This is a genomic window from Streptomyces sp. NPDC096046, from assembly GCF_040303285.1.
Taxonomy (GTDB): Bacteria; Actinomycetota; Actinomycetes; order Streptomycetales; family Streptomycetaceae; genus Streptomyces.
The window spans coordinates 1-55866 of record NZ_JBEOSZ010000051.1; the positions used below are offsets into that span (position 1 = coordinate 1).

Genomic DNA, 55866 nt, shown 5'->3' on the forward strand with positions numbered 1-55866 from the left:
ACACCCAGTACGAGGGCTTGCACCCGGCACGCCGAGAGCACGCACCGGACGCCGCTCCTTGACGGGCAAACGTTGCCTGCCGCGGCACTAGCCGAACAGCCGGTCCAGGAAGGCGTTGCCGTACACCCGGTGCGGGTCGAGCCGGTCCAGCACCGCGTCCGCCTCCGCCCACGCGGCGGGGCCGACCGCCGCCGGAACGACGTCGCCCAGTACCTCCTCGTCGCTCCACACCGCGTCGTCCGTGTACGCCCAGCCCTTGGACCACTCCACTCGGGTGAGCGCGAACCCGCCGTCGAAGGCGCGCAGCAGGAACCGCTCGATCTCGCGCAGGAACGCCTCCGCGTCCGGCGTGCCCGGCAGCGTCAGGACGTCCAGCCATACGGCCGTGTCCCACTCGGGATGGTCCTCGGGCGGCCGGAGGGCCGACAGCAGCGGCGGACGGGCCCCGGCCATCCCCGTGTCGCCCGGGTCGTCCAGTCCGGTCACCCGGATCTCCACGGAGCCGTTCACCGGGAAGCTGCCCCGGGCGGAGTAGGCCGTCAGCCGCTCGCGGTAGAACGCCGCGAACTCGGAGACCACCCGCTGCACCCTGCCCCGCGAGGTGAGCACCGCGTAGCCGTTGGCGTGCACGCGCAGTGTGGTCGGCCTCAGATAGAGCAGCGTGTTCTTGGACGGCCCCCAGAGGTCGGCGGACAGCGTCGTCACCAGCCCGAGCGCGGCGGCCTCGTACTGCGCCGTGCCGAGCACCGGAGCCAGGTACCAGGCGGCCTCCGACGTCATCCGGCCGACCAGTGCCGCCACCGGCTCCGGGATGTTGTCCGAGAAGGGGTAGTTGTACGGCCGGGTCACCTTCCGCGAGGTCAGTGGCCGGACCGGGGAGACGCTCCACACCTTCAGCCAGGGGTGCTCGGTGAAGGCGAACCAGATCGCCTCGACCCGGCCCGCCTCGTCCAGGAAGCTCGCGAAGGTCCGCCCGTCGCCCGAACCGGGCGCGGCGAACAGTTCCCAGGCCGGGATGTCCGTACGGCTCACACACCTGAGGTGTGTGTTCGCGCCCACCCGCAGCACCACCTCGGTCACCAGGGACCGCCCGAGATGGGTCAGCAGCGCGGCACAGTCGGCCTCGTCGCGGTGGAACGTGCGCAGCACGTACGCGCCGGCCCGCGGGTCCCACACGACCGCCGTCAGCGAAAGGACCAGGTTGCTGAGCGAGCCGTACGTGTGCCCGGGCCGCCGTTGCTCGCCGCGCGCGGGTACGGCGGTGCCGTGCGCGTCGACGGCGAGGGCGCCGCCCAGGGTGAGCACGCCGGGGGCGGGGGTGGCCGTGACGCCGAGGCCGTGCTCCTCCAGGAAGGTCAGCAGCGCCTCCAGGGTCACACCGGTGCCCGCGCGCACGGCGGTGGGGGAGTCCAGGGCCAGGCCGGTGAGATGGGGTGCGGTGTCGACGAGGAGGACCGGCGCCCCGGACGGCGTCGCCTCGGTGACCGTCAGGGGCGACCAGCCGTGCGAGGCGCCCCGGGCGCGTACCCGCCAGCCGTGCCCCCGCGCCCAGTTGACGACGGCGACCACCTGCTCCGGGCCGTCCGGCGCGCAGGCCCACAGGCCGTCGGCGGTGATCTCGCCGACCCAGTTCCGGTACGCCGAGCGGTACAGCGCGACGTCGGTGGGGAAGTCCGGCAACTCGGCGGCGGCGACCGCCGGATCCGCGGGCAGACCGGGCACGACGGCCAGGGCGGCGGCGGTGAGGAGAAACCCCCGGCGGGTCCAGGGCGACGCGTCCGAAGGGTGGTTGTTCGCTGAACCAGTGGTCACGGCAAGCACGCTAGAGGCCGGTTGACACGTGACGCGTCCCTGTCGCCTCTATTCACTCGTGTGAGTGAATAGAGCCCGGTGGGCAGGCCGGAGGGATCCGTTCCGCGCAGTGCCCCGGCGGATGACAGACTGACGCCCATGGACGAGCGCACATTCGACAGATCGGGTCAGCACGCTTCCGTCGTCGGTCTCGGCACCTGGCAGCTGGGTGCCGACTGGGGAGACGTCGACGACAAGGAAGCCCTCTCGGTACTGGAGGCGGCGGCAGAGGCCGGGGTCACCTTCTTCGACACCGCCGACGTGTACGGCGACGGCCGCAGCGAGCAGACCATCGCCGCGTTCCTCAGCGGCCGCCCGGACCTGCACGTCATGGTCGCCACGAAGATGGGCCGCCGGGTCGACCAGATTCCCGGGAACTACGTGCTCGACAACTTCCGCGCCTGGAACGACCGCTCCCGGCGCAACCTCGGCGTCGACCGCATCGACCTGGTGCAGCTGCACTGCCCGCCGACACCCGTCTACTCCACGGACGAGGTGTTCGACGCCCTCGACACCCTGGTGGAGGAAGAGCGCGTCGCCGCGTACGGAGTCAGCGTCGAGACCTGCGAGGAGGCGCTGACCGCGATCGCGCGGCCGAACGTGGCGAGTGTGCAGATCATCCTCAACCCGTTCCGCATGAAACCCCTGCGCCACGTGCTCCCGGCCGCCCGTGAGGCGGGCGTCGGCATCATCGCCCGCGTCCCGCTCGCCTCCGGCCTGCTGTCGGGCAAGTACACCCGGGACACCGTCTTCCCGGAGAACGACCACCGCACCTACAACCGGCACGGCGAGTCCTTCGACGTGGGCGAGACCTTCTCCGGCGTCGACTACACCACCGGTGTGGAGGCGGCCGCCGAGTTCGCGGCGCTCGCCCCCGAGGGATACACCCCCGCCCAGCTGGCCCTGCGCTGGATCGTCGAGCAGCCCGGCGTCACGACCGTGATCCCGGGCGCGCGTTCACCCGAGCAGGCACGGGCCAACGCGGCCGCCGCCCGACTCCCGGAACTGCCCGGCGAGACACAGGCGGCGATCCGCGACCTGTACGACCGGCGGATCAAGAACCAGGTCGAAGGCCGCTGGTAGGAAGCGGCCCCGGCTCACGGCTCCAGGAGCAGCTGCCTCTCCTGCTCCTGGTCGCCGGAGGCGGCGCCGTCGTCGCGTGCCGTGAAAGCGGCGGTGAGGGTGTCGCTCGCCCGCCGCACGGCCTCCGGGCTGCCCTGCACGGTGACGGTCACCGGCGCCGACAGCCGGTCGGCCCCCTGACCGCCGCCGTCGGCGGGACCCGCCTGCGCCTCACCGCCGAAGGTCGCCGTGTGCACGGTCGCGTTCTCGTCGGCCGGACGCTCGTCCGGCGCCCCGAACGTGCCCTCCAGGGCGCGGACGACCGCCCGCGCGTCGTCGGCGCCTCCGCCGCTGAGCGTCACGGTGAGCTGCGTACCGGACATGCGTCCACGACCTCCTAGAACTCTGCGACATTCGCGCCGTCCGTGTAACCGTCCCCTGATCGCTCAAACCGTCGCGGAGCCCGGGAAGAGGAGTCGTTACGGGGAACCCGGGAAAGAGGAGGGCTCACGGCTCACACCGGGAGGAACAGTGGTGGACGCGTCAGAGGGCGGGATCATGCGCCGGGGGCGCAACGAGACGGAGGAGGAGAGGGCGGACCGGATGTGGGTGGAGCTCATCCAGGAGGTCCGCGTGGCACAGATGGGTGTGCAGATCCTGTTCGGCTTCCTGCTCACCGTGGTGTTCACCCAGAAGTACGACGACCTCTCCGGCACCGACCAGACCATCTACCTCGTGACGGTCGTGCTGGGCGCCTGCGCGACCGGGGCCCTCATAGGCCCGGTGTCCCTGCACCGTCTCGTCTCCGGTCGGCGCGTCAAGCCCCATGCGGTGCGGCTGGCCTCCCGGCTCACCCTCCTCGGCCTCGTACTGCTGCTCGCCACGACGACCGCCTCACTGCTGCTCATCCTGCGCGTGGCGACGCACGACGGCTTCGTGCCCTACCTGGTCGCCGGCGTGGTCGGCTGGTACCTGCTGTGCTGGTTCGTCCTGCCGCTGTGGACCCGGCACCGGTACACGTCGAAGTGAGGGCGCCTTCGCCGGGTGCCGGTCGTGCGCCCGGCCGAGCCGCAGCAGGCTCGTGGCCAGGCACGCGCACACGGTCAGCGGCGCTGGCCGACGGCTTGCCGCCCAGCGCGGAAGTGCGCACCAGCGGCTCGCGCACCAGCACGGCCGGCACCAAGCCCCGCATCAGGTGGCCGAACCGGTCGTGGGGACGGCGGTCCCATCGTCCTGGCGGGCGTGTACGGCACGAGTACGCCTCCTCATACCGGCCGTACGTCAACCCCCGGCGATGACGTCGGCCAGGAAATCGTCGACACGGACCTCCTCGCAGCCCTGCGGAACCACGTCGTAGGTCTCGCGCAGGAAGGCCGCGAAACCCGGTGCCCACGCGAACACCACCGCGTGGTGCCGGCCGCCGTCGGGGCGGGCGTCGCCGAGGAACTCCATGCGCAGCTCCCGCCACATACCCCGCGTCTCCGGACGCATCCGCACGTCGCCCACCCCGACCGGACGCCGCAGCGCGTCCCCGAGCATCTCCCGGTCCAGTTGCCACCGGGCGAGAACGCGGCCGTCATGGCTGAAGACCACGGTGACGGCGAACGGGTCCGCGGCGTCGTAGCTCAGGTGGGCGAGCACGGAGAAACGGTCCGTGTCGCCCGCCTGGAGCTGCACCACCAGGGTCTTGTGGACGAACGAGTTCACGAGGAGGCCTCCGGGAAGAACCGACGTAGACACCCTCTAGTACCCCCGATCCGGCCGGAATGCTCAGCCGACCGGGTGATTCCCGCGAGCGCCCCGCAGCGACTCGATACATACGGAGACGGCCCGCTGGAGTTCCTCCAGGCGCTGCACCATGTCGTCCTCGTAGAACTCCCCGGCGTCGTCGAAGGTCAGCTCCTCGAACACCTTGGTCGCCTTCTGCAGGCTGCTGTAGAACTTCGTGCGCCGCTCCCGCACCCGCAGCCCCGGGTCGGCCTCCACCACCTCGACGACGCGGGACTTCATCGTGTCGTACGCCTCCGCCGCCCACTCGCCGGCGTCCTCGCCCTCGTCCAGCTCGTCGAGGAGCGACAGGTGCCGCTCGGCCTCCTGGCGCAGGTCGGCGGGCGCGTCGACGGTCTGCCCGGCCGGCGTCTTGATCTGGCCCGACTCGGCGATCTGGCGCACGTACCCGATCCGGTCGGCAGCCCTGCTCTCGCCGGCGACGGCCTTCTTCAGCTCATCGGTGCGCACCACGTCACGGGCCAGCTCCGACTGGAGGCCGGGGTCCTCGCGGACGCGGTCCAGCAGGGCCTGGCGGGCCGCGCGGGCGGTGGCGGGGTCGGCGAGAATCGCGGCGCGCAGGGCGGTGGGGTTCTCCGCCACTTCCAGGGCCTTCGTGGGCCGGATGCCCTCGGCCTCGGCGGCCTCCGAGATGGCGGTGCCGCGCTCGGAGGCCGCGCTGTTGCGGGAGACGTAGTAGCTCAGCCACACGTCCGCGTCCGGCAGGTCCACCTCCTGGCCCGGTGCCAGCGCCTCGAAGTGCGGGACCATCCCGTCGTCGGCCGCCCGGTCCCACGCCTTGTAGTAGCGCATGACCCGCTCCGGGGAGCAGCCGGCGAGTTCCGCGAACTCCTTCGCGGACACCTTCGATGTCTCGTCCGCGCCCTGACCGCCGGGGCGCACGCTGCGCGCCACCTTCAGACCGAAGGCCCACCCTCCGGTCCGGGCATACGCCCCGAACTCCCGCGCGTCCCGCGCGACCGGGTCGCAGACGGGCTCCGGGGCAGCGGGGGACGTCTCGGGCGGGGTGATGGCTACGGTCACGGACGACTCTCCTGAGGCGGGGCAGATCGGACTGCACAAGGTGCGGGCGGAAGCCTAGCGGCACCCGCTGACCTCGCCGTTCACCCCCGCGTGGCCCGGCCGAAAACCGCTGTCCCGGCCGGGCGCCGGTGCGCGAGGATGCCCGGCACGGTGCGGCACTGCTCGTCCGGCGGCTGCTGTTGCCCCTTCTCCTGGCCGGTTCCCGCCCACTGCCGAGGAGGCCCGGCGGATGAGCGCGCTCGTGGAGTAGAGCCCCCCGGGGCGGAGGGCTCTACTGGTCGAACAGGTCGTGGAGGCGCCGGCCGGGGACGTCAGCCGAACGCGTCGCGCAGCGCGGGCAGCAGGGTCTTCTCCGACCAGTCCAGATACGCCGGCTGCGTGTCACCGCCGATCTGGACGAGTGCGATCTCGGTGAACCCGGCCTCGGCATACGGGCGGACGGCGTCGACGAAGGCGTCCGGGTCGTCACCGCACGGGATGGACTCGGCCACGTCGTCCTGCGTGACGAACTGGGTCGCCGCCTCGAAGGAATCCGGGTGCGGAAGCTCCGAGTTGACCTTCCAGCCGCTGCCGAACCAGCGGAACTGGGAGTGGGCCCGCTTGACGGCCGTGTCCCGGTCCGGGTCGTAGCAGACGGGCAGCTGGCCCACGCGGGGCTTGCCCTGACCGCCGTGCCGGTCGAACGCCTCCAGCAGCCCGGCCTTGGGCTCCGTGGCGATCACCAGGTCGCCCAGCCGGCCCGCGAGTTCGCAGGACCGCTCGCCGGAGACGGCGATGCCGATGGGCGGCGCCTGGTCCGGCAGGTCCCACAGCCGGGCGGACTCCACGTCGAAGTGCGTGCCGCGACGGGTGACGTGGCCGCCCTCGAAGAGGGCGCGGATGATGTCCACGGCCTCCTCGAACATCTCGTGCCGCACCTCGACGGACGGCCAGCCGCCGCCCACCACGTGCTCGTTGAGGTTCTCGCCCGAGCCCAGTCCGAGCCGGAAGCGGCCCTCGGACAGAAGCTGAAGGGTCGCCGCCTTCTGCGCCACGACCGCCGGGTGGTAGCGGAACGTCGGGCACGTCACATACGTCATCAGCGGGATACGTGACGTGGCCTGGGCGGCGGCGCCGAGCACGGCCCACGCGTACGGCGAATGACCCTGCGAGCGCAGCCACGGGAAGTAGTGGTCGGAGGTCACCGAGAAGTCGAAGCCCGCCTCCTCGGCCCGCACCACGTGGTCGACGAGCTCTCGGGGGCCGGCCTGTTCGGTCATCATCGTGTATCCGATTTGCACCATAACCGGCGAGTCCCCTGACGGAGAGCCCGGAAACGGCTCGATCAAGGTCAGCCGACGGGTGCAGGATGCATGCATGAGTGCTTCCGCCCTGCCGACGTCCCCTCCCGCCACCCAGGGGGTCGACGCCTCCGGCGTCCAGGCCTTCCTCGATGCCCTGGAAGCCGCCCCCGAGATCGAGCCGCACAGCCTGATGATCATGCGGCACGGGCATCTGGTCGCCTCCGGCTGGTGGGCGCCGTACACCGCCGAGCGCCCCCATCTGCTGTACTCGCTCAGCAAGAGCTTCACCGGGACCGCCGCCGCCCTGGCCGAGGCCGAGGGGCTGCTCGACTTCGACGCGCCGGTGATCTCGTACTTCCCGGAGTTCGAGGCGGACATCACCGACCCGCGCAGCCGGGCCATGCTCGTCCGGCACGTGGCCTCCATGGCGAGCGGCCACCGGCGGGACACCGTCGACGAGGCCTTCGGACGGGGCATCGCCGAGCCCGTCCGGCAGTTCCTGCTGCTGCCCCCGGACGGCGACCCGGGGACCGTCTTCGCCTACAACCAGCCCGCCACCTACACGCTCGCCGCGATCGTCCAGCGGGTGACCGGGCAGCCGCTCACCCGGTATCTGCGGCCCCGGCTGCTGGACGCGCTGGGCATCGGAGAGGTGGCCTGGCTGCGGGACCGCACCGGCCGCGAACTCGGCTTCAGCGGTCTGCACGCCACCACCGACGCCGTCGCCCGGCTCGGACAGCTGTATCTCAGTGACGGGCTCTGGGCGGGTGAGCGGCTGCTGCCGCGGGGATGGGCCGCCCGGGCCTCGCGCCCCCGTACGCAGACCGCGGGAGCCATGGGGGAGACGGACCGGCAGGACTGGGACCAGGGCTACGGCTACCAGTTCTGGACGTCCCGGCACGGCTACCGGGGCGACGGCGCGTTCGGCCAGTTCTGCCTGGTGCTGCCGGAGCACGACGCCGTGATCGCGGCGACCGCGGCGACCGAGCGGATGCAGGAGTATCTGAACCTGGTCTGGAAGCATCTGCTGCCGGCCTTCGGACCGGAGCCGCTGACCGGTCGTGAGGCCGCCGACGCGGAGCTGGGGGAGCGCCTCGGCCGGCTCTCGCTGCCGTCCGCGCCGGGCCGGCCCACGCCTGTGGAGGGGGACGGGGACTGGGCGGCCACGCACTTCACGCCCTCCGCCGGCGCCGGACCGGTCCGGTCGGCCGGGCTCGCCCGGGACACGGACGGCTGGACGCTCGCGCTCACCGGAGCGGCGGACCGCCCGGACCAGCCGGACCGGCTGGACCTGCGCCTCACGGCGGACGGCTGGACGGTCGCCGAGGAAAGCGTGCCGACCGCGGTGAGCGGCGGCTGGACCGGGCCGGACACGCTGGCCGTGGAGGTGGTGTTCCTGGAGACGCCGCACCGCCTGGCGCTGACCTGCTCCCTCGCGGACCGGAAGCTCACCGCGCACTGGCGCACCCAGCCCCTGCACGGCGGCCGGTTCACCTCCCTGCGCGCCCCGCGCGGCTCAGTCTGAGCCGGGCCGGAAGGTCTTGAAGAACGTGCGCAGCGCCTCCTGGTTGGCGGCGTCGTCCCAGTCGGCGTCGGGGGTCGTCCAGCGCAGCGAGAAACCCCGGCCCTCACCGAGCAGGAAACCTCGGCCGTAGGTGTGCACGCGGGTGCCGTCGACGTCCGCCGTCCACTCCATGTCGGCGGCCTCGCGTCCCTGGTACGTCGTCGCGCGGATGGTTCCGATCCGGTCGTAGCCGTCGGCCCGTTTCAGGTTCGGCTCGACGTCGTCCCGCCACACGGCCACGGGGTCCGGCCCGACGCGTGCGCTGTAGGTGACGGCCAGCGTGCGGTCGTCACCCTCGGCGCCGAAGACGACCCGGTAGGCCAGCTCGCCCTGGCGGTCGGTGTCCAGCCGCTTCCAGCCTTCGGGGAGCGCGACGGAGAAGCCCTCCGCCGCCCGGTAGCGCTGGAAACCGCTCGGCAGGGCCGTAGCCGGACGGGACGGCGTGGTCGTGGGGGTGGGTGCCGGGGACGACGGAGTGGGGCTGGGGGAGGAGGACGGGGGCGGGCTGGGCGCCCCGGAGGGTTCGGGGCTGTCGCCGCCGGTGCCCCCGCCCGGCGTGGCGGCGGAGGCCGGCGGCCGGACCGGCGATCCTGCCGTGTCACTGCCGCCGTCCGTGCCGGGCAGCCCCTGGGTGGCGACGAGCACGGCGACCGCGACGGTGACGACGGCCAGGGCCGTGCCCGCCACCACGGTCCGTCTGCTCCACGCCGGGCTCCCCGGCCGCAGCGCGGCGTAGGCGCCCCGCAGCCGCGGGACGGACGCCGCGGACAGGGCCGCCTCGGGGTCCTCTCTGAGCGCGCGGGTCAGCGCCTCGCGCACCACCGGACGGGTCAGCCGCTCCCGTGAGTCCTTGCGGAGCAGTCCCTGCACGACCTGGGTGAGCGGCCCGGCCCGCACCGGCGTGCGCAGCGGCAGCCGGTCCACGCCCTTGAGGGTGTTCTCCGGCCGCCCCCGGTCACGGAACGGCGGACGTCCCTCGACCGCCGTGTAGAGGATCGCGCCCAGTGCCCACAGGTCGGCCGTGGGGCCGATGCGCTGGTCGCGGGCCTGCTCCGGGGAGGCGTACGCGGGCGCCGTGAGGCGGGGGGCGAGGGTCGCGCCGGCCAGGCCGAAGCCGGTGACGACGACCGAGTGGTCGGCGCGTACGAACACCTGGCCGGGGCTCAGCTCACCGTGCGTGATGCCCTCGGCGTGCGCGGCGTCCAGCACGTCGAGCAGCCCGAGACCGATCCGTGCCGCCCGCACGTAGTTGAACGTGCCCTGTTCCGAGAGGAGTTCACCGAGGGGGGTGCCGTCGATCCACTCGTTGACGGTCCACAGCGCGCCGCCCTCCTCGACGGCGTCGACGACCGCGGCGATCCGGCCGGGGCACAGCAGCGCCATGCTCTCGGACATGCGCAGCAGACGGGAGGCAGCCCGTCGCTCGGCCGCGCGCGGGTCCTCCGGAAGCCCGACCTGGGTCACCAGACACGGGCGGGAGATCTCACCGGCTCCGGTGTCCTCGGCGTACCAGCAGATGCGGTTGGTCTCGCGCTGAATGATCTCGAGCAGCCGGTACCGGCCGGCGACCAACTGGTGTGTGGAGACGTGCGCCCTGCCCATGGCCATCCCTCGCTGGAAACCTGGCTCTCACCTTTTCCAGAGGTACGGGGAGCGGGGCGGCGTGCGTTCAATCCGATCGCAACTCCGCGGTCATTCTTGTCTTTTGTTCAGGGGATGGGAGCATGTGTGCGAAGAAAAGCGGTCTTTTCGGGGGCGCGGGCGCGGTTTCACCTCGCCCGCGCTGGGCACGGCGGGGGCGGAGAATTCTCCGCTCCCCGCCCGGGGATTCACAATTCCGGGCCCGGCCAGCTGGTAACCGGCGGTAAATGCGGGACGTGCGCGACCGCTGAACTCGGAGCCCTCGATGAATTCCAGGTGGATTCCCCGAGAGGGGCCGGGGCTTCAGCTCAGACCGAAGCGGCGCGACCAGGCGAAAACGTCACCGGTCGTCGCGTTGCCCCCGCACACCACCAGGCCCAGCCGCGCCCCCTCGCCGACCCGCTCCAGGACCTGCCGGGCGGCGGGCAGCAGACAGCCGGCCGCCGGTTCGGCCCACACCTTGGCATGGTCGGCCAGGTCCAGCGAGCCCTGGACGGCATCCCGGTCCGGGACCACGAACACCTCGGTGACCAGGGCGGAGACATGGTCGTACGTCAGCTGCGAGACGGACGGGGCGCTGAGCGTGGAGACGATCGACGACAGGGCGACCGGCAGCGGGCCGCCCGCCGCCAGCGCCTCGGACATGGCCTGGGCACCCTCGGTCTCCACGCCCCACACCCGCACCCCGGGCCGGCGCGCCCGCAGCGCCGCGGCGACCCCGGCGATCAGCCCGCCACCGCCGATACTCACGAGCACGTCGGTGAGCTCACCGGCGTCCGCGGCGAACTCCAGCCCGACCGTGCCCTGTCCGGCGATCACCTCCGGGTCGTCGAAGGGGTGGACCAGGGTCAGGCCCTCCTGCTGGAGTCGCGTCATCAGCGCGAACGCGCCGTCCATGTCGTCGGTCAGCCGCACGGACGCGCCGGCCGCCTCCGCGATCTCCACGGCTCGGGCGGGCGCCGAGCGCGGCATCACCACGGTGGCCTTCACATCGAGGGCCTCGGCCATGACCGCGAGGGCGATCCCGTGGTTGCCTCCGCTGACCGCCACCACCCCGGCGGCCCGTTCCGCCTCGCCCAGCGACAACAGTTTCGCCGTCGCCCCGCGCGCCTTGAACGAGCCGGTGCGCTGCAGCAGCTCCAGCTTCGCGGTGACCGGGGCACCGAGCAGGGTCGACAGCCCCGGGCTGTCCACGGTCGGGGTGCGTACGACGTGCCCGGCGATCCGCCCGGCCGCGGCCTCGATCTCCGAGATGCCGATCATGACTGTCATCCTTCCGGCGCGGGGTCGCGGAGCACGCCGAGTCGAACCCTGACGTGTGAAAGGGGGCGAGGTCAACGCGATGTCCGAGGGGAAGGACCGGCCCGTGCCCGCGTGCGGACCGGCCCCGTCGTGCCGAGCGTCTCGTACCGGTCGTGCCGAGGGCGGTCGTTCGGCTGGTGCGGACCGGCCCTGTCGTGCCGAGCGTCTGGTACCGGTCGTGCCGAGGGCGGCCGTTCGGCTGGTGCGGACCGGCCCTGTCGTGCCGAGCGTCTGGTACCGGTCGTGCCGAGGGCGGCCGTTCGGCTGGCGCGGACCGGCCCTGTCGTGCCGAGCGTCTTGCACCGGTCGTGCCGAGGGCGGCCGTTCCGCTCGGTTCAGACCTCGCGCCGCAGCAGATGGCCGAGCAGCGACCGGAGCTCGTCGGCGGGCGCTGCGGCCAATGGCACTCCGGCGAGGGCTGTCTCGACGGCGGTGATGTGCCGCCGGGCCTCGGCCATGGCCGTCGAGCGCCCGCCCGCCTCCTCGATCAGCGCCGCCGCGCGGGGCGCGTCGCCGGATTCCAGGAGTGCGGCGATCCGGTCACCCGCCGGGGAACCGAGCGCCACCAGCACCGGGAAGGTCTTCTTCCGCTCGCGCAGATCACCGTGGACCGGCTTGCCGGTGACAGCCGGATCCCCCCAGATCCCCAGGACGTCGTCGACGATCTGGAACGCGATCCCCAGATGCCGGCCCACCCGGTCGAGCGCGCCGGCCGTCTCGGGGCCGGCGCCGCCGAGCACGGCACCGAGCGCTGCGGCGCACCCCAGCAGCGCGCCGGTCTTGTGCTCCGCCATCGCCCGGTACTCCTCGGTCCGTACCCGCTCCGGTCCGGTCCAGGGACGGTCCGCGAACAGGAGATCGTCCGCCTGCCCGCGCACCAGGTCGCCCAGCGCCGCGGACAGCGTCCGCACGGCCCCGCCACCTCCCGGCTGCGCGGCGAGCGTCTCCACGGCCAGCGCGAACAGGGCGTCGCCGGCGAGCACCGCGGGCCCTGTGCCATAGGCCTTCCACACGGCCGGGCGGCGCCGCCGGTCCGTATCGCCGTCCATGATGTCGTCGTGCAGCAGGGAGAAGGTATGCACCAACTCCACCGCGACGGCCGCCGTCACGCCGGCCCGCCCCGGCGCACCGGCCGCCTCCGCCCCGAGCACCGCGAGCGCCTGCCGTACGCCCTTGCCGCCGGAGGCGGCGGCCGGCGCACCGCCGACCTCGCACCAGCCGAAGGAATAGGCGGCCATCTCACCGACCCAGGGGTGCAGCCGGCCGATGGCTTCCTCCAGAGCGGGCCGGGTCAGGGCGCGGCAGCGGTCGAGAACCCGGAGCGTGTCGTCGGCACCGGCCGGAAGATCGTGTCTCCCGCCCAGGCGTGCCGCTCCACCCGGGCCAGGGGACGGTCGCGTCCGCGTGGCCGGGGACGACGCCGTCGTGGTGCCCCCGCACGCCGCCTCCACCGTCGTCGGCAGCGCTGTCACCGTGCCGCCTCCGTCGCCCGCGCGTCCGCCGGTATGCCGAGTTCCTCATGAGCCCGGGCCACCATCTCGCGGGCGTGCCGCAGGCCGATCCGCTCCAGCAGGCCGGCGAGGTCGGCCAGTTCGGCCGCCGTCTCGGCGCGGTCGCGGCCCAGCCGGGCCAGGGACTTGGCGAGGCCCAGCCGGGACAAGGCCTCCCCGCGCGGCTCGCTCATCTCGCGGAACTCCGCGAGCGCCCGCTCGTACAGCTCGCGCGCCTGTGCGTAACGCCCCGCCCGGTACAGGACGTTGCCGCGCATCTTGTGGTTGTAGGCCAGCGCACTGGACAGCCGCATCGCCCGGCAGGTCGTCTCCGCCTCGCTCAACAGCTCAAGGGCCCGCTCGGTGTCCCCGTCACGGACCGAGACCACATCGGCCAGCCCGCGCAGCGCCCAGGCGTGACCGCGCCGGTCCTCGGCGCGAGCGGCGATCTCGGCGGCCTCCTCGAACAGGGCGTACGCCGTGTCGTAACGCCCGGTGTTGCGGTGCATCTGCGCGATGCCCTCCAGTGCCCACACCGTGTGCCGCGCCTCCCCGCGCCGCCGGGCTTCGGCGAGCAACTGCTCGTGCAGCCGCTCGACGGCCTCGTAGTCGCCCTGGATCCGGCCGGTCTCCGCCAGGCCTGCCAGTGAGTAACCGCGGGCGACGACGTCCCCGCCGCGTTCGCCCAGGTCGGCCGCCAGCTGGAGCAGCCTTCGGGCCAGCGGGAGGGCGCCGCGCTGCCGGGCCAGCGTACCGCCGCTCCACAGCGCCCAGGCCATCGCCGCGAGGTCGCCGGCCTGCCGGGCCGCGCGGTAACTCGCCTTCCAGGCGCGGTCCGCGTCCTCGACCCGGCCCAGCCGGCGGTGCGCCTCGGCCACCGCCAGTCCGGAACGCGCCGCCTCCCCGGGCTGTCCGGCACGCTCGGCGGCCTTCAACTGCTCGGTGCCGGCGGCCAGGACGTCGGTCAGTGAGGAGTTGACGGACAGGGTGGTGAGAGCGCCCTGGTACTCGGGGGCGAATGCCTTGCCGTACATCGGTGCCTTTCGGTCCGTATACACGCCATGTATACATAGTGCGTATACATGGCGTGTATAGAGGGGTGGAAACGTGCCCTGGCCCGAAGGCCAGGGCATCACCTGTTGCCGATCAAGACGTCGGCGGAACCGACCGGGTTGCCTCTGAGGCGCAGATCACCGTGAGGGTCTCGCCCTGGCCGAGCCAAACCGGAAGCCCACGGGGCGAGTTCAGTGCTGACCGGGCTTGTGCGGAGTCGCCTCGCTCGGCCGGACGACGGCGTACCCCTCGCCCTGAAGCAGCAACTGCACGGCCTCGCCGGAGCCTCCGCGGAGCATGGACCCGATGGACTGGGAGCGGTGCAGCGAGGTCTGCAGGCCCGCGGTCCAGCCGACGATCGCGTCCGTGTCGACGTACACCGGATACTGCGGTGAGACCGGGATGACGAGCGGGTTGCCCTCGCACACCAGGCCCAGCTTGCCCTGCCCGGTGAAGACGCTGTTGAACAGGCCGCCGCCGGTGATGCCGGCGCCCTTCACGGTCGCGATGCGGTACGACAACGTCGCGTCGAAACACAGGACGTTGCGGCCGTTGACCGTGAACTCGTCACCCGGTTCGACATCGACGACGAAGCAGTTCTGCGCCTCCTGCGCGAACCACGCCTCGCCCTGCCCGCGCACCGCCATCAGGGGCAGCCCCTCCCCGGTGACCGCGCGTTTGAGCATGCCGCCCACGCCCTGGCCCTTGCGCTCGAACTGGAGGTTGCCGCGATAGGAGATCATCGCGCCCTGCCGGGCGAGCATCTCGCCGTTCACCGTGTACCGGATGCACTTGGCGTTCTCGACCGTCATGCCCGGCGCTACGGCCGGCTGCACCATGTGCTCACTGGAAAAGAGGTCACCCTTCATACCGGCATCCTCGCCCGAAGCGTCTCCCTCCGCCAAGATCGCGCGCGGAAGGGGCGACTGCGCTCGCCATGCCCGTCCGGTGGCGACCGGGGCACGTCCGGTCGCCGCACGTGCTCCGGAAGGCCTCGGCCGGTGACGGCCGCGTCCGGGGCGCCGGCGTGCGCGGCGTCCTCCTCCTCGACCCCGCGCCGACGCGACGGCACGCCCGTCGAGGCCACCCCCGCACAGCGTCGACGGCCGCGCCACTACGGTGGCGTACGCCGGGACGACCCGCAGGATCTGCCTCGCGCCCGGCGGCTCCGTGACCCTCCGGAACCTCGCCCGGCGACCCCGCGCGCACACCACCGACCGGCCGAAGGAGCACCGACGATGCCCCGCACCGCACGCCCCCACGGGCGCGCCGCCCTGACCGCCCTCTCCGCCTGCGTCGCGCTGGGCTGCGGGACCGGCACGGTGCCCGGCGAGCAGCCGAGCCCGACGCCCGGCGGCCCGACAGCCGCCGGGCGGGACGTGGTGACCTGGGCCTCCTCCGCCGACCACGTCGGCGAGGCGGCCGACGGCAGGGGCTACCGGCTGATGGTGCACACCAGCGTCGGCGGCAGCGGCCTGCGGGTACGGCTGTCCAACGCCTTCGGCGACCGGCCGGTGACCTTCGGCAACGCCCACGCGGGCCTGCGACAGGACGGCGCCTCGCTCGTCCCCGGCAGCAACGGGCGCCTGACCTTCGCCGGCGCCCGCTCCGTCACCGTCCCCGCCGGCGGCATCGTCTACAGCGATCCCCTGCCCGGCCGCGTCCCCGCCGAGCGCACCCTCGCCGTCAGCCTGTACGTGTCCCGGGCGGGCGGCACGCTCACCGGGCACCGGATGGCGCTGCAGACGTCGTACATCACCGACGGCGACCACACCGCGGAGGAGGGCGCGGCCCACTGGAAGCAGCGGACCGGCTCGTGGTACTACCTCGACGCCGTCACCGTACGGCCGCGCGAGGAGACGGGAGCGGTCGTAGCCCTCGGTGACTCCCTCACCGACGGCCGGCGGTCCACGCCCGACCGCGACCGTCGCTGGCCCGACTACCTGGCCCGCCGCCTGAGTTCGGTCGGAGGCACGGTCGAAGGGGTGGCCAACGCGGGCATCGCCGGGAACAAGGTCCTCCGCGACGGCCCCGGACAGAGCGCCCTGAACCGGCTGCGACGAGACGCGCTCTCGCTGCCGGGCGTGCGCACGGTGTTCCTCTTCCAGGGCGTCAACGACATCAAGGCCGAGCCCGGCGCCACGAGTGCCGGACTGATCGCCGGATACCGCAGGCTGATCGACAGGGCGCACGCGGCCGGGAAGTGCGTCGTAGGCGCCACGATCGCTCCCTTCAAGGGCTGGCCGGAGTGGGACCCCGCGGGGGAAGCGGTGCGGCGGCGGGTCAACGCCTTCATCCGCGACAGCGGCGAGTTCGACGGGGTCACCGACTTCGACCGCGTCCTGCGCAGCCCCCACGACCCCGAGCGGATGCTCGCCGCGTTCGACGGCGGTGACCATCTGCACCCCAACGACAAGGGTATGCGGGCGATGGCCGACGCCGTCGATCCGAAGACCCTCGGCTGCGGGACCGGCTAGCGCGCCGGGACGCTGCGGGCCGGGTGGTCAGCCGGACGCCGACGGCTCCGGGGCGATCAGGCCCTCGCGGTGGGCGACCGCCACGGCCTCACCACGGCTCGACGCACCCAGCTTGGCGAGGATGTTGGAGACATGCACGCTCGCGGTCTTGCCGCTGATGAACAGTTCCTCGCCGATCTGCCGGTTGCTGCGGCCCAGGGCGAGCAACCGGATCACGTCCTGCTCACGTGCGGTGAGCACGGTGGCCCGGACGCCGTCACCCGGCCTGTCCGGCAGCCGGCCGCGTCGGATCAGGGTGTCCACCCGCTCCCGCAGCGGGGTGGCGCCGAGGAGGTCCGCGGTCTCCCGGACCGCCCGGGCCTCGGCCGCCGCCTCCTCACGCCGCCCGGCCGCCACCAGAGCCTCGGCGTAGCGCAGCCGGCACCGCGCGCGCTCGTAGACGTCGCCGTAGCCGAACGCCGTCACCACCTTCGCCCAGGCGGCCGCCGCGTCCGGCTCCGCCGCCGCCCTGGCCCACTCCGCCTCGGCCCGGGCCAGCCACGCCTGCCCCTCGGGACCCTGAGGCGTGCCGTCGTCGCGGGTGGCCATCGTCCGCGCCAGTTGCACCAGTTCGGTCGCGGTCTCCGTCCAGCGGCGGGCCCTGGCCTCGTCACCGGCCGACCGCTGTCCGACGGCCGCATCGGCCACCGCCGACAGCGCCAGCGCGGCGAGCCGCACCGTGACGTCCGGGCGGTCACCCGTCTCGTCGGTGAGGGCCGTGACCGTGGACCGCATCCACCGCACCGCGTCCTCGGGGTCCCGGCACAGCGCCGCCGCGTCGGTGAGCACGATGCCCGCGACCAGGGTGGCCATCCAGTCGAACGGCCCCTCCAGCAGGGCACGCGCCCGGTCGGCGGCCGAGAAGTCCCCCCGTGCGAGCATCACGAACAGCGCGGGACCGGCCGTGTAACCGCCGGCGGCCGGCAGCACCTCGGCATCGGCCGCCGCCGCGCGCACGCACTCGTCCCAGCGGCCCAGCACGTTCAGCACCAGCAGCCGTAGATAGCGCATCTCCAGCGGGTACGGCGACGACAGCAGACCGGCGCGCCGGGCCCGGTCCAGGCCCTCCGTGAGCCAGGGCACGCATTCCGCGAGGTTGCCGTTCTCGTAGCAGCCCATGGCGAGGTTGAACAGGGCCCGCAGCTCCACGGCCGCGTTGCCCGAGCGCGCGGCCAGTTCCCGGGCCCACAGCAGCCGTTCACGGCCCTTCGGGCTGCGCCTCCCGCCGTCGTCGAAGCCGGCCAGGGAGATCAGCAGGTCGGCCTGGGCGTCGGTCACTCCCAGCCGCTCCGCCACGTCCAGGGCCCGGCGGGCTACCTCCAGCGCGGTGTCGTTCTCCCCGACGTAGCGGGCGGCCATGACGTGCGTGGCCGCCGCCCACACCCAGGTGTGCGACGGAGGATCCTCCGGGATCATCGCCAGGGCCTCGCTGCTGTAGGCGAACGCCGCCGTCAGGTTGTCGACGCTCAGCAGGTTTCCGGCGAGGGTGTAGCGCACCCGCGCGGCCAGCTCGGAGTCGGCGTCCTGGCCGAGCTGGGCCAGCGCGGACCGGGCGAGGGACACCGCGCGGTGGAGCTCCCCGGCGTGCGCGGCAGCCGCCGAGGCACGCAGTGTCAGCGTGGCCCGGTCGGTACCCGCCCCGGAGGGCCGGGCCTCGGCACCGACCGCCGGCCACAGGTCCAGGGCCGCTTCGAGATGCCGTTGCTCCTCGGCCGGCGCACCGACCCGCTGGGCGTGATCGGCTGCCTCCAGGGAGGCGGCCAGCGCCTCGGCGAGGTCATGGCTCTCCCGGTAGTGGTGGGCGCGCTCGGCGGCACTCTCGGCGAGGTTCCCGCGTCGGGCGAGCAGCCGCGCGAACGCGCCGTGCAGCCGTGACCGCTCCCCGGGCAGCAGATCGGCGTAGACGGCCTCGCGGGCCAAGGCGTGCCGGAAGGAGTACGTGTCGTCGTCCCCGGCGACGAGCAGCTGCCGCCCCACCGCCTCGCGCAGCGCCGACTCCAGCTCCGGCTCCGGCAGTCCGGCCGCCTCCCGCAGCAGACGGTGGTCCACCCGGCGTCCGGCGACGGCGGCGGTCCGCAACACCTGCTGCGCGGTCTCGGAGAGCTGCCCGAAACGGATCAGCAGCACATCGGCGAGCCCGCTGGGCACCCCACCTGACGGGGTGTCGGTGGCGGCGAGCAACTCCTCCGCGTAGAAGGCGTTCCCCTCCGCCCGCTCCACGATCCGCCGCACCGTGGTGTCCGGCAGCGGCCGGGGCTCCAGGGCCCGCACCAGCCGGTCCACGTCGGCATCGGCCAGTGGCCGCAGCTCCAGCCGCTCGACCGCGGGCAGCCGTACCAGCTCCGCCAGCAGCGGCCGCAGCGGATGCCGGCGGTGCAGGTCGTCCGCGCGGTACGAGGCGAACACCGCGAGCCGCTGCCGGAGCACGCCCCGGCCGAGCAGGAACCGCAGCAGATCGCGCGACGACTGGTCGGCCCAGTGCAGGTCCTCCAGCACCAGCAGCAGCGGCGCGGTCCGCGCGACCTCGGCCAGCAGTCCCGCCATCCCTTCGAACAGCCGCAGCCGCCCGTCCCCGTCCCGTGCGGAGCCGGACCCGGCCCCCAGCAGCCGCTCGACCACGGGGTGATCGGCCAGGGCGGCCGAGAACCGCTCATCGGCGGCGAGCACTCCCAGGATCTCGGTGAACGGCAGATACGGCAGCCCGACGTCCCCGAGATCCACGCAGTGCCCGGTGACGACGGTCATCCCGGCGTCCCCGGCCCGCTCCGCGATCTCGTCCAGCAACCGCGTCTTGCCGACTCCGGCGTCCCCGCCCACCAGCACGGCCCGCGCGTCGCCGGCACGGGCGCGCTCCAGCACCCCGGACAGCCGGGCGAGTTCGGGATCGCGTCCGACAACCGGCGTGACGGATGAAGCCTGCGGCACAGAACCAACCTTCTTTTCCCAGGGCGCGGACGAGGGGAGGGGTGCGGCTGCGCCGTCCGCACGGTCGGCGCCCCCTCCCCGCCCGCGGGGCTCGGCGGGGTACGCCGGGATCTTCGGCAGCGTACGCGCCGTGTCGGCGGCCTGCGCCATACGTCCCCCACACCGGGCGGTCGACCCACGGCGCGGCGTCCCGGGCACCGCGCCGACCTCCGCCCATCGTATGTTCGATCGCCCGGCGTCGCTCCGATACGGAGATCGACTCCGGCGGGGTGGGCCCCACCGGGGGTAGGGAAGACTGGGCCGCGGCACGTAGTGATCGCGACAAGGGAGGCAGCGGGATGACACGCCCGATCACCGCAGGGGTCGACGGATCGCAGGAGAGCCTCGCGGCTCTCGCCTGGGCGGCGCGGGAGGCGGTACGGCGCGACCGGCCGCTGCGCGTCGTGCACGCCTGGCGGTTCGAGCCGCGCGAGGCGCTCGCAGCGGGGATCGAGGGCGACGCGGACAGCCATGCCGAGTGGGTGCACAGCGCGGTCGCCGAGGCCGTCGGAACCGTCGGCGAACGGCATCCGGACCTCGCGGTGACCACCGATGTCATCGAGGGCGCGGTGGTCGACACCCTGATCGCCGCCGCGGCCGACGCCGAGACGCTGGTGCTCGGTTCGCGCGGGCACGGCCGCATCGTCGGATTCCTGCTCGGCTCGGTCGGCCAGCAGGTGATCGCCGCGGCGACCCGGCCCGTGGTGCTCGTCCGGGCCGGTGACCAGCCCTCCTGCGAGGCCGTCGGGCGGGAGATCGTCGTGGGTCAGCAGGGCGACCCGGGGGACAGCGCCGAGGCGCTGCGCTTCGCCTTCGAAACGGCCGCCGCGCGCCGGGCGACCGTGCGGGTCGTACGGGCCTGGAACCTGCCGCCCGTCTTCGCCTACAGCCCCGGCTCGCTGAAGCTGCTCGACGAGGCCGGGGGACTGGAGCCGTACGAGAAGAAGGCCTTGGCCGCCGCGGTGCGGCCCTGGCGGGAGCGCTTCCCGGAGGTGCCGGTCGAGGAGCACGTGGAGATGGGCAGCGCGAGTCAGGTGCTGCTGTCGGTGGCCGGGACGGCCCAGTTGATGGTCGTCGGTCGCCGGGCCCACCGCACGGCCGTCGGCGCCCGCATCGGCTCGGTGGCGCACGGGATGCTGCACCACGCGGACTGCCCGGTGGCGGTGGTGCCGCACGGGTGACGGCCCCGGCCGCTCACTCCGCCGTCGGCTGGAGCGTCTTGCGCGCCTTGGGCAGGATGTTCCTGATGTAGTCCTCGACGGCCGTCTCGATGCCGATGTCGTGCTGGGCCCGCTCGGACATGTACCAGCGGTGTTCGAGGAGCTGGTGGTAGATCTCCGCCGGGTCCATCGCACCGCGCAGTTCGAGCGGCACGGCCCGCACGGTCGGCCGGAACACCTCCCGCACCCAGCGGTGCGCCAGCACCTCGGGGCGGGCTCCATGGGGGTCCCCCCTGTTCGAGCGAAGCCGAGAACTTGGGGGAGGGTCGCCCGGCGCGTAGTCGTCCTGGGTCGCCATCCAGCTCTCCAGGTCGTTCAGCAGCCGCCGGGCCTGGTTCTCCTCCGTGTCCAGACCGGTCAGGCGCAGCAACTGCCGCTGGTGGTGGCCGGCGTCGACGACTTTGGGCACGAAGCTGACCGTGTCGCCGTTCGAGGCGTGCTCGATCTGCATCTCGGCGACGTCGAAACCGAGGTCGTTCAGGCGGCGGATGCGGCGTTCTATGTAGTGGTACTTGCCGGCCGGGTAGACGGAGGCCCGGGTCAGCTCGTCCCACAGTCCGCGGTAGCGGGCGCAGATCTCCGTGCCGAACTCGATCGGGTCCACGGACGGGTGCAGTGCTCCCGAGGCCTCCAGGTCCAGCAGTTCCCCGCTGATGTTGACCCGGGCGAGGTCGAGGTCGTAGTCCCGCTGCCCGGCGCTGAGCTGCGGATGCAGGTCACCGGTCTCGGCGTCGACGAGGTACGCGGCGTAGGCGCCCGCGTCGCGCCGGAAGAGGGTGTTGGACAGCGAGCAGTCGCCCCAGGCGAACCCGGCCAGGTGCAGTCGCACCAGGAGCACGGCGAGCGCGTCCATCAGCCGGTGCATGGTGGCCGGTCGCATGGTGGTCTCGAACATCGAGCGGTACGGCATCGAGCCGCCGAGGTGCCGGGTGACCAGGACACTCTCCAGCGGGGCGCCGCTGTCGTCGGTACGGCCGGTGACCACCGCCAGTGGGTCCACCGCGGGGATGCCGATCCGGTCGAGGCCGCGCAGCAGCTCGTACTCGCGCAGCGCGGGCCGCTCGGCCAGTTCCTTGACGGCGATGACCTCCTCGCCGGCGCGGGAGTAGCGCACCACGTGCCGGGAGATGCCGCGCGGCAGCGGGACGAGGTACTCCTCCGGCCAGTCCTCCAGGGGCAGGTGCCACGGCAGTTCCAGCAAGAGCGCGGGGTGCTCGGGATTCGTCGCGCTGATCTGCAGTGCCATGCGCCGGGTGTCCTTGTCTCGCCGCCGATCGTCGCCTCACTCTAAAGGGCGCGTTCCCGGGCCCGGTGCGCGGCGTCCCGCAGCGCCCCGCGGTGGACCGGCCCGTGCCCGGGGAGCAGCAGCTCGCCCTCCAGCCCGGCCAGGACGTCCAGGGAGGCGAGGGCCCGCGCCCGCTCCCGGTGGAACATGTCCGGCAGGAGTTGCGGTCCCTCGACGCGCGCGGTGGGGTGCCCGCTGACCAGGGCGTCACCGGAGATCAGCGCACCGCCGGCGGGCAGGTGGTAGGCGCAGTGCCCGTCGGTGTGGCCCGGCGTGTGCACCGGTACCGGCCGTCCCGGCAGGTCCAGGGCGCCCGCCGCCGGGAACGCCTGCGGAGCGGTGACCGGGACATGAGCGGTGCCGCCCGAGCGCAGCGCGTGCACGGCCCAGGGCAGCACCCCCGGCCGCCAGCCGTTCCGCAGTACCGTCCCGACGGCCACCTGGTGCAGGAAGTCCCGGCGGGCGTGCGGCACCTCGGCCTCACGGAGGTGGACGGGTGTGCCGTACGCGGCGCTCAGGTACTCGGCGGAACCCAGGTGGTCGTTGTGCGCGTGAGTGATCAGCACGGCCACGACCGCCTCCGGGGAACTGCCCACCTGCGCGAGGGAGGCGAGGACCTGCTCCCGGTCACCGGGGTAGCCGGTGTCGACCAGCGTGGCGGCGTCCCCTTCCGTGAGGATCACCCAGTTGGTGTTCGAGCCGTGCACCAGGTAGGTGCCGTCCGCGACTTGGTGTACGTCCGCCCGCATGTTCGCCCCGCCCTGTGTATGTCCCGTACCCGCTCGACGGGGCGGACGGAAGAGCCGGGTCCGCCTGAACCGGGCGGCGCGGCGGGGTCGTTCGGTTCGCCGTCAGTGCACGCCGTGCGGGCGGAACTGGATGCTGATGCGCGGCTCCGTCGCCCGGCTGCTCTTGGGGATCGAGTGCTCCCAGGTGCGCTGGCAGGAGCCGCCCATCACGACGAGGTCGCCGTGTCCCAGAGGCCGGCGCACGGTGTCCCGGCCGCCTCCCACCGGGCGCAGCAGCAGGTCGCGGGGCGCTCCCACGGACAGGATGGCGACCATGGTGTCCTCGTGCGCACCGCGCCCGATGCGGTCGCCGTGCCAGGCGACGCTGTCCCGGCCGTCGCGGTAGTAGCACAGCCCGGCCGTGGTGAACGGCTCGCCCAACTCCTCGCCGTAGTGGGCGCTCAACGCGTCCCGCGCGTCGGCCAGCACCGGGTGCGGCAGCGGGTCGTCCACGCTGTAGAACGCCAGCAGGCGGGGGACGTCGACCACGGTGTCGTACATCTTGCGCCGCTCCGCCCGCCACGGAACCTCCGCGGCGAGCTGTTCGAACAGTGCGTCCGAGCCGCTGAGCCACCCGGGCAGCACGTCGAGCCAGGCGCCGAAGCCGAGGTGGGTCCGGCTGATCCCGTCCAGCGGACCGAGACGCAGCTCGTCGGCCTGGTCGAAGAGGGAGCCTTGCAGGTGCATACGGCCAGCCTACCTCTGAATCGAATACATGTTCCATAAAGGGCCGGCCCTTTCGATACACTGGCGTATCCAATACAGTCCTGTATCCAAAGGGGGGCCGGGCATGGCTGTCGGAGGAAGCACCGGGCGGGGGACCAGGCGTCGTGTCCACACGCGCGCCAACCTCCTGGCCGCGGCGTTCTCCGTGCTCGCGGCCAAAGGCTTCGGGCACGTCTCGATCGAGGAGGTGTGCGAGGCCGCCGGCTACAGCAGGGGCGCCTTCTACTCCAACTTCTCCAGCCTCGACGAGTTGTTCTTCGCCCTCTACCGCGAGCGGGCCGACCTGATCGCGGAGCAGGTGTCCGGAGCCCTCGCCGTCGACGGGCCGGACCTCGACGTGCCGGCCGCCGTGGACCGCGTCACCGACGTGCTGCTCCTCGACCGCGACTGGCTCCTGGTCAAGACGGACTTCCTCGTCCATGCGGCGCGCGACCCGGAGGTGGCGCGCAGCCTCCTCGAACACCGCGCGCGGCTGCGTCGGGCGATCGCCGACCGGCTCGGCCGGGCCCGCGGGCACACCGCGCTGCCCGCCGTCCTGGGCGACACCGACGGAGCCGCCCGCGCCGTCGTCGCCGTGTACGACGGCGTCACCACGCAACTGCTGCTGGACCGGGACCTGGAGCACGCCCGCGCCTGGCTGAAGCAACTGCTCACGGCCCTGCTGACCGACGGCAGCGGCACCCTCGGTCACACGGATCACATGGATCACATGGATCACACCGAGTACACGGATCACACGGAGAACTGAAGAAGGGAACGGTCGCCATGGATGCCGATGTCATCGTCGTCGGAGCGGGTCTCGCCGGTCTGGTCGCGGCGCACGAACTGACCAGCAGAGGCCGGCGGGTCGCCCTCGTCGACCAGGAGAACGCGGGCAACCTCGGCGGACAGGCCTTCTGGTCCTTCGGCGGCCTGTTCCTCGTCGGCTCACCGGAGCAGCGACGCCTGGGCATCAAGGACTCCTTCGACCTCGCCTGGAGCGACTGGCGGGGCAGCGCCGGCTTCGACCGGCTGGAGGACGAGGACTCCTGGGCCGTGCGCTGGGCGCGCGCCTACGTGGAATGGGCGGCGGGGGAGAAGCGGTCCTGGCTCGGCGGGCACGGCATCACGTTCCTCCCCACCGTCGGCTGGGCCGAGCGCGGCGACCTCACGGCGCACGGGCACGGCAACAGCGTGCCCCGCTTCCACATCGCCTGGGGCACCGGCACCGGCGTCGTCGAACCGTTCGTGCGCTACGCCCGGCAGGCCGCCCGCGACGGTCTGCTCACCTTCCACCACCGCCACCGCGTCGACGCACTCGTCGTCGAGGGCGGCACCGCGCGCGGGGTGCGCGGCACCGTCCTGGCCGAGGATCCCGCACCCCGCGGCGTCGCCTCCAGCCGCGACGCGGTCGGCGAGTTCGAACTCACCGCCCAGGCCGTCATCGTCACCAGCGGCGGCATCGGCGCGAACCACGACATCGTCCGCCGCCACTGGCCCGAACGCCTCGGCACACCGCCGCGCGAGATGGTCACCGGCGTCCCCGCCTACGTCGACGGGCGGATGCTCGACATCAGCGCCGAGGCGGGTGTCCGGCTGGTCAACCGCGACCGCATGTGGCACTACACCGAGGGCCTGCAGAACTGGGACCCGATCTGGCCCGGCCACGGCATCCGCATCCTGCCCGGGCCGTCCTCCCTGTGGTTCGACGCCCTCGGCCGCCGCCTGCCCGGCCCCTTCCTGCCCGGCTACGACACGCTCGGCACTCTCAAGCACCTGCGCACCACCGAGGACATCGCCGGATACGACCACTCCTGGTTCATCCTCACGCAGAAGATCATCGAGAAGGAGTTCGCCCTGTCGGGCTCCGAGCAGAACCCCGACATCACCGCCAAGGACCGGGCCGGGTTCCTCAAGGAGCGCATCCTCGGCAAGGGCGCGCCCGGACCGGTCGACGCGTTCCTGCGCAAGGGCGCCGACTTCGTGACCGCGTCGAGCATCGAACAGCTCGTGTCGAAGATGAACGGGCTCACCGACGAGCCGCTCCTCGACGCGGCCGCCATCAAGCGCCAGATCGAGGCGCGGGACCTGCAGATCGCCCACCCGTACGCCAAGGACGCACAGGTGCAGGGCATCCGCAACGCCCGCCGCTACATCGGCGACCGCCTGGGCCGGGTCGCCACCCCGCACCGCGTGCTCGACCCCGCGGCCGGCCCGTTGATCGGCGTCAAGCTGCGCATCCTCACCCGCAAGACCCTCGGCGGCATCCAGACCGACCTCGACTCCCGGGCCCTCGGGGCCGACGGCAAGCCGGTCGAGGGGCTGTACGCGGCCGGCGAGGTCGCCGGATTCGGCGGGGGCGGTGTGCACGGTTACAACGCCCTGGAAGGCACCTTCCTCGGCGGCTGCCTCTTCTCGGGGCGGGCGGCGGGGCGGGCGGCGGCCGAGCAGACCGCCTGATCGCCCGTCACGGCCCGTCTTCTCATCCCCGGAGGAGGCGGGCCAGCACGGTGGCGTGACTTCGCTCCGGCGTCCTGGACGAGGTCAGCAGCGTCACATCACCCTTGCGGACCAGGTCACGTACGCCGTCGAGGGCGTCGGCGGCCTCGTCGGCGGCGAGCTCCGCCTCGTACCGCTCGGCGAACTCCTCGTACGAGCCCTCGCCCGCGTGGTACCAGCGGCGCAGTTCCGTGGACGGGGTGATCGCCTTCGGCCACTCGTCCACCCGTGCCGCATCCTTCGCCAGTCCGCGCGGCCACAAGCGGTCGACCAGGACCCGCACCCCGTCCTCCGGCTCGGCGGGGTCGTAGACACGGCGCACGCGCACGCCCATGTTCCGCTCCTCTCCACGGTGGTACGGGTGTGCCGCGAGCGTAACGCCGGCCGGGGCGCCCGGGCCGGCACCGCCCGTGCCGAACGGCCGGTTCCGCTCGTGCCGGATGGGTACTCCGATCGCCTGGCAGCGTCGAGGAAGGAGGCCTTGGCATGAGTGCACGGGACGACCTGCCGGTCGTGCGCACTCTCGACGAACTCGCCGAGCTCGTGGAACGGCACCGGGGCCTGTACGTCCGCTGGTCGTGTGGTCCGGAGATCGATTGCCGCGAGGTGTCCAGCACCGACGACCTGACCGGCGTGCCCCTGCCGGGTCTGTCCGCCAACCCGCTCGGCGTCGAGGCATGGTGGCAGGATCGTCCGGTCCGGGTGTGGGTGGCCCGCCGGCTGCACGACTACGCCCATCTGCCGCACGACAAGGGCCCGGGCGTGCACCCCTGGGTGCTCGCCGGCCTGGAAGCCGCCCGTGGACCGGACAACGAACCGCTGGTCACCGAGGTCCGGCCGATGTGCTGGATCGACCAGCAGGTCATCGACGAGGCGAAGGGCGAGGTGGCCCGGCAGGAGAACCCGTGGGGGCCGCTGCGCCGCGGCTAGGCCCCTTCTGATGAATCTCCGTGGGAGACGGAGCGGCGTTCGGTGCGTGCTCTGGGGGTCCCCCCTGCTCGAAGAGCTTGGGGGAGTGCCGCGGGGAAGCCCTCGTAGCGGAGCTACCTGGGCTTTCGCGCGGTGCGGCGGTGGGGGCCCCTCCCGTTCGAGCGAAGCCGAGAGCGGGGGAGCGTGCCGGGCGTCGCGACGCCGCGGAGATCCAACGCCGCGGAGATCCATCAGAAGGGGCCTGGGACTGGCGTCCGGACCAGATCGCGGACGCGGGGCCCGGGGCGCGCGTCTGCGGCGTCGTCGTCGGTCATCGACGCTCCGCGTCGACTCCCTCCTCCGCCTCGCAGCCACACGCGCCAGACCCCGCTCACCGGCAGGGAGAAGCACCGCCGATGCCCTGCGACCCGAGCCGAACGACAGGCTTCGGCCCGAAGGGGGCGGGCATCAGCCGGAGCGGCGCCTGGCCGCCGCCCGGCGCTTCAGGGCACGCCGTTCGTTCTCGCTCGTCCCGCCCCAGACACCGATGGCCTGCCCCGTGTCGAGCGCCCATTGCAGACACTGCTCCTGCACCGGGCAGCGCCGTCGGCACACCGCCTTGGCCTGCTCCGTCTGCAGCAGAGCCGGCCCGGAGGTGCCGATCGGAAAGAAGAGCTCGGGGTCCTCGTGCCGACAGGCAGCGTGGTCGCGCCAGTTGTCCATCGAAGTCACCTGCATCGCGGTAGAAACGTGCTCTTTCGGAAGCATGCTCCCTTGCGGGTCACCTGTCGATGCTCGGTGAAACAGGGCGTTCCCGGACAGTCGTTCACTGCTCCCGCATGCCCCAGGGCGAGCCGTAGTCCGTCAGCAGGTCCAGGAAGGGGCGGGCCGGGAAGGCCTCCGGGCCGAGCACGCCCGTGCCGGACCAGCCACCGGTGGCGAGGAGTTCGAGTGCGACCACGGGGTTCACCGCCGTCTGCCACACCACCGCCTGCGACCCGTACTGAGCCATGGACCACTGGTTGTCGACCACGTGGTACAGGTACACCTCGCGGGGCTCGCCGTCCTTCACGCCGCGCACCCAGGTCCCCGCACACGTCTTGCCGCGCATCCGCTCACCCAGCGTCGCCGGATCGGGCAGGCACGCGGCGACCACGTCCCGGGGCGAGACCGCCACCGGTCCGTCCGGCCCGGGCACGGTCACGGGGTCGGTACGGTCCAGGCCCAGCAGGTGCAGCGTCTTCAGCGTCTCGACGAACTCCCGGCCCAGGCCGTACTTGAAGGTCACCCGGTGGGCGTCCACCCAGCGCGGGACGAGCAGCACCTCCTCGTGCTCGACGTTCACGCACTCCACCGGGCCGATGCCCTCGGGGAAGTCGAAGACCTCGGGCTCGCTGAACGGCTCGGTGGTGAACCACCCCGTACCGCTCTCGTAGACGACCGGCGGGTTCAGGCACTCCTCGATGGTGGTCCAGATGCTGAAGGAGGGCGCGAAGTCGTAGCCGTCGACGGTCAGGTTCGCGCCGTCGCGGATGCCGATCTCCTCGATCTCGTCGAAGAGCTCGTCGGCGGCGTACCGGGTGAAGACGTCCGACAGGCCCGGCTCCACGCCCATGCCGACCAGCGCGAGCAGCCCCTCGTTCTCCCACTCGGCGGCCTGCGCGAACTGCTCGTCGCCGAGCTTCACCCCGCACTCCTCGTACGGCCGCTCGGCGTGCGGGCGGGACAGCGACATCGCCATGTCGAGATACGTGGCACCCGCGGCCCGGGCCGCGCGGAACAGGGGCATCACGAAGCGGGGGTCGGTGGCGTTGAGAAGGACGTCGCAGCGGTGCCCGGCGAGCAGGCCGGCCACGGCCGTCTCGTCACCCGCGTCCACCCGCTCGGCCGTGAAGCGCGCGTCGCCGTCCAGCGCGGCCACCGCCGCCTCGGCCCGGCCGGGGTCGTAGTCGGCCACCACCATGGCCTCGAAGAACGGCCGCCGAGCGGCGATCCGGGTGATCGCCCCGCCCACACCACCGGCACCCACAAGCAGTACACGCATGTCAGAAACTCCCTCTTTGCGAAGAACGTGACGCGTCCTCGGGACAGATGCAACGCCGCCCCGTGTCATAAGGTCAATGGCGTTGGCATAAGAGAGCAGGGAAGGAGGCGGTCGTGCCCAAACCCGTGGTGCCCGAGGAGAAGCGCCGTCGGCGCAGGCCCACCAAGGGCGGCACCGTGCTGTCCGAGGAGCTGATCGTCGAGACCGCGCTGCGGATGCTCCGCGAACACGGCAGCGCCGGCCTGACCGCCCGCCGGCTGGGCCTCGCCCTGGACGCGGACCCGAGCACCCTCTACCGGTACTTCCGGGGCATGGACGACCTGACCCTCGCCATCGGCGACGCCCTCATCGGCCAGGCGTTGGAGGGGTGGCGGCCCACGGGGGAGTGGCGGGCGGATCTGCGGTCCTTCGGGCTGCGCATCCACGCGGCGTATCTGGCCCATCCTCAGGCCGCCCTGCTGACCACGAACCGTGTCACGGGCCGGGCCCATGAGCTGGCCGCCGACGAGGCCGTCCTGGACGTGCTGCGCACGGCCGGTTTCCCGCTGCCCGACACCGTGCGCGTCTACCACGCCTTCATCGACCAGACCCTGGCCTTCGCCGCGCTGGACGCCGCCTCACTGGCCCTGCCGAGCGACTCGCTCCACGCCGACGAGGACATGTGGCGCTCGACCTACGCCCGCCTGCCCGCCACCACCCATCCCCGGATCGCCGAGGCGGCGCCCCTGCTCGCCACCCGCATGCTCACCAGCGCCTACCCGACGGCCCTGGAGATGCTGCTGGACAGCGCCGCGGCCCGGCTGGCGGACATCGGGGCCTGAACGGGCCGGTGTCAGGTGCGCAGGGCTTCGGCCGCGGCCCGCGTCACCGTCTCCGCCACCTGCGCCAGCGCCGGCGAGTCGAGCTTCCACTGCTGCCAGTACAGCGGCACGTCGACCGTGCGGCGCGGAGCGATGCGGACGAGCCGGCCGTCGCGCAGCAGGGGTTCGGCCTGGGCCTCCGGCACCAGTCCCCAGCCCAGTCCGGCGGCGACGGCCTCGACGAAACCCTCCGACGTCGGCACGTAGGTGCGCAGCGCGCTCGCCGCGCTCCGCCCCCGGGTGAGGCCGCGGACGAAGCCGTCCTGGAAGTCGTCCCGCCGGTCGAAGACCACCACGGGCACCTCCGGCAGCACCCGCGCCGGCGGCCCGGTCAGGTGGCGGGCGGCGAAGTCCGGCGCGGCCACCGGGAGGTAGCGCATCCGGCCGAGCGAGCGCACGGAGCAGCCCGGCACGGGGTCCTGCGACGAGGTCACCGCGGCCATCACCGCGCCCTCGCGCAGCAGTGCCGCGGTGTGGGCCTCGTCCTCGCGGCGCAGCTCGAAGCAGAGCCGCGGCTCCGGCGGCACGCGGGAGAGCGCGGGCAGGAACCAGGTGGCCAGCGAGTCCGCGTTCACCGCCACCGACACCCGGATCGGCTCCCCGGCACCGCTCAGCCCGAGCTCCGCATAGGCGTCGTGCTCCAGCCGTGCCACCTGGCGGGCCAGCCGGACCAGCACCTCACCCGACTCCGTCGGACGCACGGGCTTGGTCCGCAGCAGCAGGACCCGGCCCGTGCGCTGCTCCAGCGCCTTCACACGCTGGCTGACCGCCGACGGCGTCACGTGCAGCGCCGCCGCGGCAGCGTCGAAGGTGCCCTCGTCCACGACGGCGAGCAGGGTCCGCACCTGGTCCAGCGGAAGGTCGGTCGTCATCACGCGAGCTAATGATACGTAAGAATCCTTAGCTGGATCCTGGTCGATCGTGTCCGTAGTTTCGACGCCATGACGAGCACCTTCACCGCCGGCGCCGCCGGTTTCGGCACCGGACTGTCCCTCATCGTCGCCATCGGCGCCCAGAACGCCTTCGTCCTGCGTCAGGGCGTCCGCCGCCAGGCCGTCCTCGCGGTGGTCGCCATCTGCGCCCTGTCGGACGCGGCGCTCATCGCGCTCGGGGTCGGCGGGGTCGGCGCGGTGGTGGTGAAGTGGCCGGGAGCGCTGACGGCGGTCGGCTGGATCGGCGGCGCGTTCCTGCTGGGCTACGGCGTGCTGGCCGCCCGCCGGGTGTTCCGGCCCGGTGGCGAGGCGCTGCCGAGCGAGGGGGAGGCAGCCGGATCGGCACGCCGGGCCGTGCTCACCTGCCTGGCCATGACGTGGCTCAATCCTCACGTCTACCTCGACACCGTGTTCCTGCTGGGCTCCGTCGCCGCCGACCACGGTGCACTGCGCTGGACGTTCGGTCTCGGAGCGGTACTGGCCAGCCTGTGCTGGTTCACCGCCCTCGGCTTCGGCGCCCGATCGCTCGGCCGGTTCCTCGCCAAGCCCTCGGCCTGGCGCGTCCTGGACGGCCTCGTCGCCGCCACCATGATCGTGCTCGGCGCCGCGCTGATCACCGGAGGCTGAGACCGGCCGCCGGGCCGACGGCGACCGGTGCGACAGTGATCTCCGCCCGGAAGGCTGTAGCGAGCGTTGAGGAAGCGGCGCGTGGACACGAGCGAGAGCACAACCGAAGAGCGGGACCCCGGCCCCCGGGCGCCCCGGCGGCGTGGCCGGCGGTGGGCGATGGACACCCGCCCTCTGCGCCGCCCCGCCTACCGGCGGCTGTGGGGCTCGACGATCGTCACGGCCGTCGGCAGCCAGCTCACCGCCGTCGCCGTGCCCAAGCAGATCTACGACATCACCGGCTCCTCGGCCTGGGTGGGGGCCGCGAGCCTGGCCGGTCTGGTGCCCCTGACCGTGTTCGCGCTGTGGGGCGGGCGATCGCCGACACCATGGACCGGCGCAAGCTGCTGCTGGTCACCAACAGCGGCATCGCCGTCACCTCGGTGCTGTTCTGGCTCCAGGTCTTCGCCGGCCTGGAGTCGGTGACCGCACTGATGCTGCTGGTCGCGGTGCAGCAGGCCTTCTGGGGCCTGAACGCGCCGGCCCGCAACGCCTCCATAGCCCGGCTGGTCCCCAAGAGCGAACTGCCCGCCGCCAGCGCCCTCGGTTCGACCGTGATGCAGACCGGGCAGGTGGCCGGACCCCTGCTCGCCGGTGCCCTCATCCCCGTCATCGGACTGCCCGAGCTGTACCTCATCGACGCGCTGGCCCTGTGCGTGACGGTGTGGGCGGTGTACCGGCTGCCCGCGCTGCCGCCCCTGGCGGGCACGGCGGTGCGGCGGGCCGGTGTGAAGGAGATCGCCGCCGGTTTCCGCTACATCTCCGGGCACACCGTGCTGCTGCTGTCCTTCCTCGCGGACGTCATCGCCATGGTGCTCGGCATGCCCCGCGCCCTGTTCCCCCAACTCGCCTCCCAGACCTACGCCCCGTACGGCGAAGGTCTCGCGCTGGGCCTGCTGTTCGCGGCGATCCCCATCGGCGCCGTGCTGGGCGGGCTCTTCTCCGGCACCTTCTCCCGGGCGCGGCGGCACGGCTGGATGGTCATCGGGGCGGTGGTCGCCTGGGGCGTGGCCATCACCGGCTTCGGGCTCAGTCGCAACCTCTGGGTGGCGGTGGCGTTCCTCGCCCTCGCCGGGGTGGCCGACATGGTCTCCATGGTCTTCCGCGGGGCGATCCTGCTGTCCGCCGCCACCGACGAGATGCGCGGGCGCATGCAGGGCGTCTTCACGGTCGTCGTGGCGGGGGGCCCGCGCCTGGCCGACGTGCTGCACGGCACCGCGGGCTCCGCCCTCGGCCCGGGCACCGCCGTGGCGGGCGGCGGACTGCTGGTCGTCGTGGTGATGCTGGTCCTGGCCGCCGCCGTACCGGCACTGCGGCGCTACCGCGTCTGACGCCTCACAGGGCTCCGCGCCGGTGCAGCGTGTACTGCTCCATCAGCTTGCCCCGGGTCATCTCCAGCCGGTGCGCGAGCACCTCGGCGACGTTGCGCACCAGCATCATCCCCAGTTCCGGATCCTCCTCGCACAGCGCCAGCACGGCTCCCGCGTCGAACTCGTAGGCCCGCACCGGGCTGAACGCCACCGCGCCGAAGTCCCAGGCGTAGGGCGGGAACAGCCAGGACCAGCCGAGCAGGTCACCCGCGCCGAGGCTGGCCACGGTCACCCGCTGCAGGGAGTTCACCTGCTGGTCCAGGGAAACGGCACCGGAGCGGATGACCCAGAAGCGGTCGGCCGGGCCGTCCGCCTCGAAGATGCGGGCGTCCTCGGGGAAGGACACCTCCCGGGCGAGCGTCATCAGACGCCGGCGCTGGGGCGGAGGCAGAGCGGTCAGGAGTTTGATCGCTTTGGTCATGCGGAGCTCCTCGCCGGGCGGTCGACTGCGGTGCTGTCCCTAACGGGTCCCTTCACTAAGCCCATTTCAGCCGCTGTCGGGGCCCTGGGCACCTCGGCGTACACGACTTCTTCCGACGGGCCGGCCGGGCATGAGAAAGCCCTGGCTGGACGGGGGAGACCAGCCAGGGCCGTATGCAGTGGCGCACGGAGGGCGGGGGGTCCACTCCGTCACCACTTATGAATGAACGGTAAACCATCCAGGGGGTGTACTCGCCACCCTGAACCCGGTTGCGTGACCTGTTTCACTTTCGAGGGCTCGCGGGTTCTCGGCGAGGACCCGGATCTTCTCCGGCTCGGGCTCCTCGGGTCGGGCAGCGACGCACCCGTCTCCAGCCCCGTGCGCGGATACGCCGGCACCGGCTCGGTCGGGCTTACCGGGCAGGATCGCGGGGATGCCGGGAGGATACGGCGTGATCATCTCGGCCACGATCCGCCCGGCGGCCCCGGCCACCGGCACGGCTTCGGCCGGGCCGGAGGACTCCTCACGGGCAGCACCGCCTGCTCTCTCCGCAGCTCCGCGGGCGAGGGCGGGTCGGCTGTCATTCCGCGGCCCCGCAGGCGGTCGGCTGTCATGCGCCCCGGGTTTCCGGCGGGTGCCCGCGCAATCCGGCCCGGTCGCCCGGGCGCCGGCCCTCACCCGGTCAGCCCCCGGGCGCGTGTGAGCCGGGGGCCACGATCTCGTCCAGCACCCGCAGCACCGCCTCGTACGACATCCGCCGCACAGTCGCGTCCCGGGCTCCTTGCGGGTCGGTCGCGTCCAACTCCTCGCTCCTGGTCCGCCACGTTCGTTCCTCCTGGACCGCGCACTCCCTCGCACGCTGGATGCGCCGCAGCAACTCGTCTGAATCCACTACATCGGTCATCCACACCGCGTACCCGTTCAGCGCACGGAGATGGCACCGAGGCACGGCCGTCGGAGGTGTTTTCGGGCCTTCCGGGCGTATCCGAGGTTTGCAGGTGCGGGGAGAGGTGAGCCGATGAGTAACGACCGGCGCTTGCGCGGTGCGTGCCCGGAACGCCGCGGCAGGTCGAAGAAGGCTTATGGGTCCGCCGGCCCGGCCGGTCCGGTACGGGGGCCATGGACGCGGTCCGGGCCCGGCATGTTTGTGCTGACAGGGAGCTGCAGTATGTGCGAGGAGCACATGATCGAATCCGTTTTCGAGCCGCCCGGCGGCCATCGCGTCCGGCCGTCCAAACCCGCCGAGGCCCGCCGGGCGGTCGAACGAGCCGTTGCCGAGCGCTGCCGGGCCACCCATATACCGTGCGACACCGACGCCCTGTCCGACGCGCTGCTCGTCGTCTCGGAGCTGACGACCAACGCGATCCTGCACGGCGGCGGTGTCACCGACTTCCAGGTCGACGTCGACGGCCCCGGCGTGCGCGTCTCGGTGAGCGACCGCAGCGACGCGCTGCCCGTGACGGCGCCCCGCGCCGACGGACGGTTGCGGCACGGCGGCCACGGCTGGCCCATCGTCTGCCGGCTCGCCCGCGACGTGCGGGTGTCGGATCTGCCTGCCGGGGGCAAGTGCATCACCGCCGTCGTGCCCCTGCGCTGACGTCCGGAACCGGCGTCCGACAGATTGCTCAGCAAAGCGGAGTTTGTTCCACCGGGGCCAGGGCAGACGCAGTTTCGTGCTTCGGACCGGAGGCGCGCCAGCGGGAGCGGTATGACTGCCCCGGAGGGCGCCCAGGCGCATCCGGGCAGCGACCTTCCCGCGGTCAGTCCCTGAAACCACCGTTCAGGAGCGAATCCGCATGCTCATCGAAACGCCCACCCATCGTCCCGGCACGCCCGAAACGACGACCACCGCGACCCGGCGCCGTCACGACGACGCCCCCGACACCGCAGCCCTGTTCACCCGGATGGCGGAGCTGGAGGACGGTCCCGAGCGGGACGCCGTCCGCGGCGAACTGGTCACCCTGTGGCTGCCCATGGCCCACCGCATCGCCGGCCGCTTCCGCGACCGCGGAGAGTCCATCGAGGACCTCCGGCAGGTCGCGGCGCTGGGTCTGGTCAAGGCCATCGACCGGTTCGACCCGAGCCGGGGCGCCTTCGAAAGTTACGCCGTGCCCACCATCACCGGTGAGGTCAAGCGGCACTTCCGGGACCGCATGTGGGCCCTGCGCGTTCCCCGCCGCGTCCAGGAACTGCGCAACAAGGTGCGGGTGGCACGCCGCGAACTCACCCAGAACCCGGGCAGCCCCGAGCCCTCGGTGGCGGACATCGCCACCCACACCGGCCTGACCGAGGACGAGGTCAACGCCGGGCTCGAGGCCCTGGACAGCTTCAGCACCCTGTCGCTGGACGCCGAACTCTCGACCGACGACGACGGCTACAGCCTCGCGGACACCCTCGGCGCGGCCGACTCGTCCTACGACGTCGTCGTGGACCGTGAGTCCGCCAAGGAAGGCCTGCGCCGACTGCCGGAACGCGAGCGGGCCATCCTCTACATGCGCTTCTTCGAGGACATGACCCAAAGCCGTATCGCCGACCACCTCGGCATCTCCCAGATGCACGTCTCCCGCCTCATCAGCCGCAGCTGTGCCCGGGTGCGCGACGAGGTGCTGGGGCAGCGGGCGGGCACCCGGGGGAGCGGCGGCCCCTCCGCCACGGCCTGACCACCCGATCCCACGAGGAGCTGACGAACCATGCTGAGGCCCCATCCCGCCGTGCTGCGCCGACTCGTCGACGAGTACGAGGCCCTGGCCGCCGCCGAGGCCGTCCGCGGACCGGCGGACCTGAACCCCAGAGCGCGCGACCTGGCGTACACGCTCTGCGTGTCCACCGGCACCCGGGACGTCAAGCGCGCCCTGGAAGCCGCCCACCAATGGCTCGCGACCGCACCCGCACCGGTCCGCGAACCCGCCGCGGCGACAGCCGGACAGCGCGAACCCGCTGTGACCGCGGCCGGCCGGCGCATGCCGGCCACCGAGCCCGCCTGATCCGCGTGTGCCACTGACACGACGGGGAAGACGAGGCAGAACAAGGGCCCGGCCGACGGCGGAAGCCGCGGCCGGGCCCGTTCGCGTCGTGCCACTCACACCGGGAGACCCATGTCCACAACCGGGCGGGCAGCGGCCGCCGACGACGGTGAGCTGGAGCGCCTGCGTGCCGAGGTGCGCGACCCGCGGGCCCGGGCCCGCGTGCGCCCGCTGATCTCGCAGGCGCAGGGCATTCTGCGGGAGCGCTACGCACTGCCCGACGCCGACAGTGCCTTCGTGCTGATGCAGAGGGCCTCGCAGCGGTACAACGTCAGGCTGCGCACCCCGGCCGACGTCCTGGTGACGGCGCCCCGCCCCGACGGGCAGGACACGCTGTGGTTCCCGGGGCGCGTCCGCGGACCGGAACCAGGTCTGACCTTCACACAGGCGCACCGGTCCGGCTCCGGCAGCCGCGGTGCCCTCCTGAAGGCCGTGCTGCATTCGACCCTGGCCGTGACCGGTACCGACATGGGCAACGTGCAGCAGGTGTGCAGGGTGTGTGGACGCCGACCCGGGGCATTCGCAATCCCGGGAGGTCGACATGAACACGAGTGCGATGGCACAGAGCGGTCGGTTCCGGGCCCGGCGGATGGCGCGGGGTTCCATGACCGAGGGGGCGGCACGGGCGGGGTTCGCCGCCCGGGGCGTGATCTATCTGCTCGTCGGGGCGCTGGCCCTGCAGATCGCCTTCGGCGACACCGGCCGGCAGGCCGACCGCGGGGGAGCCGTTCAGGAACTGGCGCAGAAGCCGTTCGGCGCGGTGCTGCTGTGGGCGCTGGGCATCGGGCTCGTGGGCATGGCCCTGTGGCGGCTGTCGGAGGCCCTCTTCGGTTCGATCGGCAAGGACGGCCGCAGCGCCCGCAAGCGGCTGATGGCGGCGGTCCGCTTCGCGTTCTACGTCTTCGTCGCCTACTCGGTGCTGTCGTTCGCGATCAGCCGCCACCAGAGCGGCGGGAACAGCGACCAGCAGTCCCGGGACGCCACCGCCAGGGCTCTGGAGATACCCGCCGGCCAGTGGCTGGTCGGGGCCGCCGGCGTCGCGATCGTGGCGGTCGGCGGCTGGATCGCCGTACGCGCGGTGATGCGCAAGTACCACGACAAGCTCCGGCTGGGGCAGATGAGCCACCGTACGCGGCAGCTGGTGGACGTCACGGGCGTGGCCGGTGGCGCCGCCCGGGGGCTGGTCTTCGCGGTGGCCGGCGTCTTCGCCGTGCGCGCCGCCGTCGACTACGAACCGGACCAGGCCAAGGGCCTGGACGACACCCTGCGCTCCCTCGCCGAAACTCCGCTCGGTCCCTGGCTGCTGGTCTGCGTCGCGGCCGGGCTGGTGCTGTTCGGAGTGTTCTCCTTCGCCATGGCCCGGTGGCGACGCGTCTGAGTCGCGTCGTGTGGGGAACACGATGCCCATGAGCGATTCCGAGATTCCGCATGGCGATGGCCGGCCCGTGGACATGTACCTGGACCTCCTGCGCATCCGGATGGACACGGAGGACTACCGCCTTCTGATGCGCGCGGTGGAGCCCGTCCTCGAGGCGATCGAAGAGGAACGCCTGTCCAGCCTCGACTTCGCGCTCGACTCCGGGACCAACGACGAGCTCCCCCAGGAGGTCCGTGACGAGGTGGCCCTCGTCATCGCCACCGCCGTCACCGGCCGCCTGGACAACGAAGTGGTCGAACTCGACGTCGACGACACCGGCCCGGTCAGGATCGTCACCGACGCCACCACCGCGTCCGACCCGGTCCGCCTCGGCGAGATAGCCGACTACATCCGGGACCGGCACAAGCAGAACGAAGAACTGCGAGGCATCGCCGAGGCGAGCGGGCTCCCCACGGACTTCTGACGGGCAGCGCCTCCCACCCGTGAGCGGCACTCACGCCTCGGGCGCCGCCACCGGTACGCCCAGCGGCCGGGCGAGACCCACCACGGCCTCGTCCAGCCGCTCCAGATGCCGCAGCACCCGGTCGGTGATCCGGCCGTAGCGCGGCGTTCCGGCGTCGGACCCCAGCAGCGAGGCGATGCTCGGCCCGGTCTCCACCCGCGCGTCCGCGTGCTCGTCGGCCACCCGGGCCGCGATGGTCCCGATGTTGCGCACCGTGCGCCCGGCCGCGCCGCGCAGTCGCGGATCCGCCGCGATCGAGGGATGCGTGGGCAGCAGCTCGGCGGTCGCCGCCAGGGTCCGCGCGTGGTACGCGCACGTCTCCAGCAGCGCCACCACGTACCGGGCCGTGTGACGCCGGGTGCGCAGCGGCGTGACCGGGTGGATCAGCGGCTGGGTCGCGGCCCGCAGGTCGGCCAGCGCCTGGTCCAGGTCACGTGCCCGGTCCAGCAGCTCGTCCGCCGGCCCGCCGCTGAGCTGGCCGACCGCGGCCTCGGTGACCTCGGCCAGCCGTTCCAGCACGGTGCCGAGCAGTTCGTCCGTACGGCGGTCGGTCCGCACCGGCAGGACCAGCGCCGCCGCCACCACCCCGCACACCGCGCCGAGCGCCGTCTCCTCGATCCGCAGGACGAGCACGTCGAGGCTGTAGGTGTGCAGCAGCGTGTAGAGCAGCCCCAGCATCGCGGTGACGAAGAACGACATCAGGGTGTACGACAACGGCGCCGTGTAGAACATGGCGAAGATCAGCACCATCACCAGGGCGAACGCCGTCCAGGTGTGGGTGCCGACCAGTCCCGCCAGGACGATGCCGGCCACCACCCCGAACACCGTGCCCAGCAGCCGCCGGTAGCCCTTGACCAGGATCTCGCCCGTCGAGGCGGTGTTCAGGAAAACGATCCAGCAGGTCAGCACCGCCCAGTACCAGCGCTGCGTGGACAGCAGCTCCCCGCCGACGATCGCCAGCGAGGAACCGACGGCCACCTGCACGGCCGCCCGCGTGGTGGGCCGCCGCAGGCCCGTCTGCTCCTCCTGCGCCGGTTCCTCGCCGCCGCCGTCGATCGCGGCGTCCTCGGCGTCCAGCTCCTCGCGGGAGCGAGCCGTGGCCGGGGTGTCGTCCGACTCGTCCTGCGGGCCGTCCAGGGCGATCCGCAGCCCGAGCACCGCGCGGGCCGACTCGCCGACGCCGCGGAAGACGTCCTGGACGGCGGCCGACGCGGGCGGCAGGTTCTCCTCGTCCCGGTAGCCGAGCAGCCGGTTGCGCACATGCGCCAGCCCGGTGCCCGTGTCGGCTGTGCCGGTCCGCAGCACCAGGGCGTGCAGTGCCCGCAGATCGCGGCGGAGCGTGGCGCCCGCCTCGTCCGGCACGGCAGGACCGGCCGGCGACGGAGCGGGCGCGCCGGGCAGGTGCAGGGTAAGCGTGTCGGCCCGTTCGGCGCTGCGGGCGGTCAGCAGGAGCAGGCCGAGCCGCTCGGCGGCGATCTCGGCGTCCGCGATCCTGCGCTGCACCAGCCGTGCCGCCGACTCGTCCGGGGTGCCCTCCTCCAGCCGGCCCTGGATCATCATCGCCGTCTCGTGGAGCCGTGCGGTGCCCTGGCGTACGCCTGCCACCGCCTTGTCCATCGCGTCCGCGGGGGCGTCGAGGAGTTCGAGCTGCGCGGTGACCAGCTGGGCCAGCCGGGCGCGGAAGGCCAGACGCAGGCGCAGCAGCACGCCGGAGGGTGTGGCGGGCACGATCGCGAAGCGCATCAGGGCACTGGAGCAGAACGCCAGGGCCATGGCACCGCACAGCGAGGGCAGCCCGGAGACGGTGGCGCCGACGAACAGGGACAGGAAGTAGACCTGGAAGCCGATCAGCCCGAGTGCGGTGCCCCGGTCGCCGAACCGGCGGCCGTAGGCGGCGCAGAAGATCAGGGCGACGAAGAAGACGTCACCGACGACCAGACGCGTGTTGAGGACCGCGCCCAGGGACACCGAGGCCACGGCCACCGGCAGCCCCAGCGCCAGCGTCACGGCCTGTGCGCCCGGCTGCTTCTCGCGGATGGCGAAGGTGGCGACCATCGCCGCCATGGCCCCCGCCACCAGGAGGTGCACATCGGCCCCCAGCAGGGAGAGCACCGCCAGGGTGAGAGCGATCGCGCCGACCGTTCGCAACCCCGCCGTCAGACGCAGCAGTCCGGGGTCGGACGCCGCGATCCGGTCCCGCACGCGTGCCCGTACCGCGCGTCCCGCTGCCCTCACTCCGTCGCACTCTCTCCCGACTCACACCAAGATCCGTATCTCAGCATGACACGCCACGCGCGCAGGCTCCTGTCCGGACCCGGTCCTACAGCGGCGGGCCCGACCCCTCGACCTGCTCCCGCACCTGTTCCGGCGTCAGGTAGGCGTCGGTGTACTCGAAGTCCTTCAGCCGCGCGGCCTTGCGGGCCTGGAAGCCGGTCCGCACGAAGTCGTCACCGGCGACCGCGTTGAGCAGCCAGTTCGTCATCACCCGCGTCTTGGCCACGTTGGTCCGCAGCGCCGACCAGTGGTAGCCGCGGGCCACGGCCTGGGCGGGCAGCCCGCGCAGTTCCACGCCCAGCGGCTTGGAGACCGCGTCGGTGCCGCCGAGGTCGACGACGAGCCCGAGGTCCTTGTGGACGTACGGGTTCATCACCTGCCCCCGCAGCGACGCGATGACGTTGTCGGCGACATGCCTGCCCTGTCGCAGGGCGTGCTGCGCGGTCGGCGGGCACATGGCCCCGTCCCCCTTGGCCAGGTCGGGCACGGCCGCCGAGTCGCCGAGGGCGAACACGCCGTCGTTGCCCGGCAGGTTCATCTCGGGGGCGACCGCGAGCCGTCCCTTGACGGTCTCCGCGCCGAGCGTGGCGATGAGCGGGCTCGCGACGACGCCGGCGGTCCAGATGAGCGTGCGGGTCGGGATCACCCGCCCGTCGGTGAAGGTGACCTCCTCGGGACCGGCCTTCGCGATGGAGGTGCCCAGGGAGATCTCGATGCCGCGACGGCGCAGGATCTCCTGCGCGCTGCTGCCGAGTTTGTCGCCCAGCTCCGGCATCAGCTTCGGCGCGATGTCGATCAGATGCCACTTGATCAGCCCGGAGTCCAGCCGCGGGTAGCGCTTGACCGCCGCGTGCGTCAGCCGCTGCAGGCACGCCGCGGTCTCGGTGCCGGCGTAACCGCCGCCGACCACCACGAACTGCAGCCGGGAGGCCCGCTCCACGGGGTCCTGGCTCGCGTCGGCCAGGTCCAGCTGTGAGATGACGTGGTCACGGATGTACGCCGCCTCGGCGAGGGTCTTCATCCCGAACGCGTGGTCCGTCAGCCCCGGGATGTCGAAGGTGCGGGTGATGCTGCCGGGCGCCAGCACGATGTAGTCGTACGGCTCGTTGACGATCTCGTCGGTGATGGTGCGGATGACGCAGACCTTGGACTTCAGGTCCACGCCGATGGCGCCGCCCGGGATGATCCGCGTGCGGTACTTCTTGCTGCGCCGCAGCGAGACGGCGATCGACTGCGGCGTCAGCACGCCGGAGGCCACCTGGGGGAGCAACGGCAGGTAGAGCTGGTAGGCGAACGGCGTCACCAACGTGACGTCGGCCTCGTCCGGGGAGAGCTTCCGTTCCAGACGGCGGACGCACTCCACGCCGGCGAAGCCTGCGCCAACCACCAGGATCCTGGGTCGTGTCACGGTGTTCATCCCTTTCTGCGGCTCCAGGCGGTCTGCCTCGAACGCCTTCCGACTGCCCCTGGATCGCTGGTTCGCACCCTTTCGATCCCACCGTGTGTCCGGCCGCAGCGCCAGTCGGACGCGGTCGGCAGACGAACGCGTCGATCACCACCATGCCCGCACCGTGGCCGAAAAGCACCAGGCGGGAGTGAAGAACGCGTGCACACCCGGTCGGCCGGACCCGCCGTCAGGAGTTCGCGCCGCCTTGGAGGTGACAGAGCAGCAGACACACGTCGTCGTCCCGCTCGGAATCGCTCAGCAAGGGGTTCAGAAGCCGGTCCGCCGCGCCCTCCAGGTCCGCGTCCAGCTCCGCGGAACGGAACCCGCCGAGCGCCGAGGCCAGTCGCTCGATGCCCGGGTCTATGCCCTGCGCCCGCCGCTCCACCAGCCCGTCCGTGTACAGGGCGAGGGTCGAACCGGGCTCCAGCTCCTCGGTGTGGTCGGCGATCTCCTGGGTGAGCGGAATGCCGAGCATCGCGCCGGGCTTGGCGTGCAGGGTGCGCACGGTGCCGTCGGGCAGGCGCAGCACCGGCGGCGGATGCCCCGCGGCGGCCCAGGTCAGCGTGGGCTCGTCCGGATGGAACCGGGCGATGACGGCGGTGGCGTACAGGTCCGGCTGGAGATGGTGCAGGAACCGGTGCAGCCGGGTCAGCAGCCGGCCCGGGCTGTCGCCGTCGACGGCGTACGCCCGCAGCGCGGTGCGCAGCTGGCTCATCATGACCGCCGCGTGCAGTCCGTGCCCGGTGACGTCGCCGATGACGGTGATGAGGCCACCGTCCCGCTGGGGGAACGCGTCGTACCAGTCACCGCCGATGTTCAGCCCGTGCGTGGCCGGAAGGTACCGCGCGGCCAGGCTGAGGCCCGGCGTGGCCGGCAGGTCCGTCAGCAGGGCGCGCTGCAGCGTCTCGGCGATGTCGCGGTTGTGCTCGAAGCGCCGGGCGTTGTCGATCGCGATGCTGGCCCGCCGGGTGAGCTCGATCAGCATCACCGCGTCGTCCGGATCCCAGCGCCCCCCGGGCGGCGACAGCGTCAGAACGCCCAGCGGCGCCCGCCGCGTCGGCAGCGGCACACACAGCAGCGGCCGCCCGGGATCCAGCGCCGACGGCGGCTGGTCGTCGACGCCGGGCAGGTTGCCGGGGTGGTCGGCGGCGTACTGGGGCCGCCCGGTGCGGGCCGCGACCACGGCCGCGGCCGGATGCGGCGCCGACCGGTGCCTGTCCTCCTCCTGGTCGAAGAGCCAGACGTCGACGCTGCTCGCGTACTCCGGCACCAGCAGGTCCGGCAGTCGACGCACGATCTCCTCGTGGTTCAGCGACGCCGTCAGCACCGCGCTCGCGTCCGCGAGGAACGTCAGCCTGCGCCGGGCGCTCTCCGCCTCGTTGCGGGCGCTGCGCTCGGCGGCGAAGGCCTCGCGCTGGGCCCGGCCGGCCGCGTCCAGCTCGGCGTGCAGGGCCAGGACGCCCTGGTTGGTCTGGTGCAGCTCCTCGCGGTGGAAGGAGACCAGATCCTCCTGCTCCGCGAGCTTCTCCAGCACCACGGCCGTGTCCTCGTCGGCGCCGAGCAGCGCTTCCGACAGGGCGGCGGGGTCGTCTGCGACGGTGCCGTCCTCGGTGGCCTCGGCCCGCTCGGGGCAGGGGACGGTGACCTCCCACAGGGGCTCCCCGGCGGCACACGCCTCCGGCGACGGGGTCACCACGAGGTGCAGCAGCCCCTCCTCGGCGGGGGAGCTGCCCGCCAGGTCCATGGTGAGCCGCCAGGTGCCCCCCTTGGTGAGGCACTGCCGCAGGTGGGCGCTGAGGCCGGCGGCCAGCCGGGTCCGCTCCACGGTGGGCACACCGTAGGCGGCGGCCAGGCGCGCGAGCGAGATGCGGGCGCGGGCCGCGTCGGTGACGGTGGTGATCTGCCAAGTGCGCATCATGGGCGTTCCGGCGGAGTCGAGGTCAGCACGGCCACGGCGGTGTCGTCCCGCACCGGCCGGGCGGGACTGCTGGTGTCGCGTATCGTCACGGCGGCCGTCACGGCCGGGTCCGCCGCGGGCAGCCCGGGGTCGGACGGCGGCGTCCAGCGACTGGGCAGACCGTCGGTGTGCAGGATCAGCAGCGGGTCACCCACCCAGTCGGCCTCCTCCTCGCGGAGGGTGGTGGGCCGGTGGACCCCGACGATGCCGGGCCTCGACAGCAGGGGGTGCCAGGTGCCGTCGGTGCGCAGCCGCGCCCCCACGTTCCCGATGCCGGCGAACCGGAGCCGCCGGGCCGGCAAATCGAGCTGGGCGAGGGCGACGGCCGCGCCGCGCGTGCCCGTCAGCGCGTCGTGCAGCCGGCGCAGCGACTCGGCGGGGGAGAGGTGGGCCCACCGGTGGACGGCCGCGACCGCGGCGGACGAGGCATGCGCGGCCTCCGGCCCGTGCCCCAGTCCGTCCGCCAGCATCAACGTCACCCGGTCTCCGGCCCGGACCCACGCCCAGGCGTCCCCCGAGTACTCGGCCCCGCCGTAGGGGATGTTCACCCCACCGGCCCGCACCCCGGCTCCGGGCAGGGAACGGCTCTGCCGGACCGCGCCGGGGGCCGGGAGACCGTGAGCGGGTGCCGCGTGGGCTGCCGGCGTGTTCGTCTTCGTGGTGCCCGGCATGACGGCGTCAGCCGGTTCGTGGGACGGCGCCGTCCGGGAAACCGAGCCGGTCCCCGAGGCGCCGGCGGGGGCGAGGTCGTGGGCCCGTGCCGCCTGCGGGCCGGGTCGCCGCCCCGTGGTGCCGGTGCGCCGGAGGTCGAGATCCGGCGCACCGTACGGTCCGTGCCCGGTGCCCCGCGCAGGGTCGGTTTCAGGCGTTGGGCTGTCTGGGGCGTCCTGTACGTGTCCGGTTTGGGGCGTTGGGCTGTCTGGGGCGTCCTGTACGTGTCCGGTTTGGGGCGTTGGGCTGTCTGGGGCGTCCTGTACGTGTCCGGTTTCGGGCGTCGGGCTGTCTGGGGCGCCCGGTACCTGCCCGGTTTCGGGCGTCGGGCCGCCTGACGCCCCCGGCACCTGCCCGGCGGAGCCCGGCGCGCTGCCCGGCACCGCCGTATGGCCCGTCAGCGCGCCACAGGCCATCGCGCCGAACGGCGGCTCGCCGCCAGGCCGCCGTCCGCCGGCGAAGACGCCGCCCTCGAACCGCCCCGGCGCCTGTACGCCCCGGGGCGCGGTGCTCACACGGGCGACGGCGACCGTGCCGCGGCCGGGGACGCTGTGCAGGGCGAAGTCGTCGGACAGGCGCCGGCACGTGCCCAGCCCCGCACCGAGCGAACGGGTCGTGGAGAAGCCGTCGCGCAGGGCCGCGGACACGTCGGGGATGACCGGGCCGTGGTCGACCGCGGCGATCTGCACCACCCGGGACGCCTCGCCGCCCTCCCGCAGCACGGGTGGGGGCACGACCTCGATGAGCACCTGACCACCCTCGGCATGCTTCAGCAGGTTCGTGGCGAGCTCGGTCGCCACCAGCGCGGCGGCCGCGGTACGCCGCTCGTCCAGCCCGGCCAGCGCGGCGGCGCCCTCCGCCGCGACCCGCGCGTCCCGCACCCGGGTCGAGTCGCGCACCGGCACGTCCCACACGCGCGGCATCAGACCTCCTCGCGCGGGCGCGGCGGCCGGCCCACCCAGCAGGTCACTCGCACCGTGGTGCCCGAACCCGGCGTGGTGTCGATGTCGAAGTCGTGCACCAGGCGCCGCGCACCGCTCAGCCCCATGCCCAGACCGCCGCCGGAGGTGTAGCCGTCGCTCAGCGCCTGGTCCAGGTCCGTGATGCCCGGCCCCTCGTCGCTGAAGGACAGCCGCAGCCCCTGCGCGCCCGCGCTGCTGACGTGCGTGGCACGCATCTGTCCGCCACCGCCGTGCACCAGGGTGTTGCGGGCCAGCTCGCTGGCCGCGGTGATCAGCTTGGTCTGGTCCACCAGACCGAAGCCGAGCCGGGCAGCGGCCTGCCGTACGTGCTGACGCACCCACACCAGGTCCATGTCCGACCGGATGGGCAAGCAGGCCTCCACGCCCGCGGCAGTGTGCATCACGGACTCTCCTGACGCGGGCCGCCGGGACGGGTCACCGGGGCCTGCCGGGCGAGGAGCTCCATGCCCGCCTCGGTGCTGAGCGCGGTGCTCAGCCCCGGCAGCGTCAGACCCAGTTCGACCAGGGTGATGGCGACGGCCGGGCGCATGCCGGCCACCACGGTGCGCGCGGCCAGCAACGTGGACTGCGCGGCGATCTCGGCCAGCACCCGGCCGAGGAAGGAGTCGACGATCTCCACACCGGAGATGTCGATGAGGACCCCGCGCACCCCGGTACGGGAGATGGTCTCCGAGAGGTCCTGCTGAAGCTGCTGCGCCGTACTGTCGTGCAGATCGCCCTGGAGCGTGACCAGCAGGACGTCGCCGAGCCGGAGGACCGGCACGTGGCCGGTCACGGGGTGGGAGGAGGCGTCGTTCACCGCTGGCCCGTACCCGGATTCACGATGTCCGCGCCGAGCTGGTGCAGCGCGTACCCGAGCGCGTCGGCGAGGCCCGCGCGGGTGATCACGTCCAGGTCCAGTCCGAGATGCACGATGGTCTGCGCGATGGCGGGACGGATGCCCGAGACGATGCACTCGGCGCCCATGAGCCGCGCCGCGGCGACCGTCTTCATCAGGTGCTGCGCCACCAGCGAGTCGACGGTCGGCACCCCGGTGATGTCGAGGATCGCGAACCGCGCGTGCTGCTCGACGACGGCGTTCAGCAGCGTCTCCATCACGATCTGGCTGCGGGCGCTGTCGAGCGTCCCGATCAGCGGCACGGCCACGACGCCGTCCCACAGCCGGATGACGGGTGTGGCCACCTCCATCAGCTGCAGCCGCTGACGGTCGCTGAGCGCCTGCCACTCGCTCAGCGCCGTCTGCATCGCCACCAGCCGAAGGGTGCCCATCAGCACGGTCAGGGCGGTCGAACACGCCCGCAGGTGCTCGGGGGACGCCTGTTCCAGATCGGCGGCCAGCAGATTCTCCACGGGCGGCCGCAGGGCGGCCAACTCGCTGGAGACCTGGGTGTTGGACAGCCCGGCACGGGAGCGGGCCACGCCCATCCGTGCCAGCTGCTCGCGCACCCCGCTGAATCCCGCGGCGTCCGGGTCCTCCACCTGCTCCGAGTCGGCCACCTGGGCCAGCGCGTCGACAACGGCCTTGCCCGCTTCCACCGCCTCGTCGCGCGAGACGCTGAACACGGTGCGGAACAAGGGCTCGTCCGCCCACCGCTGGGCGATCTGTTCACGCCGGCGGTGCAGGAAGTCCCTGACCTCGTGGCTGGGGGTGGCGAGCTGTCCGTCCGCTTCGTGCTCCGGCACCTGGTTCTCTCCTCATCCGCGTTGCGTCGACCGAGCCCGCTTCTGGCAACGAGACGGCGATGTGACACTTGCCGGGCGACAACTCTAACCATGCGCCGACCTCGTACGACACCTGCTCCGGTGCAAGCGATCCGGTTCAGGGGAACGGCGGTTGCCACCGTCCGGTGTATCGGCGCGAGGAGGGGTGAGCCGTCGTTCGGGCAGGGCGGAGCCGGAGCACCGGCCGACCGTTCTTCGACGGCGCCGCGCCCCGAGGCGGAGCCGGTCCGTCAGAGGCTCTGGTCTCCCGGTCCCTCGGGGACGCTCGGCCCTTCGTCGGCACGGGCCAGAGCCTCGTCGACACTCTCCGATATCGGCACCGTGATGCTGACGCCGGTCAGGTCGAGGATGCGCCGCACGGCGGGCGTCGGGCCGATGACGTGCACACTGCCCTCGGTCTTACGGGTCTCCTGGTACACCCTCAGGATGATGTTCATCCCGGACGAGTCCATGAAGGGGACGGACGAGAGGTCGAGCAGGAAATGCCGACGGCCGTGGTGGAGTTGATTGGCCAGATGGGCCTGGAACTCGGTCGCGGTGTCGACGTCCAGGTAGCCGTCGACCGTGATCAGGGCCACGTCCTCCCGGGGCAGTTCGACTTCCACGGACAGCGGGTTCTGGGCGAGGGGCACGGATACCTCCAACAAGTGCTACGGCCAGGGCTGGTCACCTCTGGGGATGACCGCGGTGCGAGGGGACACCGGTCGTTCTCCGGACTCGAATGCCGTTCCTCATGCGCCTCCCTTCCTCGACGGGCTCCGGATGTCACCGCGCCCCGCGATTACCCCGGAAACCCTCCTCCATGCATCCCGGTCCGAACATCGTCGGGACCGGGCCGCGGGACGACTTGCGGTAGCAGGCGTGTTCGCCGAATGCGCTTACGGCAGGAGGGTAATTGCTGCTGTGGAACGGGGCGGGCGGAAGGCGTCCGCCGCGGGCACGACGATCATGACGATCCGCACATCGCCAGGGAGGATGGAACAGCGTGGCCATCGACAGAATCTGGTCGTACGCGCCGGACAGCGGTCACAGCGAGGGGCAGGACCTGACCGGGTTCGCGGTCGCCGCGACCGACGGCACGATCGGGCACGTGGACCGGGAGGCCGCCCCGCACGGCATGCGGCACCTGGTCGTCGACACCGGGGTCTGGGTGTTCGGCCGCAGCGTCCTGGTCCCGGCCGGAGTCGTCACCGGCGTGGACACACAGGCACGGAAGATCACAGTCGCCTGCAGCAGGGGGGACGCGAAAGCCGCGCCCCGCTTCCAGACGGACAGCGAGACGCGGGACCAGGAGTACCTGCGGGCCGTGGGCGACTACTACGACCGGCTGCCGCCCCGCGAGGCGGCCCAGGTCTGAGCCGGGTGTCACGGGCGCACGGCGCCCGTGACACCCGGCTCACCAGGGCATGAACACGTGCACATCCTTGCCGTGATCGTCGGCCACCACGCTGACCTGGTCGCACAGGGTGTGGACCAGGTGCCAGCCGATGCCCCCGCCACCGCTGCGCGGGTCGAAGGGGCGAGGGGCGGGCTCGGTGGTGCTGGTGTCGTGCAGGACCACATGCACCCCGTCGAACGTCCGGCGCATCCGCAGTGCGAACGGACCCGGGGCGTACTGGACCGCGTTGGCGGCCAGTTCCGTCACCACCAGCAGGATGTCGTCCCAGTACTCGGGGGCAGACGGCGGGGAGGAGCGTGCCAGATCACGCAGGAACTCCTCCGCTGCCAGCCGCGCACCCGTCACATCATGCGGCTCGCCCACGAAGCTGTTCGTGCGGCTCGGGATCTCCTCGGAGGTCAGGGCGTCGTCCCCACGCGGCTCGGTTGACATATCGCCTTTCCGGCCCGGGCGTCAGCAAGGGCTGTCGTCAGGGCTGTCGTCCTTTCTCTTGCGTCGCCACTGTTGCGTGTTCCCGACGGGGCGAGGCCTACGCGTCCGGTCGTACGCTCAGCGGAACACATTGTCCGAATCATCCAAGTTCGACGGTTCGTCCGAGGTGTTCGGCCTGGTGGGACGCCTGCGTGACTGGTACATCGCGTCGATCTCGGTCGCGTAGCGCCGCACGATCTCGTCCCGGCGCAGCTTCATCGACGGCGTGAGCAGCCCGTTGGTCACGTCGAACGCCTCCGGCAGGACCCGGAACACCCGGATCGACTCCGATGGTGACACAACGCTGTTGGCCGCTGCCACGGCCCGGGCGACCTCCTCCCGCAGCGCGTTCTCCTCCCGCGCCTCCCGCATCTCACCCTGCAGGGCCAGCCCGGCCCGCCAGTGCGCCAGGAACTCGGGATCCAGGGTGATCAGGGCGCCCACACAGGGCCGGTTGTCCCCCACCACCACCGCCTGGTGGATGAGCGGGTGCATCCGCAGCCGCTGCTCCAGGGCCAGCGGGGCGACGCTCTTGCCGCTGCTGGTGATGATGATGTCCTTCTTGCGGCCGGTGATCGTCAGATAGCCCTCCGAGTCAAGCCGTCCGAGGTCCCCGGTGGCAAGCCAGCCGCCGCGCAGCGCGGCCCGGGTGGCGGCCTGGTCGCCCACGTACCCCTGGAACACCGACGGGCCGCGCACCAGGATCTCCCCGTCCTCGGCCACCCGGATCTCCATCCCCGGCAGGGCCTGCCCCACGGTCCCGGACTTCTCCCGCCCCAGCGGCTGCATGGTCACCCCGCCGGAGGTCTCCGTGAGGCCGTACCCGTCGTGCACGTAGATGCCGATGCCCTCGTAGAAGAGGGACAGCTCGCGGCTGAGGGGGGAGCCGCCGGATGTCGCCCGCCGCACCCGGCCGCCCAACGCGGCCCGCAGCCGGCGGTACACCGTGCGCTCGTACAGCGCGTGCTGGAGCCGCAGGTCGAATCCTGGCCCGCGCCCCCGGCCCAGCCGCCGGCGTTCCAGGGCCGCGGCGAAGTCCCGGGCGGTCTCGGCGGCCCGCTCGAACAGTCCGCCGTGGCCCCCCCGCTGCGCGGTGCGCAGGAAGTTCTTGTAGATCTTCTCCAGGACCGAGGGAACCGCGTAGAGGTACGTGGGGCGGAAGGAGCGCAGCGCCGACGACAGTGCCTCCCCGCTCAGCTCGGCCTGGTGCCCCATCAGCAGCCCGCCGCGCACGCACAGCCCCTGGATCATCAGCCCGTACACATGGGAGAAGGGCAGGAACGCGAGCACCGAGCCCTGTTCCCCGTGCGGAGCGGCCGTGTGCCCCCAGCCCGCCAGCAGCGTGTCGCAGGGACCGGCGAGGTTGCGGTGGCTGAGCGCGCAGCCCATGGCGTGGCCGGAGGTGCCGGAGGTGTAGGCGATGGCGGCCGTGGAGTCCGGCAGCACGATGCGCCGCATCGAGTCGACGGTGGCGATCGGGATGAACTCCCCGCGGACCGTGAGGTCCGCGAGGGCGCCCGCGTCCAGTTGCCAGACGTGGCGCAGCAGCGGGAGCGACGCGCACACCGAGCCGACGGTCATGACGCCCTGCTCGTCCTCGACCACCACGGCCACGCAGCCGGCGTCCCGCAGGATCCACTCCACCTGGTCGCGCGAGGACGTCGGGTAGACCGGGACGACCTCGGCGCCCACGGCCCACAGCGCGTAGCACAGGACCGTCCACTCGAACCGGGTGCGCGCCATGATCGCCACGCGGTGGCCCGGCGCGATCCCCGAGGCGATCAGCCCCTTGGCGATGTCCACGACCTGGTCGCGCAGCTCGACGGCCGTCACCTCCTCCCAGGTCGTGGAGGCGGGATCGGCCCGGCGGGCGAGCATCGGCCGGGCCGGTTCGCGCTCCGCCGTCTCGAAGACGCTGTCGGCCAGCCCGCCGGTCAGGGGCGCCACGGCCGGGGGAGCGAGGGCGAGGTCGCGCATGCACTGCTCCTGACATGTACGGGGTGTGACGTTGCCGACGGGTACCGTCATCAGCGGTGCTCGAATGTAGTCGAGTCGAGACCCTTCGGGGTCGGAAAATACGGAAGTGGACCCGCTGATGATCTCGGCGTGATCGGGGGACTCGGACGGCATGACTCACATCAGTCCCGATCCCGAACCCGAACGCACCTCCGGTCTGGAGCCCGGCGGCGGTGTACCGCCGGGCGAGACCCCGCCCGCGGAGAGCAGCATGCCGGAGACGCTGCCCCGGGAGACGCACAATCCGACCAAGGGCTGGGGCAAGGGGCCGCTGACCGCGATCATCGTCCTCGCGGTACTGGTCGCGGCGTTCTTCCTGGCCTACGCCCTCGTCCTGATCCTCTGAACCCCTACCCCCGGCCGACGGGACGTCTCACGACTGCGTGTGGCGGACGCACTCGGTGACGACGTCCCGCAGACTCCCTGTGCGTTCCATCAGCGCGCGCTGCACCTGGGCGCCATTGCCCTCGCGCAGCAGCTCCTCCAACGCCGCGCGGGCCCGATCGAGGTCGCCGGTGCTGTCGAGAGCCTCCTCGACATGCTCCAGCAGGGCGCGGACGACGGCCTCGGCGGGCATGCGCCGCATGGTCGCCGGATGCAGCAGCTCACCCGAGAGGCCGGACCGGGCGGCCTGCCAGTCGGCCAGCCGCAGCAGGCTGACGCTGTGGCCGAGCGGCTCACGGCCGTCCCGCCACTCGCGCGCGGCGGTCTCGACCAGCCCGCGGACGAGCGTGGCGATCAGCACGGCCGTGCCGGAGTGCAGACAGACGTCCGAGACGCGCAGTTCCACCGTCGGGTACCGCGGGGACAGCCGCGCGTCGAAATAGATCATTCCGTCGTCCAGGAGGGCACCGGTGGCCACCATGTCCGCGATCAGCCGGTGGTACCGCTCGGGCGAACCGAAGATCTCGGTCGGGCCGGCCGACGGCCACCGCAGCCACACCCGGCTGCGGTAACTGCTGTACCCGGAGTCCTTGCCCTGCCAGAACGGCGAGTTCGCACTCAGCGCCCGCAGGACCGGCAGCCACGGCCGGAGCCGGTCGACGACCGCGACGCCCTCCTCGTCCGACTCCACCGACACATGCACATGACAGCCCATGACGAGCTGCTCCCGGGTGGCGATGCCGTACTGGTCGGCCATCCACTGGTAGCGCCGACCGACGCCGACGGCGGGGCTGACCGGCAGCGGCGAGGTGGCGAGCGCCGCCACGGTGCAGCCGATCTCACCCGCGTGCCGGGCGGCCTCCTTGCGGCAGCGGACGATCTCGGCGCGCAGGCTCTCCATGGACGACTGCGGATGGGTGGCGAACTCCAGCATCTGCTCGTGGAGTTCCTTCTCGAAAACGTCCTGGTCCGCGTCGTCCTTCTCCGCCCGGGCGAGTACCGCCGCGGACAGCGCCCGCGGCTCACCGGTCTCCGGATCCACCAGGAGGAGTTCCTCCTCCACTCCCACGGTGCGCACCTGATGCCCGCCCTTCTGGCCCTGCCGAGTCGTACCACCGGGTGCTCCCGGTGGTACGACCTAGTGCCCCCCACAGGCGGGTCGGACACCTGGTGGGACGGCAGTACTTCACACCGCGAACGGCGCCAGCCACACCGTGGCGAGCGGGGGCAGCGTGATCCGGACCTGACCGTCCTCCGGTTTGACCGGATTCGGGTTGGTCACGCCGCTGCCGCCGTAGCGCGTGTCGTCGGTGTTGAGGCGTTCCTCCCAGGCGACGACGTCACCCGGCACCCACAGGCCGTAGTCCTCCCGGACCACGGGGGAGAAGTTCGACACCGCCAGCAGCGGACGGCCCTCGGCGTCGTAGCGCAGGAACGCGAGGACATTGTCGTCCGCCGAGTCCACCGCCACCCATCGGAAGCCCTCCGGACGGGTGTCGCACTGCCACAGCGCCGGCGTCGCCCGGTAGGCGGTGTTCAGGTCCCGCACCAGGTCGCGCACGCCCCGGTGGTCACCCGCCGAGTGGTACCCGTCGTCGAGCAGCCACCACTCGGGGCCGTGCTCCACCGACCACTCCGCACCCTGCGCGAACTCCTGCCCCATGAAGATCAGTTGTTTGCCGGGGTGGCCCCACATGAAGCCGAGGTAGGCCCGGTGGGTGGCGCGCCGCTGCCACCAGTCGCCCGGGATCTTCGAGACCAGCGCCTGCTTGCCGTGCACGACCTCGTCGTGGGAGATCGGCAGGACGTAGTTCTCGCTGTAGGCGTAGACCATTGAGAACGTCATCTCGTGGTGGTGGTACTTGCGGTGCACGGGCTCGTGGGCGATGTACTCCAGCGAGTCGTGCATCCAGCCCATGTTCCACTTCAGCCCGAAGCCCAGTCCGCCGGTCTCGGTGGGCCGGGTCACCCCGCCCCAGGCGGTGGACTCCTCGGCGATCGTGACCACGCCCGGGGCCCGCCGGTACACCGTCGCGTTCATCTCCTGCAGGAACGCCATGGCCGCCAGGTCCTCCCGGCCGCCGTAGGCGTTGGGCTCCCACTGGCCGTCCTCACGGGAGTAGTCCAGGTAGAGCATGGACGCCACCGCGTCCACCCGCAGGCCGTCGATGTGGAACTCCTCGCACCAGTAGACGGCGTTCGCGACGAGGAAGTTGCGCACCTCGGTGCGGCCGAAGTCGAACTCGTAGGTGCCCCAGTCCGGGTGCTCCGCCCGCCGGTCGTCCCCCGGCTCGTACAGCGGCTCCCCGTCGAACCGGGCCAGCGCCCAGTCGTCCTTAGGGAAGTGCGCCGGCACCCAGTCCATGATCACGCCGAGACCGGCACGGTGACAGGCGTCGACGAAGAACCGGAAGTCGTCCGGCGTGCCCAGCCGGGACGTCGGCGCGTAGAAGCCGGTGACCTGGTAGCCCCAGGAGCCGTGGAAGGGGTGCTCGGCGACCGGCATCAGCTCCACGTGCGTGAAGCCCAGGTCCTTGACGTACTTCGGGAGTTCCTCGGCGAGCTGCCGGTAGGTCAGCCCCGGCCGCCATGACGCCAGGTGCACCTCGTACACCGAGAACGGCGCCTCGTGCACGGGCGTGTCGGCGCGGTGCGCCATCCACTCGGTGTCGCCCCACTCGTAGTGCGAGGCCGTCACGATCGACGCCGTGTGGGGCGGCTCCTCGCAGCGGCGGGCCATCGGGTCGGCCTTGAGGAAGCGGTGGCCGTAGCGGGAGTGGATCTCGAACTTGTAGGGGGTGCCCTCGCCGACGCCCGGCAGGAACAGCTCCCACACACCGGAGGCGCCCAGCGACCGCATCGGGAACTGCGTCCCGTCCCAGTGGGTGAAGTCCGTGGCGACCCGCACGCCCTGCGCGTTCGGCGCCCACACGGTGAACCGGGTACCGGTCACGCCCTCGTGGGTCATCGGCTGCGCGCCCAGCGCCGTCCACAGCTGCTCGTGCCGGCCCTCGCGGATCAGATGCAGGTCGAGTTCGCCGAGAGCGGGCAGGAAGCGGTACGGGTCGGGCGTCTCCTGCTCACCGTCCTCGTACGCCACGTGCAGCGTGTAGGCGGGGACCGCGTCCAGCGGCAGCACGCCCGAGAAGAGGCCGTCGCCCTCCGAGACGAGCGCGGTGCGCCGGCCGTCGATGACCACGCTCACCGCGCGGGCGAAGGGGCGCAGCGCCCGGAACACGACCCCGCCGGGCACCGGGTGGGCGCCCAGCAAGGCGTGCGGATCGTGGTGGGCGCCCGCCAGCAGGCGCCCGCGGTCCTCCGGACTCAGGGCGGGGGCGGTCGTGCCCGGGACCGGGCCGGACCCGGACGGCTCCGGGATTGAGGTGTCGCGCAGGGCCACGGCTCAGTCTCCTCTCACGGCGAGGCGCTCGATCGCCGCCATCGGTACAGGCAGCCAGTCGGGGCGGTGCCGTGCCTCGTACAGCACCTCGTACACGGCCCGGTCCGTCTCATAGGCGCGGAGCAGTCCGTGTTTCTTGCGGGGGTCCCAGCCGGCGCGGACGGCATAGCCCGCGCAGTAGGCCTCGCGGCAGCGGCGGGCCCACTCCGGGCGCCAGGGGCGGCGCTGCCGGGCGGCGTAGTCGAAGGAACGCAGCATCCCGGCGATGTCCCGCACGGGGGAGTGGGCGCTGCGCCGTTCGGAGAGCGGCCGGGACGGCTCGCCCTCGAAGTCGATGACGAACCACTCGCGCCCGGCCCGCAGCACCTGGCCCAGGTGCAGGTCGCCGTGGATGCGCTGGGCGGGCGGCCCGGGGTCGCAGCCGGTGAGGGCCGCGAACGCGGTCCGCAGGCCCGGCACGAACGGTCGCAGCGCGGGCACGCAGTGCGCCGCGGCGTCCAGCCGCTCGGTCATCGCCGCCGCCGTACGCCCGTTCTCCCCGGGCTCGCCGACCGGGAAGGCCGACGCCAGCGCGAGATGCACCTCCGCCGTGGCAGCGCCCAGGGCCCGCGCCTGGACCGTGAAGTCGTCCCCGGCGGCCAGCGCGTGCAGCCCCAGCGTCCAGCCGTCGGAGGCGTCCCGCAGGTACGGCTGGAGCACCCCGAGGGTGGCCTTGAACGGGTGCCCGGTCTGGAACCAGGCCACGGGCGCGGGCACGCGGTGACAGCCCTGACGGGCCAGCGCGCCCGGTACCTCCAGGTCCGGGTTGACGCCCGGCTGGATGCGCCGGAAGACCTTCAGGATGTACTCGTCGCCGTACACCAGTGAGGAGTTGGACTGCTCCGCGTCCAGCAGCCGCGGCACGAGGCCGGCGGGCACCCGCTGATCCGGGGCGCAGTCGAAGCGCAGCGGGCCCGCGCTGCC

At 72.7% G+C, this 55866-nt stretch carries 50 protein-coding genes and 5 pseudogenes (1 of these 55 only partly in view); 19 read left to right on the forward strand and 36 right to left on the reverse strand.

Features of this window, described 5'->3' with window-relative positions:
• Positions 1 to 87 precede the first annotated feature (87 nt).
• Positions 88 to 1812, reverse strand: coding sequence for a cholesterol oxidase substrate-binding domain-containing protein (locus ABTX62_RS31590; protein ID WP_352119372.1), 1725 nt, complete (start codon positions 1810 to 1812; stop codon positions 88 to 90).
• Between the two features lie 138 nt (positions 1813 to 1950).
• On the opposite strand from ABTX62_RS31590, the gene ABTX62_RS31595 reads away from it, so the two are divergent.
• Entirely contained in the window at positions 1951 to 2934 is a 984-nt protein-coding gene (locus tag ABTX62_RS31595) for an aldo/keto reductase (RefSeq protein ID WP_352119373.1), read from the forward strand.
• Positions 2935 to 2948: 14 nt separating this feature from the next.
• Here ABTX62_RS31595 and ABTX62_RS31600 read toward each other — a convergent pair whose 3' ends face one another.
• Positions 2949 to 3296 (reverse strand): hypothetical protein, encoded by a 348-nt coding sequence (locus tag ABTX62_RS31600; RefSeq protein WP_352119374.1) that lies wholly within the window; start codon positions 3294 to 3296, stop codon positions 2949 to 2951.
• Between the two features lie 148 nt (positions 3297 to 3444).
• Here ABTX62_RS31600 and ABTX62_RS31605 point away from each other — a divergent pair, with 148 nt between their 5' ends.
• Complete coding sequence (locus ABTX62_RS31605) at positions 3445 to 3942, forward strand: DUF6328 family protein (protein WP_352119375.1); 498 nt, start codon at positions 3445 to 3447, stop codon at positions 3940 to 3942.
• A 48-nt stretch (positions 3943 to 3990) separates the two neighbouring features.
• On the opposite strand, the pseudogene ABTX62_RS31610 reads toward ABTX62_RS31605, so the two are convergent.
• From ABTX62_RS31610 to ABTX62_RS31625, 4 genes and pseudogenes are all read right to left on the reverse strand, one after another.
• Positions 3991 to 4141 (reverse strand): annotated as a pseudogene (locus tag ABTX62_RS31610) (DUF2238 domain-containing protein); the annotation flags it as partial.
• 53 nt (positions 4142 to 4194) lie between these two features.
• Positions 4195 to 4620 (reverse strand): SsgA family sporulation/cell division regulator, encoded by a 426-nt coding sequence (locus tag ABTX62_RS31615; protein WP_352119376.1) that lies wholly within the window; start codon positions 4618 to 4620, stop codon positions 4195 to 4197.
• 63 nt (positions 4621 to 4683) lie between these two features.
• On the reverse strand, positions 4684 to 5724 hold the full coding sequence (locus ABTX62_RS31620) for a hypothetical protein (protein ID WP_352119377.1): 1041 nt from the start codon (positions 5722 to 5724) through the stop codon (positions 4684 to 4686).
• A 311-nt stretch (positions 5725 to 6035) separates the two neighbouring features.
• On the reverse strand, positions 6036 to 7007 hold the full coding sequence (locus ABTX62_RS31625) for an LLM class F420-dependent oxidoreductase (protein WP_352119378.1): 972 nt from the start codon (positions 7005 to 7007) through the stop codon (positions 6036 to 6038).
• Positions 7008 to 7080: 73 nt separating this feature from the next.
• Between ABTX62_RS31625 and ABTX62_RS31630 the strand changes: the two genes are divergently transcribed.
• The gene (locus ABTX62_RS31630; RefSeq protein WP_352119379.1) at positions 7081 to 8532 is read left to right on the forward strand and encodes a serine hydrolase domain-containing protein; all 1452 of its coding nucleotides are present in this window, start codon (positions 7081 to 7083) and stop codon (positions 8530 to 8532) included.
• Here the strand turns inward: ABTX62_RS31630 and ABTX62_RS31635 are convergent.
• The 5 genes from ABTX62_RS31635 to ABTX62_RS31655 all read right to left on the reverse strand — a co-directional run bounded on the left by ABTX62_RS31635 (position 8524) and on the right by ABTX62_RS31655 (position 14926).
• On the reverse strand, positions 8524 to 10173 hold the full coding sequence (locus ABTX62_RS31635; RefSeq protein WP_352119380.1) for a serine/threonine protein kinase: 1650 nt from the start codon (positions 10171 to 10173) through the stop codon (positions 8524 to 8526). The genes ABTX62_RS31630 and ABTX62_RS31635 overlap by 9 nt on opposite strands.
• A gap of 342 nt (positions 10174 to 10515) precedes the next feature.
• Positions 10516 to 11475 (reverse strand): threonine/serine dehydratase family protein, encoded by a 960-nt coding sequence (locus tag ABTX62_RS31640; RefSeq protein ID WP_352119381.1) that lies wholly within the window; start codon positions 11473 to 11475, stop codon positions 10516 to 10518.
• Between the two features lie 374 nt (positions 11476 to 11849).
• Positions 11850 to 12878, reverse strand: coding sequence for a polyprenyl synthetase family protein (locus ABTX62_RS31645; RefSeq protein ID WP_352119418.1), 1029 nt, complete (start codon positions 12876 to 12878; stop codon positions 11850 to 11852).
• Positions 12879 to 12982: 104 nt separating this feature from the next.
• Positions 12983 to 14038, reverse strand: coding sequence for a tetratricopeptide repeat protein (locus ABTX62_RS31650; protein WP_352119382.1), 1056 nt, complete (start codon positions 14036 to 14038; stop codon positions 12983 to 12985).
• 210 nt (positions 14039 to 14248) lie between these two features.
• Positions 14249 to 14926, reverse strand: a complete 678-nt coding sequence (locus ABTX62_RS31655; protein ID WP_352119383.1) for an AIM24 family protein — start codon at positions 14924 to 14926, stop codon at positions 14249 to 14251.
• Between the two features lie 369 nt (positions 14927 to 15295).
• On the opposite strand from ABTX62_RS31655, the gene ABTX62_RS31660 reads away from it, so the two are divergent.
• The gene (locus ABTX62_RS31660; RefSeq protein ID WP_352119384.1) at positions 15296 to 16534 is read left to right on the forward strand and encodes an SGNH/GDSL hydrolase family protein; all 1239 of its coding nucleotides are present in this window, start codon (positions 15296 to 15298) and stop codon (positions 16532 to 16534) included.
• 27 nt (positions 16535 to 16561) lie between these two features.
• Here ABTX62_RS31660 and ABTX62_RS31665 read toward each other — a convergent pair whose 3' ends face one another.
• Entirely contained in the window at positions 16562 to 19498 is a 2937-nt protein-coding gene (locus tag ABTX62_RS31665; protein WP_352119385.1) for a helix-turn-helix transcriptional regulator, read from the reverse strand.
• A gap of 338 nt (positions 19499 to 19836) precedes the next feature.
• On the opposite strand from ABTX62_RS31665, the gene ABTX62_RS31670 reads away from it, so the two are divergent.
• On the forward strand, positions 19837 to 20718 hold the full coding sequence (locus ABTX62_RS31670) for a universal stress protein (protein ID WP_352119386.1): 882 nt from the start codon (positions 19837 to 19839) through the stop codon (positions 20716 to 20718).
• A 13-nt stretch (positions 20719 to 20731) separates the two neighbouring features.
• Here ABTX62_RS31670 and ABTX62_RS31675 read toward each other — a convergent pair whose 3' ends face one another.
• The 3 genes from ABTX62_RS31675 to ABTX62_RS31685 all read right to left on the reverse strand — a co-directional run bounded on the left by ABTX62_RS31675 (position 20732) and on the right by ABTX62_RS31685 (position 23517).
• Positions 20732 to 22003: a DUF4032 domain-containing protein gene (locus ABTX62_RS31675; protein WP_352119387.1), complete on the reverse strand. Its 1272-nt coding sequence runs from the start codon at positions 22001 to 22003 to the stop codon at positions 20732 to 20734.
• A gap of 41 nt (positions 22004 to 22044) precedes the next feature.
• Positions 22045 to 22791, reverse strand: coding sequence for an MBL fold metallo-hydrolase (locus ABTX62_RS31680; RefSeq protein ID WP_352119388.1), 747 nt, complete (start codon positions 22789 to 22791; stop codon positions 22045 to 22047).
• A gap of 102 nt (positions 22792 to 22893) precedes the next feature.
• Positions 22894 to 23517, reverse strand: a complete 624-nt coding sequence (locus ABTX62_RS31685) for an alpha-ketoglutarate-dependent dioxygenase AlkB (protein ID WP_352119389.1) — start codon at positions 23515 to 23517, stop codon at positions 22894 to 22896.
• Between the two features lie 103 nt (positions 23518 to 23620).
• Here ABTX62_RS31685 and ABTX62_RS31690 point away from each other — a divergent pair, with 103 nt between their 5' ends.
• Positions 23621 to 24304, forward strand: a complete 684-nt coding sequence (locus tag ABTX62_RS31690) for a TetR/AcrR family transcriptional regulator (RefSeq protein WP_352119390.1) — start codon at positions 23621 to 23623, stop codon at positions 24302 to 24304.
• Between the two features lie 17 nt (positions 24305 to 24321).
• Complete coding sequence (locus ABTX62_RS31695) at positions 24322 to 25995, forward strand: FAD-binding dehydrogenase (protein ID WP_352119391.1); 1674 nt, start codon at positions 24322 to 24324, stop codon at positions 25993 to 25995.
• Between the two features lie 22 nt (positions 25996 to 26017).
• On the opposite strand, the gene ABTX62_RS31700 is transcribed toward ABTX62_RS31695, so the two are convergent.
• Positions 26018 to 26368: a DUF488 domain-containing protein gene (locus ABTX62_RS31700; RefSeq protein ID WP_352119392.1), complete on the reverse strand. Its 351-nt coding sequence runs from the start codon at positions 26366 to 26368 to the stop codon at positions 26018 to 26020.
• Between the two features lie 152 nt (positions 26369 to 26520).
• Between ABTX62_RS31700 and ABTX62_RS31705 the strand changes: the two genes are divergently transcribed.
• Positions 26521 to 26964 (forward strand): DUF6098 family protein, encoded by a 444-nt coding sequence (locus ABTX62_RS31705; RefSeq protein WP_352119393.1) that lies wholly within the window; start codon positions 26521 to 26523, stop codon positions 26962 to 26964.
• Positions 26965 to 27411: 447 nt separating this feature from the next.
• Here the strand turns inward: ABTX62_RS31705 and ABTX62_RS31710 are convergent, their stop codons facing one another.
• Together ABTX62_RS31710 and ABTX62_RS31715 are read right to left on the reverse strand one after the other, a co-directional pair.
• Positions 27412 to 27666, reverse strand: a complete 255-nt coding sequence (locus ABTX62_RS31710; RefSeq protein ID WP_283969151.1) for a WhiB family transcriptional regulator — start codon at positions 27664 to 27666, stop codon at positions 27412 to 27414.
• 103 nt (positions 27667 to 27769) lie between these two features.
• Positions 27770 to 28987, reverse strand: coding sequence for a saccharopine dehydrogenase family protein (locus ABTX62_RS31715; RefSeq protein ID WP_352119394.1), 1218 nt, complete (start codon positions 28985 to 28987; stop codon positions 27770 to 27772).
• A gap of 113 nt (positions 28988 to 29100) precedes the next feature.
• Between ABTX62_RS31715 and ABTX62_RS31720 the strand changes: the two genes are divergently transcribed.
• Entirely contained in the window at positions 29101 to 29808 is a 708-nt protein-coding gene (locus ABTX62_RS31720) for a TetR/AcrR family transcriptional regulator (RefSeq protein ID WP_352119395.1), read from the forward strand.
• Positions 29809 to 29819: 11 nt separating this feature from the next.
• On the opposite strand, the gene ABTX62_RS31725 is transcribed toward ABTX62_RS31720, so the two are convergent.
• On the reverse strand, positions 29820 to 30719 hold the full coding sequence (locus tag ABTX62_RS31725) for a LysR family transcriptional regulator ArgP (protein ID WP_352119396.1): 900 nt from the start codon (positions 30717 to 30719) through the stop codon (positions 29820 to 29822).
• 69 nt (positions 30720 to 30788) lie between these two features.
• Here ABTX62_RS31725 and ABTX62_RS31730 point away from each other — a divergent pair, with 69 nt between their 5' ends.
• Together ABTX62_RS31730 and ABTX62_RS31735 are read left to right on the forward strand one after the other, a co-directional pair.
• Complete coding sequence (locus ABTX62_RS31730) at positions 30789 to 31406, forward strand: LysE/ArgO family amino acid transporter (RefSeq protein ID WP_352119397.1); 618 nt, start codon at positions 30789 to 30791, stop codon at positions 31404 to 31406.
• An 81-nt stretch (positions 31407 to 31487) separates the two neighbouring features.
• Positions 31488 to 32776 (forward strand): annotated as a pseudogene (locus ABTX62_RS31735) (MFS transporter).
• 4 nt (positions 32777 to 32780) lie between these two features.
• On the opposite strand, the gene ABTX62_RS31740 reads toward ABTX62_RS31735, so the two are convergent.
• From ABTX62_RS31740 to ABTX62_RS31750, 3 genes are all read right to left on the reverse strand, one after another.
• Positions 32781 to 33236 (reverse strand): cyclic nucleotide-binding domain-containing protein, encoded by a 456-nt coding sequence (locus ABTX62_RS31740; RefSeq protein ID WP_283969157.1) that lies wholly within the window; start codon positions 33234 to 33236, stop codon positions 32781 to 32783.
• A 216-nt stretch (positions 33237 to 33452) separates the two neighbouring features.
• A complete protein-coding gene (locus ABTX62_RS31745) occupies positions 33453 to 33914 on the reverse strand; it encodes an Orn/Lys/Arg family decarboxylase (RefSeq protein WP_352119398.1) in 462 nt (153 codons plus the stop codon).
• 4 nt (positions 33915 to 33918) lie between these two features.
• Complete coding sequence (locus tag ABTX62_RS31750) at positions 33919 to 34140, reverse strand: hypothetical protein (protein WP_283969158.1); 222 nt, start codon at positions 34138 to 34140, stop codon at positions 33919 to 33921.
• 264 nt (positions 34141 to 34404) lie between these two features.
• On the opposite strand from ABTX62_RS31750, the gene ABTX62_RS31755 reads away from it, so the two are divergent.
• From ABTX62_RS31755 to ABTX62_RS31780, 6 genes and pseudogenes are all read left to right on the forward strand, one after another.
• Positions 34405 to 34833, forward strand: a complete 429-nt coding sequence (locus ABTX62_RS31755; RefSeq protein WP_352119399.1) for an ATP-binding protein — start codon at positions 34405 to 34407, stop codon at positions 34831 to 34833.
• A 199-nt stretch (positions 34834 to 35032) separates the two neighbouring features.
• Positions 35033 to 35896 (forward strand): SigB/SigF/SigG family RNA polymerase sigma factor, encoded by an 864-nt coding sequence (locus ABTX62_RS31760; protein WP_352119400.1) that lies wholly within the window; start codon positions 35033 to 35035, stop codon positions 35894 to 35896.
• Between the two features lie 30 nt (positions 35897 to 35926).
• A complete protein-coding gene (locus ABTX62_RS31765) occupies positions 35927 to 36220 on the forward strand; it encodes a DUF5133 domain-containing protein (RefSeq protein ID WP_352119401.1) in 294 nt (97 codons plus the stop codon).
• Between the two features lie 111 nt (positions 36221 to 36331).
• Positions 36332 to 36547, forward strand: a pseudogene (locus ABTX62_RS31770) (ANTAR domain-containing protein); the annotation flags it as partial.
• A gap of 253 nt (positions 36548 to 36800) precedes the next feature.
• Complete coding sequence (locus ABTX62_RS31775; RefSeq protein ID WP_352119402.1) at positions 36801 to 37637, forward strand: DUF1206 domain-containing protein; 837 nt, start codon at positions 36801 to 36803, stop codon at positions 37635 to 37637.
• Positions 37638 to 37665: 28 nt separating this feature from the next.
• Positions 37666 to 38100, forward strand: a complete 435-nt coding sequence (locus tag ABTX62_RS31780) for a hypothetical protein (RefSeq protein ID WP_352119403.1) — start codon at positions 37666 to 37668, stop codon at positions 38098 to 38100.
• Positions 38101 to 38130: 30 nt separating this feature from the next.
• Here the strand turns inward: ABTX62_RS31780 and ABTX62_RS31785 are convergent, their stop codons facing one another.
• The 9 genes and pseudogenes from ABTX62_RS31785 to ABTX62_RS31825 form a co-directional block, all read right to left on the reverse strand.
• A complete protein-coding gene (locus ABTX62_RS31785) occupies positions 38131 to 40374 on the reverse strand; it encodes an FUSC family protein (RefSeq protein ID WP_352119404.1) in 2244 nt (747 codons plus the stop codon).
• Positions 40375 to 40459: 85 nt separating this feature from the next.
• The gene (locus ABTX62_RS31790; protein ID WP_283969166.1) at positions 40460 to 41830 is read right to left on the reverse strand and encodes an NAD(P)/FAD-dependent oxidoreductase; all 1371 of its coding nucleotides are present in this window, start codon (positions 41828 to 41830) and stop codon (positions 40460 to 40462) included.
• Positions 41831 to 42047: 217 nt separating this feature from the next.
• Complete coding sequence (locus ABTX62_RS31795) at positions 42048 to 43778, reverse strand: PP2C family protein-serine/threonine phosphatase (RefSeq protein ID WP_352119405.1); 1731 nt, start codon at positions 43776 to 43778, stop codon at positions 42048 to 42050.
• Positions 43775 to 44452 (reverse strand): annotated as a pseudogene (locus tag ABTX62_RS31800) (SpoIIE family protein phosphatase); the annotation flags it as partial. The pseudogene ABTX62_RS31800 and the gene ABTX62_RS31795, both read right to left, overlap by 4 nt.
• 513 nt (positions 44453 to 44965) lie before the next feature.
• Positions 44966 to 45451, reverse strand: a pseudogene (locus tag ABTX62_RS31805) (anti-sigma regulatory factor); the annotation flags it as partial.
• Positions 45451 to 45891, reverse strand: a complete 441-nt coding sequence (locus tag ABTX62_RS31810) for an anti-sigma regulatory factor (protein WP_352119406.1) — start codon at positions 45889 to 45891, stop codon at positions 45451 to 45453. The gene ABTX62_RS31810 and the pseudogene ABTX62_RS31805, both read right to left, overlap by 1 nt.
• Positions 45891 to 46310 carry an STAS domain-containing protein gene (locus ABTX62_RS31815; RefSeq protein ID WP_352119407.1) on the reverse strand — a complete coding sequence of 140 codons (420 nt, stop codon included), beginning with the start codon at positions 46308 to 46310 and terminating at the stop codon, positions 45891 to 45893. Before ABTX62_RS31815 ends, ABTX62_RS31810 begins: the two co-directional genes overlap by 1 nt.
• On the reverse strand, positions 46307 to 47194 hold the full coding sequence (locus ABTX62_RS31820; RefSeq protein WP_352119408.1) for an STAS domain-containing protein: 888 nt from the start codon (positions 47192 to 47194) through the stop codon (positions 46307 to 46309). Before ABTX62_RS31820 ends, ABTX62_RS31815 begins: the two co-directional genes overlap by 4 nt.
• Positions 47195 to 47463: 269 nt before the next feature.
• Entirely contained in the window at positions 47464 to 47865 is a 402-nt protein-coding gene (locus tag ABTX62_RS31825; protein ID WP_352119409.1) for an STAS domain-containing protein, read from the reverse strand.
• A 353-nt stretch (positions 47866 to 48218) separates the two neighbouring features.
• On the opposite strand from ABTX62_RS31825, the gene ABTX62_RS31830 reads away from it, so the two are divergent.
• On the forward strand, positions 48219 to 48590 hold the full coding sequence (locus ABTX62_RS31830; RefSeq protein ID WP_352119410.1) for a PRC-barrel domain containing protein: 372 nt from the start codon (positions 48219 to 48221) through the stop codon (positions 48588 to 48590).
• 39 nt (positions 48591 to 48629) lie between these two features.
• Here the strand turns inward: ABTX62_RS31830 and ABTX62_RS31835 are convergent, their stop codons facing one another.
• Complete coding sequence (locus tag ABTX62_RS31835) at positions 48630 to 49064, reverse strand: ATP-binding protein (protein ID WP_283969173.1); 435 nt, start codon at positions 49062 to 49064, stop codon at positions 48630 to 48632.
• 117 nt (positions 49065 to 49181) lie between these two features.
• On the reverse strand, positions 49182 to 51080 hold the full coding sequence (locus ABTX62_RS31840) for an AMP-dependent synthetase/ligase (RefSeq protein ID WP_352119411.1): 1899 nt from the start codon (positions 51078 to 51080) through the stop codon (positions 49182 to 49184).
• Positions 51081 to 51231: 151 nt separating this feature from the next.
• On the opposite strand from ABTX62_RS31840, the gene ABTX62_RS31845 reads away from it, so the two are divergent.
• On the forward strand, positions 51232 to 51465 hold the full coding sequence (locus tag ABTX62_RS31845) for a DUF6480 family protein (RefSeq protein WP_352119412.1): 234 nt from the start codon (positions 51232 to 51234) through the stop codon (positions 51463 to 51465).
• Between the two features lie 27 nt (positions 51466 to 51492).
• On the opposite strand, the gene ABTX62_RS31850 is transcribed toward ABTX62_RS31845, so the two are convergent.
• The 3 genes from ABTX62_RS31850 to ABTX62_RS31860 all read right to left on the reverse strand — a co-directional run.
• Positions 51493 to 52581: a glutamate--cysteine ligase 2 gene (locus ABTX62_RS31850; protein WP_352119413.1), complete on the reverse strand. Its 1089-nt coding sequence runs from the start codon at positions 52579 to 52581 to the stop codon at positions 51493 to 51495.
• Between the two features lie 108 nt (positions 52582 to 52689).
• A complete protein-coding gene (gene glgB, locus ABTX62_RS31855; RefSeq protein WP_352119414.1) occupies positions 52690 to 54903 on the reverse strand; it encodes a 1,4-alpha-glucan branching protein GlgB in 2214 nt (737 codons plus the stop codon).
• A gap of 3 nt (positions 54904 to 54906) precedes the next feature.
• Positions 54907 to 55866, reverse strand: partial view of a maltokinase N-terminal cap-like domain-containing protein gene (locus ABTX62_RS31860; RefSeq protein WP_352119415.1) — the 3' portion only. Its footprint extends 411 nt past the window's final position; the window shows 960 of its 1371 coding nt (coding positions 412-1371); its start codon lies beyond the right edge, outside the window — the gene reads right to left on this strand; it ends in the stop codon at positions 54907 to 54909.

Excerpts from the sequence above, each read along its gene's own strand:
- ABTX62_RS31595 (WP_352119373.1), top strand. The coding sequence starts at position 1,951 with ATGGACGAGCGCACATTCGACAGATCGGGTCAGCACGCTTCCGTCGTC.
- ABTX62_RS31600 (WP_352119374.1), bottom strand. The coding sequence starts at position 3,296 with ATGTCCGGTACGCAGCTCACCGTGACGCTCAGCGGCGGAGGCGCCGAC.
- ABTX62_RS31625 (WP_352119378.1), bottom strand. The coding sequence starts at position 7,007 with ATGGTGCAAATCGGATACACGATGATGACCGAACAGGCCGGCCCCCGA.
- ABTX62_RS31630 (WP_352119379.1), top strand. The coding sequence starts at position 7,081 with ATGAGTGCTTCCGCCCTGCCGACGTCCCCTCCCGCCACCCAGGGGGTC.
- ABTX62_RS31635 (WP_352119380.1), bottom strand. The coding sequence starts at position 10,173 with ATGGGCAGGGCGCACGTCTCCACACACCAGTTGGTCGCCGGCCGGTAC.
- ABTX62_RS31640 (WP_352119381.1), bottom strand. The coding sequence starts at position 11,475 with ATGATCGGCATCTCGGAGATCGAGGCCGCGGCCGGGCGGATCGCCGGG.
- ABTX62_RS31650 (WP_352119382.1), bottom strand. The coding sequence starts at position 14,038 with ATGTACGGCAAGGCATTCGCCCCCGAGTACCAGGGCGCTCTCACCACC.
- ABTX62_RS31655 (WP_352119383.1), bottom strand. The coding sequence starts at position 14,926 with ATGAAGGGTGACCTCTTTTCCAGTGAGCACATGGTGCAGCCGGCCGTA.
- ABTX62_RS31660 (WP_352119384.1), top strand. The coding sequence starts at position 15,296 with ATGCCCCGCACCGCACGCCCCCACGGGCGCGCCGCCCTGACCGCCCTC.
- ABTX62_RS31670 (WP_352119386.1), top strand. The coding sequence starts at position 19,837 with ATGACACGCCCGATCACCGCAGGGGTCGACGGATCGCAGGAGAGCCTC.
- ABTX62_RS31675 (WP_352119387.1), bottom strand. The coding sequence starts at position 22,003 with ATGGCACTGCAGATCAGCGCGACGAATCCCGAGCACCCCGCGCTCTTG.
- ABTX62_RS31680 (WP_352119388.1), bottom strand. The coding sequence starts at position 22,791 with ATGCGGGCGGACGTACACCAAGTCGCGGACGGCACCTACCTGGTGCAC.
- ABTX62_RS31685 (WP_352119389.1), bottom strand. The coding sequence starts at position 23,517 with ATGCACCTGCAAGGCTCCCTCTTCGACCAGGCCGACGAGCTGCGTCTC.
- ABTX62_RS31690 (WP_352119390.1), top strand. The coding sequence starts at position 23,621 with ATGGCTGTCGGAGGAAGCACCGGGCGGGGGACCAGGCGTCGTGTCCAC.
- ABTX62_RS31695 (WP_352119391.1), top strand. The coding sequence starts at position 24,322 with ATGGATGCCGATGTCATCGTCGTCGGAGCGGGTCTCGCCGGTCTGGTC.
- ABTX62_RS31700 (WP_352119392.1), bottom strand. The coding sequence starts at position 26,368 with ATGGGCGTGCGCGTGCGCCGTGTCTACGACCCCGCCGAGCCGGAGGAC.
- ABTX62_RS31705 (WP_352119393.1), top strand. The coding sequence starts at position 26,521 with ATGAGTGCACGGGACGACCTGCCGGTCGTGCGCACTCTCGACGAACTC.
- ABTX62_RS31710 (WP_283969151.1), bottom strand. The coding sequence starts at position 27,666 with ATGGACAACTGGCGCGACCACGCTGCCTGTCGGCACGAGGACCCCGAG.
- ABTX62_RS31715 (WP_352119394.1), bottom strand. The coding sequence starts at position 28,987 with ATGCGTGTACTGCTTGTGGGTGCCGGTGGTGTGGGCGGGGCGATCACC.
- ABTX62_RS31725 (WP_352119396.1), bottom strand. The coding sequence starts at position 30,719 with ATGACGACCGACCTTCCGCTGGACCAGGTGCGGACCCTGCTCGCCGTC.
- ABTX62_RS31730 (WP_352119397.1), top strand. The coding sequence starts at position 30,789 with ATGACGAGCACCTTCACCGCCGGCGCCGCCGGTTTCGGCACCGGACTG.
- ABTX62_RS31740 (WP_283969157.1), bottom strand. The coding sequence starts at position 33,236 with ATGACCAAAGCGATCAAACTCCTGACCGCTCTGCCTCCGCCCCAGCGC.
- ABTX62_RS31750 (WP_283969158.1), bottom strand. The coding sequence starts at position 34,140 with ATGACCGATGTAGTGGATTCAGACGAGTTGCTGCGGCGCATCCAGCGT.
- ABTX62_RS31755 (WP_352119399.1), top strand. The coding sequence starts at position 34,405 with ATGTGCGAGGAGCACATGATCGAATCCGTTTTCGAGCCGCCCGGCGGC.
- ABTX62_RS31760 (WP_352119400.1), top strand. The coding sequence starts at position 35,033 with ATGCTCATCGAAACGCCCACCCATCGTCCCGGCACGCCCGAAACGACG.
- ABTX62_RS31765 (WP_352119401.1), top strand. The coding sequence starts at position 35,927 with ATGCTGAGGCCCCATCCCGCCGTGCTGCGCCGACTCGTCGACGAGTAC.
- ABTX62_RS31775 (WP_352119402.1), top strand. The coding sequence starts at position 36,801 with ATGAACACGAGTGCGATGGCACAGAGCGGTCGGTTCCGGGCCCGGCGG.
- ABTX62_RS31780 (WP_352119403.1), top strand. The coding sequence starts at position 37,666 with ATGAGCGATTCCGAGATTCCGCATGGCGATGGCCGGCCCGTGGACATG.
- ABTX62_RS31790 (WP_283969166.1), bottom strand. The coding sequence starts at position 41,830 with ATGAACACCGTGACACGACCCAGGATCCTGGTGGTTGGCGCAGGCTTC.
- ABTX62_RS31795 (WP_352119405.1), bottom strand. The coding sequence starts at position 43,778 with ATGATGCGCACTTGGCAGATCACCACCGTCACCGACGCGGCCCGCGCC.
- ABTX62_RS31810 (WP_352119406.1), bottom strand. The coding sequence starts at position 45,891 with ATGCACACTGCCGCGGGCGTGGAGGCCTGCTTGCCCATCCGGTCGGAC.
- ABTX62_RS31835 (WP_283969173.1), bottom strand. The coding sequence starts at position 49,064 with ATGTCAACCGAGCCGCGTGGGGACGACGCCCTGACCTCCGAGGAGATC.
- ABTX62_RS31840 (WP_352119411.1), bottom strand. The coding sequence starts at position 51,080 with ATGCGCGACCTCGCCCTCGCTCCCCCGGCCGTGGCGCCCCTGACCGGC.
- ABTX62_RS31845 (WP_352119412.1), top strand. The coding sequence starts at position 51,232 with ATGACTCACATCAGTCCCGATCCCGAACCCGAACGCACCTCCGGTCTG.